The following is a 55,808-nucleotide window of genomic DNA, read 5'->3' on the forward strand; positions in this document are numbered from 1 at the left end:
CGCGAGATCTCGATCGAGGTGTAGGCGACCGGGTCGTCGAGCCCGTCGAGCAGCAGCTCGGTCTTGCGCCCGCTGCCGCTGCCGAACTCGACCACGTGCACGCCCGCACCGATCGCCTGGGCGATCGTGTCCATGCGCGCCTCCAGCAGCGCCAGCTCGGTGCGCGTGAGGTAGTACTCGGGCTGGCGCGTGATCGCCTCGAACAGGCGCGAGCCCTCGGCGTCGTAGAAATACTTGGACGGCAGCCGCTTGGGCGTGCGCGACAGGCCGGCGACGGCGTCGGCGGCGATGTCGTCGGGACGCGGGCGCAGGTCGGTCAGCGCGGCCTGCGCACGGGCGCGGGCGGTGGCGGCGTTCATGCGGAATCCTTGGCCAGGCGCAGGCCGGCGAACTGCCAGCGCGCGTCGGAGGGGAAGAAGTTGCGATAGCTCGCGCGCACGTGGTCGGCCGGGGTGGCGCAGCTGCCGCCGCGCAGCACCCACTGCGCATCCATGAACTTGCCGTTGTACTCGCCCAGCGCGCCCGGCCAAGGCCGGTAGCCGGGATAGGCGGTGTAGGCGCTGTGGGTCCATTCCCACACGTCGCCGAACAGCTGCTGCAGCCCGGTGTCGGCGGCCCCCGGCGCGCAGGGATGCAGGCGGTCGGCATCGGCGAAGTTGCCGCCCACCGGCACGCCGGCGGCGGCCTGCTCCCATTCGAACTCGGTCGGCAGCCGCGCCCCGGCCCAGCGCGCGAACGCGTCGGCCTCGTAATAGCTCAGGTGGCACACCGGCGCGCCGGGATCGAGCGCGCGCCAGCCGCCGAGCGTGAACTCGCGCGCCAGCGCCTCGTCCCAGTACAGCGGCCGCTGCCAGCCCTCGGCCTGCACCCGGGCCCAGCCCGCGCTCAGCCACAGCCCGACCGTGCGGTAGCCGCCGTCCTCGACGAACGCGAGGTAGTCGGCGTTGCTGACCGGCCGGCTGGCGAGCGCATGCGCCGGCACCAGCACGCGGTGGCGCGGCGTCTCGTTGTCGTAGGCGAAGCCCGCCGCACCCGGCCAGCCGGCGTGGCCGATCTCGACCACGCACTCCTCGCGCGCCATCCAGCGCAGCGGCGCCGCCGTGCCGCGCGCGGCCGGCAGGTCGTCGCGGTAGGCCGGCGCGATCGGGTTGGACCAGAACGCGTGCTTGATGTCGGTCAGCAGCAGTTCCTGGTGCTGCTGCTCGTGCTGCAGGCCGAGTTCGACGATGTCGAGCCGGGCGTCGTCGAGATCGCCCGAGGCCAGCCGCGCGCGCATGCGCGTCTCCACCGCGTCGCGGTAGTCGCGCACCTGGGCGAGCGTCGGTCGCGACAGCAGGCCGCGGTGCGGGCGCGCGTGCATCGGCCCGACGCTCTGGTAGTAGCTGTTGAACAGGAAGTCCCAGGCCGGGTCGACCTCGCGGTAGCCCGGGTCTGCGGCCAGCACGAAGCGCTCGAAGAACCAGGTCGTGTGCGCCAGGTGCCACTTGGTCGGGCTGGCGTCGGCCATGCTCTGGACCATCGCGTCCTCGGCGCCGATCGGCGCGGCGAGCGCGGCGCTGCGCGCACGCACGCGGTCGAAACGGGCGCGCAGCCGCGTGGCGCGTTCGCCGGTCGGCGCACGGGCGGGGATCGCTTGCGGGGACGGCGGCGTCATCCATACAGCTTAGGCGCCGACCGTGACGGTGCCGTTAGCCGTGCCGGGCCCGCGCGTCTCGCATGCTGCGAACCCGCTGCGGCAAGATGGCGCGATGACCGACCCGGCCACCGACTTCCGCCTCTACCCGTCCAACGCGCTGGAGGTCCTGGCCGGGCTGCTGGCCGCCGAACTGCGCCGGCCGGTGCCCGGCGGGTCGATCCTCGCGCCGGAGGTCGTGCTGATCCCGCAGGTCGCCATGCGCCGCTGGCTGCAGGCGACGCTGGCCGCCGAGCACGGCGTGGCCGCGAACCTCGAGTTCCTGACCCCCGGCGAGTTCGTCGCCCGCGCGCTCGCCGCCAACCTCGGCCCGGCGCAGGACGAGCTCGATGCCGCCAGCCTGCGCTGGCGCCTGTACGCCGCGCTCGTCGACCCCGAGGTGCTGGCGCAGCCAGCGCTCGCGTCGCTGGCCGCGTATCTGGCCGGCGACGACGCACTGCGACCGTGGGCGCTCGCGGGCGAACTGGCCGGCGTGTTCGAGAAGTACCAGGCCTGGCGGCGCGACTGGCTGCTGCGCTGGGAAGGCGGCGCCGATCCGGGCGACCCGCAGGCCGCGCTGTGGCGGCATGTCGCCGCCGGCCGCGACACCCGCGCGCGCCGCATCCAGACCTACCTGGACCGCTTCGCGGGCGAGCGCGCGACGTTGCCGCAGGGCCTGCCGCGGCGGATGTTCGCGTTCGCCACGCTCAACGTCTCGCCCGACGTGCTGCGCGTGCTGGCGACGCAGGCCCGCGTGGGCACGCTGCACTTCTACCTGCCCACGCCGGCCCGCGGTTACTGGGGCGACCTGCAGGCGCTGGCGCCGCACCGGCGCGCACGCGCCGACGAGGCGTTCGACGCGGCGCTGCTGGCGGGCCACGCCGACGACAACCGCCTGCTGCAGGCCTGGGGCGCGGCCGGGCGGGATTTCATGGCGTTGCTGGGCGGCTACGAGGTCGTGCACCCGCGCGCCGAGATCGAGGTCTATGCCGACCCGCTCGAATCGGGCCAGCGTCCGCTCGATGGCGGCGGCCTGGGCGACACGCTGCTGCGGCGGATGCAGAGCGACCTGTTCCGCCGCGCCCCGCCGCCGGCGCCCGCGCCGCGCGCCGCGCCCGAGCTGCGCGACCCCAGCCTGCAGCTGCATGCCTGCCACACGCGCCTGCGCGAGCTGCAGGTGCTGCACGACCAGTTGCGCGGCCTGCTCGAGGACCCGCGCTTCGACCCGCCGCTGCAGCCGCGCGAGATCGCGGTGCTCGCCCCGGACATCGATCCCTACGTGCCCTACCTCGAGGCGGTGTTCGGCCACGCAAGGCCCGGGACGGAGCCGGAGGCCCAGGGGACCGCCGACACCGGCCCGGGCGTCCGCACGCGCATCCCGTACGCGCTGGCCGACACCAGCCCGCTGGCCGGCGAGCCGTTGGCCGAGGTGTTCGTGCGCCTGCTCGGCCTGCCGGTGTCGCGCTTCGGGCTCAACGAGACGCTCGACCTGCTCGCCAGCCCGCCGCTGGCGCAGGCCGCCGGGCTCGACGCGGCCGCGTTCGAACGCCTGCACGGCTGGCTGCAGGCCGCCGGCGCACGCTGGGGGCTCGACGGCGCGCACCGCGCCGCGCACGGCGCGCCCGACGACGACGCCTACACCTGGACGTTCGCGCTCGACCGCCTGCTGCTGGGCCATGCCAGCGGCAGCGAGGACGCGATCGCGCGCGTCGCGCCGTGGCCGGCGCTCGAGGGCGGCGCGCTCGACGCGCTCGACACCCTGGTCCGGCTGCTGCGCGTGCTCAGCCGCGCGCAGCGGGGCCTGGGCGAGGCGCTCGCGCCCGGGGCGTGGCGCGAGCGCCTGCTCGGCCTGCTCGATGCGCTGCTGCCCGGGACCCCGTCCGCGCCGGCCACCCAGCGCGCGCTCGACCGGCTGCGCCGGCTGATCGACGCGTTTGCGGCCGACGCCGCGCGCGCCGGCGTCGAGACGCCGGTGCCGGCCGAGGTCGTGCGTGCGCACTTTGCGCAGTTGCTGGCCGAGGCCGATACCCGTGCGCCGCTGCTGACCGGCGGCATCAGCGTCGGGCGCATGGTGCCGATGCGCCTGCTGCCGTTCCGGGTGATCTGCCTGCTGGGCATGAACGATGGCGACTTCCCGCGCCGTGACGCCGCCGCCGGCCTCAACCGCCTCACCGCCGAGCTGGGCACGACGCGACGCCGCCACGGCGACCGCTCCACGCGCGAGGACGACCGCTTCCTGTTCCTGCAGCTGTTCGCCTCGGCGCAGGACGTGTTCTACGTCAGCTACCTGGGTGCGGACGCGCGCGACGGCAGCGTGCGCGAACCCTCGCCGCTGGTGGCCGAACTGCTCGCAACCGCCGCGGCCTACCACGCCGACCCGCAGGCGGCGGCCGCGGCACTGACGGTGCGCCACGCACTGCAGCCGTTCGCGCCGGCCGCGTTCGGTGCCGATGGCGACCCGCGCCGCTTCAGCTACCGCGCGCAGTGGCAGCCGGCCTCGGCCCGCATCGGCGGTGCGCGTACGCCGCTGGCGCCGTGGTGCGCGACGCCACTGCCGCCGTCCACCGACGACGGGATCGCGCCGCCGGACACCACGCTGTCGCTCGATGCGCTGCGCCGGTTCCTGGTCGCGCCGGCCGCGCAGTTCCTGCGCGAGCGCCTGGACCTGCGCCTGGCCGAGGCGGCCGAGGTCGGCCAGGACGTCGAGCCGCTGCTCACGCCGGGGGCGGGCCTGCAGAAGGCGCTGCTGCAGCAACGCGTGTTCGACGCCCTGCTCGCCGGCGACACCGACGCGCTGTACGCGCGGCTGCGCGCGCAGGCGCTGCTGCCGTCCGGGCCGCTGGGCCAGCGCCAGCTCGACGCGCTGCTGGCGGCACTGCGCCCCTACGCCAAGGCGTTCGCCGACTGGGGCGGCGCCCGCCCCCCCGAGACGCGGCGCATCGAGGTCGAGCTCGACGGGATGCGGCTGCACGGCCGCCTCGACCGCCTCTACCCGCAGGGCCTGGGCCACGTGCGGCTGGGCGCGATGAACGGGCCGGCCGCGATCCGCCACGGCCTGGACTGGCTGCTGGCCGGTGCCGCCGGGCTCGACCTGCCGCTGGTGCAGGTCTTTGACGCGGGCGAAGGCGGCATCGGCCCGTTCGTGCGCGCCCCGCTGCCGCCGGCGCAGGCGCGTGCGGCGCTGCAGCGCCTGCTCGACCTGCGCCGCGAGGGCCTGCAGGCGCCGCTGCCGTTCGGCCCCTACAGCGGCTGGGACTACTTCAGCGCCGACGACCCCGAACGCGCGCTCCAGGCCGCCACCGCGCGCTGGCGCGGTGGCGAGCGCCAGTGGGGCGAAGGCACCGGCGAGGCCTACCGGCTCGCGCTGCGCGGGCGCGACCCGTTCGCCGACCCGACGCTGCTGCAGCGCTTCGCGCAGACCAGCTTCGCGGTGTTCTCGGCAGTCGAGCGCGGCGACGTGCACGCCGGCTTCGACGACGGCCGCCGCTTCGTGGTCGATGCCGACACGGAGGTCGAGGCGTGACCGCGCCCGTGCCCACCCCGGTCGACCCATTCCTGACGCTGCCGCTGGCCGGCACGCAGCTGATCGAAGCCAGCGCCGGCACCGGCAAGACCTTCACGCTGGCCACGCTCGTCACCCGGCTCGTCGTCGAGCGCGGCCTGCGCATCGGCCAGATCCTCGCGGTCACATTCACCGAGGCCGCCACGCAGGAACTGCGCAAGCGCATCCGCGAGCGCCTGGTGCTGGCCTCGCGGCTGGTCGACGCCCCGGCGCGCGACGACGACGCGCCCGACGCCGCGCTCAGCCGCGCGGTGATCGCCGCGCACCTGGCGGCGAGCGACGAATCCGCGGCCGCGCTGCAGCGCCGGCTGCAGCAGGCCGCCGACGAGATCGACCTGGCCGCGATCTTCACGATCCACGGCTTCTGCGCCCGCGTGCTGCGCGAGCACGCGCTCGAGAGCGGCCAGAGCTTCGCCGCCCCCGAACTGCTGGCCAACGACCGCGCGCTGCGCGAGGAACTGGCCGCCGACCTGTGGCGCGCCACCGCCGCCGACGCGACCGATGCGCCGCTGCTCGCCGCGCTGTGGCCGGCCGGCCCCGACGCGCTGGCGCGCGACTTGGCCGAGCTCGTCCGCCAGCCCGTGCTGCTGCCGCCCGATCCGACCGACGTGCCCGATCCGACGGCGCGCGAGGCCGCGCTCCACCGCGCCTCGCAGGCGCTGGCCGACGGGTTCGCCGCGCATGGCGACGCGCTGCGCGCCGCCCTGTTGGAGGCGGTCGAGGGCAGGATCCTCAACGGCCAGAGCTACAAGGCCGCCTGGATCGAGGACCTGTGGCGATCGCTCGCGCACTGGTGCGCAGCCGGCGACTGGTCGGCGCCGACGCACGACAAGCTCGCGATGCTGCAGGCCGACACCCTCGCGGCCAAGACCAACAAGGCCCATGCCGGGCGCACGCCCGGCTCGCCGCTGTGCGCGCTGATCGCGCCGTACCTCGACGCCGTAGCCGCACTCGAGACCGCGCGCGGGCAGGCCCGGCTGCATCTGCTGCACCGGCTGCGCGACGCCGCGCGCGAGCGCCTGCGGCTGCGCAAGCGCCAGCTGCGCGTGCAGACCTACGACGACCTGATCGACGGCGTCGCCGACGCGCTCGACGGCCCGCACGCCGACGCCCTGGTGCGCCGCCTGCGCGCGCAATACGCGGTCGCGCTGGTCGACGAGTTCCAGGACACCGACGCGCGCCAATGGCGCATCTTCGGCACCGTGTTCGGCGACTCGCCGTCGGCGCGTGAGGCCGGCCTGGCGCCCGCGCTGTTCCTGATCGGCGATCCCAAGCAGGCGATCTACGGCTTCCGCGGCGGCGACGTGCAGACCTATCTCGCCGCGGCGCAGGTCGCCGACCGCGCACCGGCGCTGGACCGCAACTTCCGCTCGCGCCCGTCGCTGCTCGCCGCGATCGAGGCGCTGTACGCGCAGGCCGGCGAGCGCGCCTTCCTCGATCCGCGCATCCGATTCCACCCGGTGCTGCCCGGCACCCAGCGCCACGACGGCGACTATCGGCGCGGGGGGCGCGATGCGCCGGCGCTGACGCTGTGGCGGGCGCCCGAACCGCCGGCCGACACCACCGGCAGGCGCAAGCCCTGGGACGCCAGCGCCTCTCGCGCGCTGGCCGCCGAGGCCTGCGTCGCCGCGATCCACGCCGTGCTGACCGAGGCGCGCGCCGGCACCGCCACGCTCGACGGCGCGTCGGTGCAGGCGGGCGACATCGCGGTGCTGGTGCGCAAGCATGGCGAGGCCACGCGGATCCAGCAGGCGCTGGCCGCGGTCGGCATTCCCGCGGTCGCCGCCGGCAAGCAGAGCCTGTTCGCCACGCCCGAGGCGCACGAGGTGCTCACGCTGCTGCTCGCACTGCTGCACACCGCCGACGACAGCCGCCTGCGCGCCGCGCTGGCGACCGTGCTGCTGGGCGTGGACGCCGCCGGCATCGCCGCGCTCGACGGTGACGCCGCCGCGCATCGCGCCTGGCAGCTGCGCGCGCTGGCCTGGCGCGAGCGCTGGCAGCGCGGCGGTCCGCTGGCGCTGGTCTCCGACCTGTGCGCCGACAACGGCGCGCGCCTGCTCGGGCTGCTCGACGGCGAGCGCCGGCTGACCAACTACCTGCAACTGGGGGAACTGCTGCAGCAGGCCGATGCGCGCGCGCTCGGCCTGCAGGGCCTGGTCGACTGGCTGGGCCAGCAGATCGCGCGCGCCGACGCCGACGACGAGACCCAGCTGCTGCGCCTGGAATCGGACGCGCGCCGGGTGCAGATCGTCACGCTGCACAAGAGCAAGGGCCTGGAGTACCCGCTGGTGTTCCTGCCGTTCGTCGGCATCGGCGGCCGCGCGCCCGATCCGGGGCGCGCCTGCGTGGTCGCCGACGACGCGGGCGCCCGCGCCCTGCACTGGAAACTGCAGGCCGACACGAGCGGCTGGGACGCCGCGCGCAGCGCCTGGATCGAGGCGCAGCGCGCCGAGGACGCGCGCCTGCTCTACGTCGGCCTGACCCGCGCCGAGCACGCGGTGTGGATCGCGACCGGCGAGTTCTACAACGCGCGCCAGACCGCGCTGGCACCGATGCTCGACGGCCTGCCCGACGTGCCCGGCCTCGTGCGCGAGGCCACCGTGCCGGCAGCGCTGCCCTGGCTGCCACCGGTCGATGCGGGCGAGCGCCCCACCGCGCGGACTGCCGCGCGCGCGATCGCGCCCGACTGGTGGGTGTACAGCTTCACCCAGCTCGCCAATGCCGACAGCGGCGCCCAGGACCCGTCCACGCGCGCGACCGTCGCCGCGGCCGGCGGCCACGACGAGCCCGAGGGCGAGCCCGCGCCCGAAGCGCCACGCGCAGACGACCACGACCCGCGCTTTGCCGGCAACCGCTTCGGCGTGGTGCTGCACGAAGCCTTGGAGCTGGGCGACTTCGCCGCGTGGCGTGGCTGGCGTGCGGACGACCCGGCGCCGCCCGGCCAGCGCGACGTCATCGAAGCGGCATTGCGCGGCGGCGGCTACGCGGCCGAGGACATCGACGACGGCGTCGCCGTGCTGACCGCGCTGATCGGCTCCACGCTCACGGTCGCACTGCCCGAGGGCGTGCGGCTGTGCGACGTGCCCGTCGACGCGCGCCGGGCGGAGATCGAGTTCCAGTTCGCGCTGCAACCCACCGCGGTCGAGGCGATGCTCGCGCTGCTGCACGCCCACGGCGTGGCGACCACCCGCACCGGCTTCGGCCTGCGCCGCACGCTCGAGGGCCTGATGACCGGCCTGATCGACCTGACCTACACCGTGGACGGCCGCTGGTACGTGCTCGACTACAAGTCCAACCGCCTGCCCGCCTACGACGCGCCGGCACTGCAGCGCGCGATGGCGCACAGCGAGTACGACCTGCAGGCGCTGATCTACACGCTCGCCCTGCACCGCTGGCTGCGCTTCCGCCTCGGCGGCGACTACGACTACGCCCGCGACTTCGGCGGCGTGCGCTACCTGTTCTGCCGCGGCCTCGACCCCGACCGCGACGCGACCTCGGGCGTGCACGCGCAACGCTTCGCCCCGGCGCTGATCCACGATCTCGATGCCTTGTTCGCCGGCGCGGTCGCACCCCCGCGGACGGTGTCGGCCGGGTCGCCGCCCGCGCATGCCGCGATGTCGCCCGCCAAAACGCCCCCGGGTGACCGCCCATGACCCCCTCCACCGACTCCGTGCGCGACCCCGCGGGTCTGCTCGTCGCGCTGCAGCGCAGCGGCGCGTTGCGCACGCTCGACCATGCGCTGGCGCAGAGCCTGCGCCGGCTCGACCCCGACACGCCCGACCCGGTGCTCGCGGCCGCGGCGCTGGCCTCGCTGGCGGTCGCCAACGGGCACGCCGGCTTCGATCCCGCGCGCCCGCGGCTGCTGGTCGATGCCGACCTGGACTGGCCCGAGCCTGCCGCATGGCGCGCCCTGCTGCGCGACACGCGCTGGGTCGACCGGCCCGGCGACCCGCTCGCCCCGTCGGCCACCGGCACGCCGCTGGTGCTCGAACCGGACGACGCCGGCGGCCTGCTGTACCTGCGCCGCTACCGCGAATACGAGGCCGGCCTCGCCGCCGGCCTGCGGCGGATCGCGGCGCACCCGCTCGACGCGGCCGGCCCCGAGGCCGTCGCCGACATCTTCGCCACGCTGTTCCCCGACGCGCAGACCGGCGACGATCGCCAGGCGCGCGCCGCCGCGCTGGCGCTGCGCCGCGCGCTGCTGCTGGTCACCGGCGGCCCCGGCACCGGCAAGACCACGACCATCGCCCGCCTGCTGGTGCTGCGCATCGCCCAGGCCCTGCGCGGCGACCGACCGCCGCCGCGCATCGCGCTCGCCGCCCCCACCGGTCGCGCCGCCGAGCGCATGGCCGAGAGCCTGCGGCGCGCCGTGCAGGGCCTGACCGACAGTCTCGACCCGGCCCTGCACGCCGCGCTGCCCGGCGCCCTGCCCGACACCGCCTGCACGCTGCACCGCCTGCTCGGCACGATTCCCGACAGTCCTGCATTCCGCCACAACGCCGCGCACCCGCTGCCACTGGACGTGCTGGTCGTCGACGAGGCCTCGATGGTCGACCTGCCGCTGATGGCCAAGCTCGTCGACGCCGTCGCCGACGGCGCCCAGCTGATCCTGCTCGGCGATGCCGACCAGTTGCCGTCGGTGGAGGCCGGCGACGTGCTGGCCGCGATCCTCGTCGCTGCCGGCGCCGGCCACGCGCTGCAGGCCGACGATGCCCGCGCGCTGCAGCCGCTGCTCGGCGTCGCCCCCGTCGACGCCGACACCCGCGGCCTGCGCGGCCATCGCGTGCAGTTGCTGCGCGGCTACCGCCAGGACGCCGGTTTCGACCTCGCGCCGCTGGCCGAGGCCGCCCGCGACGGCGACGCCGACACCGCGCTGGCCCTGCTGCGCGGCGGCCAGCTGCGCGGCGTGCACTTCCACGAGGACGTGCCCGACCCGCTCGAGGCGCGCCACGACGCGCTGCTCGCGCACTGGCGGAGCCTCGCCGACGCGCCCGATCCCGCGACCGCGCTGGCGCGCGCCCAGCGTCTGCGGCTGCTCACCGCGGTGCGCGAGGGCCCGCAGGGCGCACGCGGCCTCAACGCCCGCATCGAAGCGCTGCTGTCGGGCCGCCGCACCGGCCCGACGCCTGCCTGGTTCGACGGCCGCCTGCTGCTGGTCACCGAGAACAGCTACCGCCATCGCCTGTTCAACGGCGACATCGGCATCTGCCGGCTCGACGCGGACGGCGTGCCGATGGCCTGGTTTGCCGGCGACGCGCCCGGCGAGGTCCGCGCCTTCCACCCCGCCGCGCTGCCCGCGCACGAGAGCGCGTTCGCGATGACCGTGCACAAGGCCCAGGGCAGCGAGTTCGACGAAGTCTGGCTGCAGCTGCCGCGCCACGACAGCCGCGTGCTCTCGCGCGAACTCGTCTACACCGCGCTCACCCGCGCCCGCAGCCGCCTGCACGTCGCCGGCAGCGCCCAGGTGCTGCGCGACGCGCTCGCGCGGTACGCGGTGCGGATGTCGGGGCTGGCGTGGCGGCTCGGGGCAGCGAACACCCAAGCGGGCCCGGCGGCAACGCAAGATCCCGGGCGGGATCCCGATGCCCCGCCGTGCCAGGGCGCGCTGTTCTAGCGCATCGCCTTCCCTTCATGCACGCGCCGCGCCCAACCGGAGATCACCCGTGATCCCGGACAAGCTCCTGCGCACGAGCACGCTCGCGTTTGCTTCCATCGTCCCGGCTGCATCGACCGGCGCACACTGATCTCCGCAACTCGGCCACGCACAAACGCGGGCGGGCGTCGCCTGTACTCAGCCCGATACGGGCGTGCCTGATCGGCGATTCCACGGCATGTGCGCCAGCACCCGCGCAAGACCGCAGACCCCGCTGATGCCAGCGAACGTCAGGCCAGCGCCGATGCCACCCGCCAGCAGGTGGAACCAGGGCGAGGCACCGAAACCCAGGGCCGTCGCCAGCAGGACGAGGCTGCCGGCCGCAATCTGGACCTGGCGATTGAGCTCCAGCGGCTGTGTCCGGTCCTGCAGTACCGGCAGGCCGGCCTGCTTCCAGGCGTCCAGGCCGCCTTCGAGTGCGCATACCCGGACATGCGGACCCGCGGCGGCGGCGAGCCGCGCCGCATGGACGCCGGTCCGCATCCCCGAGCGGCAATGAAACACCACGACCGTGGCCTCTCCCCGCGGCAGGGGCGTGGTGCCGAGGTGCGGCAGCGGATGGGACACCGCATCGGGAATCCGCTCACGGACATGTTCGTCGTGGTCGCGGATATCGATCAGGCGGGCGCCTGCCTGCACGAGTGCGAAGGCGGCATGTGCGTCGAGCATGTCCATCGTGGGGGGCCTCATGGGCAGAACAGATCCTTGAGCGTGGCAATCAGCCGGGCCACGCGTGGATCGGCGATGCGGTAGTGCAGCGTCTGCGCCTCGCGGCGAAAGCACACCAGCCCGTCTTCGCGCATCCGCGCCAGATGCTGGGACAGCGCCGACTGGCTCAATTGCACCTGGGCCTGCAGGGCGCCCACGCTGGCCTCGCCGTGCTCGATCAACAGGCACAGCAGCAGTAGCCGTTGCGGGTGGCCGAGAATGCGGAGCATCGAGGCCGCCTGCTCGGCGCCTTGGCGCATGAAATCCTGGGAGTCGTCGGTTGGCATGTCGCCATAATATTAGGTTTTTCTAAATTAGAGAATACTAATATGATGACGTGGCCGGCGTCGTGCCGGCTCCCTGGAATCGCCAATGCACGCCTCGACCTATACCGAACTGACTCGCGACATCTCGCGTGATCTCGACGACCTGCGCAGCCACCACGCCGATGTGATGCGCGGCTTCAACGCGCTGAGCAAGGCGGCGATGGCACCCGGCGCCCTCGACGAGAAGACCAAGGAGTTGATTGCGATGGCCATCGGCGTGGCCAACCGCTGCGACGGCTGCCTCGGCTTCCACGCCAGGGCACTGGTGCGCCTGGGGGCCACGCGGGGCGAATTCCGGGAGATGCTGGGCGTGGCCGTCTACATGGGCGGTGGCCCTTCGCTGATGTACGCAGCCAATGCGCAGGCGGCCTACGAAGAATTCATGGGCGCTGCCCGCTCGGCCTGACGCCCTCTGACGAACGGGGCGCCCTGCAGCCACCGGCGGCGATTTCGCTGGCTACGCCGCGCGAGGCCTCGCCGCACCCTTGACCTTCCCACGATGGCAAGGCTTAGGCTGGACGCAGGTTCCCGCCTTCGTGGAGTTGCCATGTCTTCCCCCGGTTCCCGGACGTCCCCGGATGCGACGATCGACCTGCCGATCGCGGGCATGACCTGCGCGAGTTGCGTCGGCCGGGTGGAAAAGGCCTTGGCCAACGTGTCCGGCGTGGCGCGGGTGTCGGTCAACCTGGCAACCGAACGCGCGCACATCGTGCCGGCCGGGCCGGTGGACCGCGCGGCGCTGGTGCAGGCGGTCGAGGGCGTGGGCTACGCGGTGCCCGCCGCCACGCGCGAACTCGCGATCGACGGCATGACCTGCGCCTCGTGCGTGGGCCGCGTCGAGAAGGCGCTCGCCGCGGTGCCCGGCGTCGAGACCGCCTCGGTGAACCTGGCGACCGAACGCGCCACCGTGCGCGGCACCGCCGGCGTCGACGCGCTGCTCGCGGCGGTCGACCGGGTCGGCTACACGGCCCGGCCGGTCGGGCACGCGCGCGACGACGACGCCACCGCCGCGCGCAAGGACGACGAACGCGCCGGCCTGCGCCGCGACCTGTTCCTGGCCACCGCGCTCGCAATGCCGGTGTTCGTGCTGGAGATGGGATCGCACACGATCCCCGGCATGCACGACTGGGTCATGACGCACATCGGCATGCGCACGAGCTGGCTCGTGCAGTTCGCGCTGACGCTGCTGGTGCTGGCGGTGCCGGGCCGGCGCTTCTACCGTCACGGCATCCCCGCGCTGCTGCGGCTGGCGCCGGACATGAACTCGCTGGTCGCGGTCGGCACCGCGGCCGCGTTCGGCTACTCGGTAGTCGCCACGTTCGCCCCCGGCTTGCTGCCCGCCGGCACGGTCAACGTCTACTACGAGGCCGCGGCGGTGATCGTCGCGCTGGTCCTTCTCGGCCGCTTCCTGGAGGCGCGGGCCAAGGGCCGCACGTCCGAGGCGATCGGGCGCCTGGTCGGCCTGCAGGCGCGCGTCGCGCACGTGCAGCGCGACGGCGCGACGCACGACGTCCCGGTCGAGGACGTGGCGCTGGACGACGTCGTCGACGTGCGCCCCGGCGAGCGGATCCCGGTCGACGGCGAGGTGGTCGAGGGCCGCAGCTACGTCGACGAATCGATGATCACCGGCGAGCCGGTGCCGGTCGGCAAGAGCGTCGGCGACACGGTGGTCGGCGGCACGGTCAACCAGCAGGGCGCGCTGACGCTGCGCGCGACCGCGGTCGGCGCCGACACGATGCTCGCGCAGATCATCCGCCTCGTCGAACAGGCGCAGGGCGCCAAGCTGCCGATCCAGGCCGTCGTGGACCGGGTCACGCTGTGGTTCGTGCCCGCGGTCATGGCCGCAGCGCTGCTGACCTTCGTGACCTGGCTGCTGCTGGGCCCCACGCCAGCGCTGGGCTTCGCGCTGGTCAACGCCGTGGCCGTGCTGATCATCGCCTGCCCCTGCGCGATGGGCCTGGCGACGCCGACCTCGATCATGGTCGGCACCGGCCGCGGCGCCGAGCTCGGGGTGCTGCTGCGCAAGGGCGAGGCGCTGCAGCTGCTCAAGGACGCCCGCGTGGTGGCCGTCGACAAGACCGGCACGCTGACCGAGGGCCGCCCGGTGCTGACCGACCTGGCCGTCGCCGACGGCCTCGAGCGCGACCGCGTGCTCGCGCAGGTCGCCGCGGTCGAGGCGCGTTCCGAGCACCCGATCGCGCGCGCCATCGTCGAAGCTGCGACCGGACGCGGCCTGACGGTGGCCACCGCCACCGGGTTCGAGTCGATCACCGGCATGGGCGTGCGCGCAGGCGTGGACGGCGCGCGCGTGGAGGTCGGCGCCGACCGCTTCATGCGGACGCTCGGCCTGGACGTGACCGCATTCGCCGACACCGCGCAACGGCTGGGCGACGAAGGCAAGTCGCCGCTGTACGCCGCGGTCGACGGCAGGCTCGCGGCCATCGTCGCGGTCAGCGACCCGATCAAGCCCGGCACGCCCGCGGCCATCGCCGCGCTGCACGCGCTGGGCCTGAAGGTGGCGATGATCACCGGCGACAACGCGCGCACCGCGCAGGCCATCGCGCGGCAGCTGGGCATCGACGAGGTCGTGGCCGAGGTGCTGCCGGAGGGCAAGGTCGAGGCCGTGCGGCGGCCCCGGGCCGACCACGGCCGCGTCGCGTTCGTCGGCGACGGCATCAACGACGCGCCTGCACTGGCCGAAGCCGACGTGGGCCTGGCGATCGGCACCGGCACCGACGTGGCGATGGAATCGGCCGACGTGGTGCTGATGTCGGGCAACCTGCAGGGCGTGCCCAACGCGATCGCGCTGTCGCGGGCCACGCTGGGCAATATCCGCCAGAACCTGTTCTGGGCCTTCGGCTACAACACCGCGCTGATCCCGGTCGCCGCCGGCGTGCTCTACCCGGCGTACGGGCTGCTGCTGTCGCCGATCTTCGCCGCCGGTGCGATGGCGCTGTCGAGCGTGTTCGTGCTCGGCAACGCGCTGCGCCTGCGCCGCTTCAGGCCGCCGCAGGCAGCGGCCGCCGACGCCGCGGGAGCCACATCATGAACATCGGCGACGCCGCCCGCGCCTCCGGGGTCTCGGCCAAGATGATCCGCTACTACGAGCAGACCGGCCTGATCCCCGCGGCCGTCCGCACCGCCGCCGGCTACCGCGCGTACACGCAGGCGGACATCCACCGCCTGCACTTCGTCCGCCGCGCCCGCGACCTCGGCTTCTCGGTCGCCGAGATCGCCGACCTGCTGGGTCTGTGGCACGACACCGCGCGCCACAGCGCCGACGTCAAACACCTGGCACAGGACCGCATCGCCGAACTCGAGCGCCGCATGCGCGACCTGCAGCAGATGACCGCCACGCTCAGGACGCTGGTCGACTGCTGCGCCGGCGACGACCGGCCCGATTGCCCGATCCTCGAGGAGCTGCAGCAGCCCGATGCCGGACCGGCGGACGATGCGCCGCGTACCGGCGCCGTGGTCCGGCGCACGCGCTTGACGGTAACGAAGACACCCGGCGCGACGCGCACCCGGGCGCGGTAGAAGAAGCCCGGATCGCCGCATCGCCCTCGCGCGTACGCGGTCGGCCCACGGTGCGGCCTGGCCATGCAGGCCCCACCGCGGAAGACGCATCAGCCCTCGCGCGGCGGGAACCCGGCCTCGCGCAGCGCCGCGACGACCGCCTCGCGCGATGCCGAGGTCCGGACGTCCACCGTGCGGTTCGGCGGATCGGCTTCCACGGTCGCCTGCGCATCGACGGCCTGGATCGCCTTGGTCACCGACCGCGCACAGCCGCCGCAGGTCATGTCGTCGAGATGGAATTGCATGGCGGGCTCCTGTGGTCCGTGGACCTGCAGTGTGCGGCTTGCCACGGTGGGAAGGTCAAGGCCGTGGCCCTGTTTTGCGACATGCATTGGGCTGACTGGTCTCCGTGCTCCACTGAAGGCGATCCGCTCGAACGAACGCGCATCGAAGACGGCGCGCGCTGTGCCGCCGCCAGACGACGGCTTTCCGGGCGTCCTCCTTGCCGCTATCGTGCGCAGCAGGAAGGAGGGGAAGCGCATGGGACGCGGACGACGCAACACATTCGATGACCTGGCCGCGTTGCCATGGCCGGTCGCGCTCGCGATCGGCCTGCTCGGCTACGCCGCCATCCGGCATGGCGTGCCGGCCTATTTCGCGCGACTCGACGGTCCGTTCGCCCAAGGATTGGCGACGCAAACCGATGCGTTCGCCCCGATCGCCTGGTTGTGGCTCGCCGCCTGCAGCCTCGCCTCGCTGGCGGCCCTCGTCCGCGCGCGCCGACGCCGTCGCCTGCTCGACAGCTGCACGCAGCTCGACAGCGTGGCCGCGCTGGGCTGGCGCGATTTCGAGCGTCTCGTCGGCGAGGCGTTCCGCCGCCAGGGCTACAGCATCGAGGAGACCGGCCTCGGCGGTGCGGATGGTGGGATCGACCTGATCCTGCGCAAGGGCGGCCAGCGCACCCTCGTGCAATGCAAGCAGTGGCGACGCCGCCAGGTGCCGGTCGGCGTCGTCCGGGAGATGTTCGGCTTGCTCGCGCACCACGGCGCGCACGCAGTCCGCATCGCCGCGCTGGGCGGATTCACGCGGGACGCTGCGCGATTCGCGCAGGGCAAGCCGATCGAACTCATCGACGGGCCGACACTGTGGAGGATGATCCGCGACGTGCAGTCGGGCGACGGCGCGGCCGACGGCATGCCCCGCACGCAGACACCGCCAGCATCCATGCAGACAGGCCCCGCGTCCGACGCAACGCCGGCCTGCCCGCGTTGCGGTGCCACGATGGTGACGCGGACCAACCGGCGGACCGGGCAGTCGTTCTGGGGCTGCGCGGCGTATCCGGCGTGCCGGGGAACGCGCTGAGCGCTTGCCCCGGCGTCGCGACCGCCGGCCTTCAGAACGTGTACTTCACCGTCGTATGCAGGCGACGCAGTTCGCCGCTCTCGCCGTTGGACAGCGTGCGCTCGCCCCAGCTCAGTTCGGCACCCACGTCCAGGCGCGGGAACGGCGAATAGATCAGGTTGTAGCGCCAGGATTGGGTCTTCTTCGTCGCCAGCGGGCCGACGGCCGCGCTGTCGGTGTCGATATGCGCGGCCGAATAGGCGAGCGTGCTGCGCAGGCGATCGTTCCAGTCATGCCGCCAGCCGGCGAAGCCGGCCACCAGATCCTGCGCTTCCAGTGCGCCGTCGGTATCGATGTAGGCATCGGGCGCCAGGCCGAAGCCGATATAGCGGCCCAGGCCCGGACCGCCGCTGAGCGTGTACTGCAGGGTGTCGCGGTCGCCCAGCTCGAAGCTGCCGGCCAGACTCAACGCCGCGCCGGTCGTGCGGTCGGTCTGCGTGCGCAGCTGGCGCGCGATACCGGCGACGCTGAAATGGCCCCAGTCGCCCTTGGTCTGCCAGCGTGCGGTGACATCGGGCACGTTGTTCTGGCCGGACTGGACGTGCGCCGGGCTGCCGGCCTGGTACCAGGTCTGCGGGTTTTCCAGCGAGAACGACCAGTTCCCCGTGGTGTAGCGGATCTGGGCCTGCCGCGCGAACAGGGTGCCGTCGACGATGCCGACGAAATCCACGCTCTCGGGCAGCGACCCCAGGTCGACCGCGTTGCTCCAGGTCTGGCCGGCCAGCCACTTGTTCCACTGCACGTAGGCGTGGCGCAGCGTCGGCGGGTAGCCGTTGGAGAACTTCTCGTTGCCGACATTGCTGTTGCCGCCGCCGAAGAAGTCCATCTCGACATAGGCCTTGAACGTGTCGCCCGCATCGGTGACCCGGTCCACACCGAACCACAGGCGCGAGAACTGCGCGTGGAAGTCGGTGTAGCTTTCGCCGGGGCCCTGGTTGACCGGCGTCGCGGTCGGGAAATAGAACATGCGCCCCGGCGTGCCGTCGGGGATGGGACCGTCGCTGGTCCAGGTGGACAGCGCATCGAGCTTGATGAAGCCGCCGAAACTGAAACGACTGTCGCTGTTGACGATCGACGTGGCCTGGATCGGCGGCTTGCCGGCCGGCGCCGATGCGGTCGGCGCCGCGGCCGATGCGCCGGCTGGCGACCCGGGCGTGACGGCCACGGCCGTCGCCGGCGTCGCATCGGAAGCCCGTTCGACCCATGCGCCGGCAAGCTGGGCCTGTTGCGCCTGCACGATCGCCTTCAGGGCGAGCAGTTCGGATTCGAGTTGCTGGATGCGCGCGTCCTGCTCCGATTCCTTCGGCGTTTGCGCGGACGTGGCGGGCGCGTACAGCGCGGCGGTGATCGCGCACGCGAGTGCGGCGCGGCGAAGTGCGGCGGCGGGTGATGCCATGCTTCCCTCCCAGGAACATGAAGCGTGGATGGACGACGCGATGGGCGACGCTTGGATCGGCTCAGGACAGGAAATCGCGCAGTGCGGCGTTGAAGGCGTCGGGCGACTCGACGTTGACCAGGTGGCGGCCGGGCAGCGACACGTGTCGCCCACCGCAGGTATCGGCGATCGCCTGCAGGTCGGACGGCGGGCAGACCGGATCGTCGTCGCCCGAGATCGCGAGCAGCGGGATGTCGATGCCAGCGATGTCGGCGCGCAGATCGGCCCCGGCGAGGGCGGCGCAGCAACCCGCATACCCGGCGACCGAGGTCGCGACGAAGCCGGCCAGGATGCGGTCGACCTCGGCTGCGTGCATGCTGCGGAAGCTGGCGCCGAACCAGCGCTCGGCGGTCGCGCCGGCCATCCAGTCCAGTCCCCGCGCCTGGACATCGGCGATGCGCGTCGTCCAGGCCTCGGCGGTGCCGATCTTCGACGCGGTCGCGCAGACCGCCACGCGCGCCAGTCGCCGCGGCGCGTGGACGGCAAGCCATTGCGCGACGAGGCCGCCGATCGACAGCCCGCAGTAATGCGCGCGTTCGATGCCCAGCGCATCGAACAGCGCCAGCACGTCGCCGCCCAGATCGGCGAGCGTATACGGCCCGGGCGCGGCGGTGGACGCGCCATGCCCCCGGCGGTCGTAGCGCAGCACGCGGAACCGGTCGGCGAACGCGCCGGCCTGCGCGTCCCACATCGACAGGTCGGTGCCGAGCGAATTGCAGAACACCAGCCACGGTGCGCCGTCGGCGCCTTGGACGCGGTAGCGCAGGCGATGCGTCGGCAGTTCCAGGAACGCGTTGCTCATGTCCCCCGTGTCCGGGACCTGTTCCAGGCCGACCCACCGGTCGCCGTGCGCCGCCGCCTCAGACACGTTCCACCGCCAGGGCCAGGCCCATGCCCACGCCGATGCACAGCGTCGCCAGGCCGCGACGGCCCCCGCCGGCCTGCAACTGGTGGGTCAGCGTCAGCGCGAGGCGAGCGCCGCTCATGCCGAGCGGATGGCCGAGCGCGATCGCGCCGCCGTTGGGATTCACGTGCGCGGCATCGTCGGCGAGACCGAGCGCGCGCAGCGTCGCCAGCCCCTGGCTGGCGAACGCCTCGTTGAGTTCGATCGCGTCGAAGTCCTCGATCGACAGGTCGAGGCGGCGCAGCAGCTTGCGCGTCGCGGCGATCGGGCCGATGCCCATCACCCGCGGTTCGACGCCGGCCGAGGCCATGCCGAGGATGCGCGCCCGCGGCACCAGGCCGTGGCGGGCGATCGCCGCTTCATCGGCGACGATCAGCGCCGCGGCGCCGTCGTTGATGCCCGACGCATTGCCGGCGGTGACCGTGCCGTTGTCGAACAGCGGGCGCAGCCTGGCCAGCGCCTCGGCGGTGGTGTCGTGGCGGGGATGCTCGTCGACGGCGAACTCGACGGTCTGGCCCTTGCGCCCCGATGGCACCCCGACCGGCACGATCTCCTCGGCGAAGAAGCCATGGGCCTGCGCGGCGGCAGCGCGCTGCTGGCTGCGCAGGGCGAAGGCATCCTGGTCGTCGCGCGAGATGCCGTACGCCTGCGCGACGTTCTCGCCGGTGCGCGGCATGGTCTCCACGCCGTACAGCGCTTCGAGTGCCGGGTTGATGAAGCGCCAGCCCATCGTCGTGTCCTCGAGCGCCTGCGCGCGCCCGAAGGCCGACGGGGACTTGCCCATCACGAACGGCGCGCGGCTCATCGATTCGACGCCGCCGGCGATCACCAGCGACTGCTCGCCGGCGTGGATCGCGCGTGCGGCATAGCCGACCGCTTCGAGCCCGGACGCACACAGGCGGTTGACCGTCACCCCGGGCACCTCGACCGGCAGGCCGGCCAGCAGCAGGCTCATGCGCGCGACGTTGCGGTTGTCCTCGCCGGCCTGGTTGGCGCAGCCGAGCACGACCTCGTCGATCAGCGCGGGGTCGAGCTGCGGATTGCGGGCGAGCAACCCCTGGAGCGGGATCGCGCCCAGGTCGTCGGCACGCACGTTCGCCAGACCGCCGCCGTAGCGGCCGATCGGCGTGCGCACCGCGTCGCAGATGAAGGCACGGGTCATGCGGACACTCCGGACGGGGCAGCGATGGCGAGGCCGGTCAGGCGGCAGAGGTCGTCGATCGAGAGGCCCTCGGCGAGCCCGATCGCGCGTGCGCCCTCCACGCCGACGTCGATGACGCCGTGGTCGGTATAGAGGCGCGAGACGCAACCGATGCCGGTCAGCGGATAGGTGCAGGCGCCGACGAGCTTGCTCTGCCCGTTACGGGTCAGCAGGTCCATCGTCACGAAGACCTGCTTGGCACCGATGGCGAGATCCATCGCGCCGCCGACCGCGGGAATCGCGCCTGGTGCGCCGGTGCTCCAGTTGGCGAGATCGCCGGCGGTCGAGACCTGGAACGCGCCGAGCACGCAGATGTCGAGGTGGCCGCCGCGCATCATCGCGAACGAGTCGGCGTGGTGGAAATAGCAGCCGCCGCGCAGCAGCGTCACCGGCTGCTTGCCGGCGTTGATCAGTTCGGGGTCCTCGTCGCCGGGCGCAGGCGCCGGCCCCATGCCGAGCAGGCCGTTCTCCGACTGCAGGAAGATCTCCTTGTCGGGCGGCAGGTAGTTGGCGACCGTGGTCGGCAGGCCGATGCCGAGGTTGACGTAGGCACCTTCTGGAATGTCGCGGGCGACGCGGCGCGCGATCTGGTCACGGGTCAGCAGGGCGACGGCCATCAATGCACGCCCCCGACCGCGACCACGCGCTGCACGAAGATGCCCGGCGTGACCACGTGCTCGGGATCGAGGCCGCCGAGCGCCACCACCTCGGCGACCTGCACGATGGTCGTGGCCGCGGCCATCGCCATGATCGGGCCGAAGTTGCGCGCGGCCTTGCGGTAGACGAGGTTGCCCCAGCGGTCGCCCTGCCAGGCCTTGACCAGCGCGAAGTCGGCGCGGATCGGGTATTCGAGGACGTAGTGGCGGCCGTCGATCTCGCGCGTCTCCTTGCCCGCCGCGAGTTCGGTGCCGAAGCCGGTCGGCGTGAAGATCGCGCCGAGCCCGGCGCCTGCGGCCTGGATACGTGCGGCGAGGTTGCCCTGCGGCACGAGTTCCAGCTCGATCTCGCCGGCGTGGAACGCGGCGTCGAAATGGTGCGAGTCGCTCTGGCGCGGGAACGAGCACACGACCTTGCGCACGCGCTTCTTCGCGATCAGCGCGGCGAGGCCCGTATCGCCGTTGCCGGCATTGTTGTTGACGATGGTCAGCTCGCGCGCGCCCTGGTCGATCAGTGCGTCGATCAGTTCGTCGGGCATGCCGGCGGTGCCGAAGCCACCGATCATCACGGTGGCGCCATCGTGGATGTCGGCGACGGCATCGCGGCAGCTGGCGAGGGATTTGTCGATCATGAGCGGCTCGGCGACTTGGGCACGCCGACGGTGTTGGAAGAGGACATGGGGCTCTGGATGTCTCGTAAACGACAGGGGAAGGGAATCATTTCGACGCCTGCGCGGCGGGCACGGCGATTCGGGCACGGCGCCGTTGCAGCAGCGCATGTACGGCGAGGCCGAACACCAGGCCCCAGAACGGCGCGCCCAGGCCCAGCAGCGACATGCCGGACGCGGAGACGATAAAGGTGACCAGCGCGGCGTCCAGATGACCGGGCCGCGACAGCGCGGTCGTCATCGCGTTGGCGATCGCGGGGAACAGCGCCAGGCCCGCCAGCGTGGCGACCAGTTCGGCCGGCAACGTCGCGAACAGCCCGATCACGGTGGCGGCGAAGACGCCGAACAGTGCGTAGACGACGCCGGCCACGACACCGGCGACATAGCGCCTGCGCGGATCCTCGTTCGCTTCGGTGCCCATGCAGATCGCCGCCGTCACCGCGGCCGGGGTCAGGCCGTGGCAGCCGACCGGCGCCAGCAGGGCCGAGGCCAGGCCCGACCACGTGATCAGCGGGCGGGCGGGTGGCTCGGCGTAGCCGCTGTTGCGGATCAGGGCGAGCCCGGGCACGAACTGGCCGGTCAAGGCCACGACCACCAGCGGCAGCGAGATGTCGACGATGGCCTGCCACTCGAAGCGCGGCGTCGTCCACGTCGGCGTGGTCGGCTGCAGCGCCGGCACCGGACCTGCGATCTGGCCGGCGGCCAGCGCGACGCCGACGCCGGCGACCAGCACCGCGAGCACGGCGTAGCGCGGGAACCAGCGCCGGCCGATGAAGAACGCGAGGCACATTGCCAGCACGAGCAGCGGCTGGCCGGCCATGCCGACGAAGAGCTCGGCCGCGAAGCCGAACAGGAGGCCGGCCAGCATCGCGGCGGTGATCGATGCGGGCAGCCCGGCGACGATGCGGTCGAACATGCCCGACAGCCCGACCACGAGGATCGCCAGCGCCGCGACGAGATAGGCACCGACGGCGGCCGCGAAGTCGACCGCAGGCAATGCGACCAGCAGCAGCACCGAGCCGGGAATCGACCAGGCAACCACGACCGGCACGCGATAGCGCAGGCTCAGGCCCGCGCACAGCGCGCCGCTGCCGATCGAGATCGCCCAGACCCACGACGCCACGATGTCGGCCGGCAGGAACGCGCCGGCCTGGAACACGATCACCGCCGGGCCCGCGTAGGCGATCACGGTGGAGACGATGCCGGCCAGGATGGCCGACATCGACACGTCGCGTGCGAACTGGCGGACGACGCCCATCGGCCTTGGCTCAGGACCGGGCCGCGGCCACGGCGGCCGGCTGGGCCCTGGCGGCGCCGTGCATCGACAGCGCGTACACCAGCGTCGCGATCGTCGCGACCAGGGCGGGAATCGCGAAGATCAGGAAGTTCTGCTGCAGCGGCAGTTCCCGGGCCAGCAGCACGCCGCCGAGCGTCGGACCGACGATCGCACCGATGCGGCCCACGCCCGACGCCCAGCCCAGGCCGGTCGAACGCACCGACAGGTCGTAGAGCTGCGCGACGCTGGCATACAGCAGGATCTGCGTGCCGATGACCGTGGCGCCGGCGATGAACACCAGCGTGAACAGCGCAGCGACCGGCAGGTTGAATCCGATCAGCGCGATCGACGCGGTGGCCGCGACGAAGAACGCCACCACCACGCGCGGCAGGCCGAAGCGGTCGCCGAGCCAGCCCCCCGCGATGGCGCCGACCATGCCGCCGGAGTTCAGCGAGAACAGCGTCAGCAGGGCCGCGCGTTCGGCGTAGCCGGCCTCCTGCATGACCTTCGGCAACCAGGAACTGAGCAGGAACACCAGCAGCAGGCAGCAGAAGAACGCGGTCCACAGCATCAGCGTGTGCAGCGCGCGGCCGTGGCGGAACAGCTCCGGCAGCGAGGCCTTGGCGCCCTTGGAATCGCTGTAGACCAGGGTCTGTTGCGGCGTCAGCGCCGCGCCACCGGTGAGCTTGCCGAGGATCGCCCTGGCGCGTTCCTGGTCGCCGTGCTTGATCAAAAATCCCAGCGATTCGGGCAGCTTCCACCAGATCAGCGGCAGGAACAGCAGCGGCAGCGCGGCGATCCAGAACATCGGCTTCCAGCCCATCGTCGGTATCATCCACACGCCCAGGCCGGCCGAGACCATGCCGCCGACCGAGTAGCCGCTGAACATCAGCGCCACCATCGTGCCGCGCAGGCGCCTGGGCGAGTACTCGCTGACCAACGCGACCGCGTTGGGCATCAGCCCGCCGCAGCCCATGCCGGCCAGGAAGCGGGCGATCTTGAACTGGGTCGGATCGTTGGCGAAGCCGGTGAAGAAGGTCGCGGTGGTGAACAGGACGAAGCTGATCAGCACGCCGGTCCGGCGTCCGAACCTGTCGGCCAGCGAGCCGAAGATCAGCGCGCCGAACAGCATCCCGAACAGCGCCCAGGCCTGCAGGGCGCCGGCCTGGGGTTTGGTCAGCCCCCACTCTTCGATCAGCGTCGGCAGTACCGAGCCAGCGATGAACACGTCGTAGCCGTCGGCCACCAGCAGCAGGCCGCAGATCGCCACCACGCCCCATTGGAATCCGCCGAAGCGGCTTTGATCGATTGCTGCATTCACATCGACGTTGTGCATGATCCCCTCCCAGAGACGTGATGACAGGCGGTGTGTCGCGGCGGCCCCGCACGATGCCGGGCGCGTCGCTTGCTGCTGGCGTCCTGCCGTGTCGCTGTGGTCCTCAGACCACCGGCGCCCGCCGCAGCTGCGCGTGCGCGGCGGCGACATCGGCGTCGAGGTCGTGCTGCCAGATCCAGTCGAAACGCGTTTCCAGCGTTGCGCCCAGCAGGGCGTCGTCGCGGCCCACCGCGGGATCGCGCAGCTCGTAGAGTTCGCCTGCTTCCCACGAGGTCTGCTGCACCCGGCAGGCGCGCGGCCGGCGGATGGCGTCGTAGGCCGCAAGCAGTCCGGGCAGGTTCTCGCGCGCGATCGCCGGATCGGTGAGCAGCCTGGCAAGGAAGTACGCATCCTCCAGCCCCTGCCCGGCACCGGCGCCCTGGTGCGGCAGCATCGCGTGCGCGGCATCGCCGATCAGCGCCAGGCGCCCGTGGACATAACCCGGCAGCTGCGCCAGTTCGTGCAATGCCCAGTGCGTCGGCGCATCGATGCACGCCAGCAGCGTGCGCGCGGCGATGCCCCAGTGCGCGAAGGCTTCGAGCATCTCGCGACGGCTGGCCTCGCGCACCCACGACTGCCCGGCCGGCCATTGCGGTTCGGCGTCGGTGCGGTCGGACACGAAGGCGACCACGTTGATCAGCCGGCCCTGCTTGACCGGGAACGTCAGGATGTGGGCATCCAGGCCGAGGATCATCTGGGGCACGTCGACCAGGTGCGTATCGACGCCGACGGCGTCGAACGCACGGCGCAGGCGATCGCTCTCGATCATGCCGCGGTAGGCGCAGGTGCCGGTGAAGCGCGGCGCGACCGGCGCATGGCCGAGGCCGCGCAGCACGTCGTCGCGCAAGCCGGACTTGATGCCGTCGGACGCAATCAGGATGTCGGCCTCGTAATCGGTGCCGTCGGCGAAGCACGCGCGGACGCGACCCTCGCGCTGCTCCACGTGCGTCGCGCGCTTGTTGAACTGCGTCATGCCCAGCGGAAGCCGCGTCGCCAGCGCATCGAGGAAATCGGCACGATGCACCGACGACTGTCCCACGCCCGGCGCCCGGCTGGTCCCCAGCAGGCGCGCATCGTCGCCATGTCGCCACTCGAACCAGACGTCTTCCCAGGGGGCCGGCGTGCGGTCGGCCAACGCCGCGTAGGCGTCGCCCATGCCCAGGCCCGCGATCGCGCGCACCGCGTTCGCGCCGAACGACACGCCGGCCCCGATCTCGCCGAACGCCCGTGCCGACTCGAACAGCTTGACCTCGAGATGGGCGTGGTCCTTGAGGCCCAACGCCAGCCCGACACCGGCGATGCCGCCGCCGACGATGCCCACCCGCACGGGCGCGCTCATGCGATCGCTCCCTGTGCAGCGCGGACGTGGGATGGAATGCGGAAGCGGATGTGGGGCATGCGATGACTCCGGAATTGAGGCGGCTGGCGCGGTGGGAAGCGGGCGTCGCCGTGTTCAGCCCAGGTCGCCGCCGGCGACCGGCAGCACCGAGCCGGTGATGTAGGAGGCCTCGTCCGAGGCCAGGAACAGGATCGGCGCGACCTGCTCGTCGAGCGTGCCGTAGCGCTTCATGCAGGCGGATGTGGTGACCTGCTCGACGGCCTGCGCCATCCACGCCTGTTCCTGCGGCGAATCGCCCTCGGCATTGCGCGGCACGCGGCGCGGCGGCGCGCTGGTGCCGCCCGGCGCGGTCGCGACGACGCGGACGTTGCGTGTCGCGAACTCCATCGCCAGCGACATCGTCAATGCATTGATGCCACCCTTGGCGGCCGAATAGGGCACGCGGTGGATGCCGCGCGTCGCATTCGACGACACATTGACGATGGTCCCGCCGCCGCGCGCGAGCAGATGCGGCAGCACCGCGTGACAGCCGTACAGCGTCGGCATCAGCGAGCGCCGGATCTCGGCGTCGATCTGTCCCGGCTCGAACGCGTCGAAGGGCCGCATGCGGATCGCGCCGCCGACGTTGTTAACCAGGATGTCGATGCCGCCGAAGGTCTCTACCGCGTGGGCCATCGCGGCGACCGCGCCTGCGTGCGTCTCGAGGTCGGCGACGACGTACGCGCTCGGGCCGGCCGCTTCGGCGGCGACATCGCCGACGAAGTCAGCGCGGTCGACGAACACGACCGAAGCGCCTTCGGCGGACGCACGCAGCGCAACGCCGCGGCCGATGCCCTGGGCGGCGCCGGTGACCACCATCACCTTGCCCGCGAAGCGCGCGCTCATGCGGCGCGGTCCCGGGCGGGCAGGCTGGGGACGAACTTCTCGTAGTGGAAGCTCGCCGGCTGCACGCCGATGGCGTCGAAGTGCCCGCGCACCGCATCGACCATCGGCGGGGGGCCGCACAGGTAGACGTCGACGTCGCCGGCGTTCAATGCCTCGGGCGTCATGTGCTGAGTGACCCAGCCCTTGCGCGGATGGCAGGAGGCCGCATCGGCGACGACGGTGCAGTAGCTGAAGTTCGGCAGGCGCGCCGTGTAGGCCTCGACCTGGTCGACCAGCACGAGGTCGAGATCGCGGGTGACGCCGTAGACGAGATGGACCGGCTGGGTCGAGCCGGCCCGGGCCAACGTCTCGAGCATCGACAGGAACGGCGCCAGGCCAGTCCCGCCGGCGAGCATCAGGATCGGCCGCCGCACCTGGCGCAGGTAGAAGCTGCCGAGCGGGCCGGCCAGCTCGACCCTGGTGCCGGGCACGGCCTTGTCCAGCCACCCGCTCATCAGGCCGCCGGGCACGCGCTTGATCAGGAACGACAGCGTGGATTCGCCGGGCGCCGAGCTGAAGGAGTACGCGCGCTGTTCGCCGCTGCCGGGCACGCCGATGTTGACGTACTGGCCGGGCAGGAACGCCGGCGCATCGCCGTCGACCGCGAGTTCGAGCACGATCGCCGCGTCGTTGTGCGGCTCGATCCTCGCCACCGTGGCCGCGAAGCCCTGTTGCCCGGTCTTGCACATCGAGGAGGCGACCGGGACGGCGATCACGCAGTCGCTGGTCGGGACCATCTGGCAGGTCAGCACCAGCCCGTCGTCCTTCTCGTCCTCGCTCAGCGCGTCGTCGATGTAGTCGTCGCCCAGGTCGTAGCTGCCGCTGTCGGCGCGGCACTTGCAGGTGCCGCAGACGCCGTCCGAGCAATCCATCGGCAGGTTGATGCGGTTGCGGAATGCCGCGTCGAGGACCTTCTCGTCGGCCCTGCAGTCGATGAAACGGGTGACCCCGTCCTCGAAGTTCAATGCGATTCGGTACGTCATGCAGCTTCCCTCGGCATCGTCTCGGAGCCGGCGTCGGTCAGACGTGGTAGATGTCGATGACCTGGCGGATGTAATCGTTCTTGAGCACGATCTTCTTGTCGCTGATCAGCCAGTCGTCGCCGCCCCGGCGCAACGTCACGAACATCGTCCCGAAGAACAGGTCGTCGCGCTTGTAGCGGTGGTTGTGCGTGGCGAAGTTGTAGCGGACGTCGAGTTCGTCGCCGCGGTCGGCGAGCACCTCGACGTTGAGCACGCTGTGCGTGGTCCGCGGCTCGGGGGTTGATGCCCCCGAGCGCTCGGTCTTGATGCGGAACACGCGGTCCTCCAGGCCCGACCGGTCGCCGTAGTAGATCAGCGAGATTTCCGACAGCGGGTCTTCGGTGAGCTGGTCGTCGTCGTCCCAGGCCGGCATCCAGTAGCGCACGTCCTCGGCGTACAGGGTCAGCCAGTCGTCCCATTGCCGGTCGTCGAGCAGCCGCGCCTCGCGGTAGAGGAAGGCGCAGATGCGGCCGTAGTCGGGGTGGTGGCTCATGCCGCCACCGCCGCGCGTTCCCGGGCCAGTGCGTCGCGCATGGTCTGCACCCAGTACGCGTGCTGGCGTACGAACAGCCCCTCGTCCTCGCTGCGCTCGCCCGACAGCAGCGGGGCGATGCCCATGCGCCGGGCGTTCTCGTCGGGACCGTCGATCCACAGCGGCGCCCCGCGGCTCATGTCATTCCACGGCGCGGCGCTGGCCGCGTAGCCGTTCTGGCAGGCTCGGAATTCCTCCAGGTCGTCGGCCGTGCCCATGCCCGAGACGTTGAAGAAATCCTCGTACTGGCGCAGGCGTAGCGTGCGGTCGGCGGCGCTCTCGCCCTTGGGTGCGAAGCAGAAGATGCTGATCTCGGTCTGATCGACGCTGATCGGCCGGGTGACGCGGATCTGCGTGGAGAACTGGTCCATCAGAAACACGTTCGGATACAGGCACAGGTTGCGCGTCTGGTTCACGATGAAGCCGGCGCGCTCCTCGCCCACGCGTGCGGCGATCTCCTCGCGCTGGCCGTAGACCGGGCGCACTTCCGGGTTCCGGGTGTTCGTCCACAGCAGGATGTGGCCGTTGTCGAAGCCGTACACACCGGCCACGCTCTTGCTCCAGCTGTTGGCGTCGACCGCCTTGGTGCCTTCCTCCTTGCGCCGGCCCATCGTGGCCAGGTAGTTCCAGTGCACGCTGCTGACGTGGTAGCCGTCGCAGCCGTTCTCCATCTGCAGCTTCCAGTTGCCCTCGTAGATGTAGGACGAGTTGCCGCGCAGCACTTCCAGGCCGTTCGGTGCCTGGTCGACGATCTGGTCGATGATTACCCGGGTCTCGCCGAGGAAGTCCTCCAGCGGCACGACATCGGGATTCAGGCTGCCGAACAGGAAGCCGCGGTAGTTCTGGAAGCGCGCGACGCGCTTGAGGTCGTGCGAACCGTTGGTGTTGAACTGCTCGGGGTACTGTGTGGTCTTCTCGTCCTTGACCTTCAGCAACTTGCCGGCGTTGGAGAACGTCCAGCCGTGGAAGGGGCAGGTGAAGCTGCCCTTGTTGCCGTGCTTGCGCCGGCACAGCATCGCGCCCTTGTGCGCGCAGGCATTGATGACCGCGTGCAGTTCGCCCGCCTTGTCGCGGGTCACCACGACCGGCTGCCGGCCGATGTAGGTCGTGTAGTAGTCGTTGTTCTCCGGCAGCTGGCTCTCATGCGCGAGATAGACCCAGTTGCGTTCGAAGATGTGCTTCATCTCCAACTCGAACAGGTCGGCATTGGTGAAGATGTCGCGGCGGCAGCGGAACACGCCCGCTTCCTTGTCGTCCTGCACCGCATTGGCGAGCAGCAGGTCGAGTTCCGTGGCTTTGTCGACGATGGCGGACATGGCAGGTCTCCCGGTGTAGGCGCCGGCGCTGGGAAATGGTCGTCGGTGGGGCGGCCCGAAGGCCGGCCGGCGGCGCGGCGGCGCCGCCGGATGGAGGCGATCAGGCTGCGGCGCGCTGGCGCTCGACCCGCTGGTTGTCCTCGCCCTCGACCAGCGCGGTGAGGTGGAAATCGAAGCGGATCTCGGCATGCGCGCCGGTGATGCCGTCCGCTTCGGCACCGTTCGCGTCCGGGTGCTCGATGATGTCGGGCACCAGGCCCTCCCGGGTGGCGTACGCGAAGTCATCGTCGACCAGCGGATCTCCGGCGATGTTGATCTGCGTCGTCAGCTTGCGATGCGCGTCGTCGCCGACGAAGAAGTGGATGTGCGCCGGACGCTGGCCATGGCGACCGAGCGCGGACAGCAACTGCTCGGTCGGGCTGCCGGGCGGCACGCCGTAGCCCTTGGGGACGATGGAGCGGAAGCGGTAGCGGCCCAGGTCGTCGGCGATGATCGTGCGGCGCATGTTGAACGGTGCCTGCTCGCCGGTGGGATCGAAATGCGAGTAGAAGCCACGCGTGTCGCAGTGCCAGACCTCCACGGTTGCGCCCGGCACCGGCTTGCCGTCGGCGCCGTAGACGGTGCCGTGCATGATCAGGGGATGGCCGTCCGTGTCTCGGCCGTCGTCGAGGCGGGCGAAGCCATGCTCGACGGGGGCGCCTGCGACGTACAGCGGACCTTCGATGGTGCGCGGGGTGTCGCCGTGGATGCCGAGCTCCGCGTCCTTGGCATCCATGCGCAGGTCGAGGAAATGGTCGAGCCCCAGGCCCGGCGAGATCAGACCGGCCTGGCCGGCGGCGCCGATCGCATTGAACCAGGCGATGCCCGCCCAGTATTCGTCCGGCGTGATGTCGAGTTCGTCGATCGCCTTGAACAGGTCCGACATGAGGCGGTGGACGATCTGCTTGACGCGCGGGTCGCCGCCCGGCTGCTCGAGGCCGCTGAGGGTGCGCAGGAACTGCTGCACGTCGGGGCGGTCGTGGACGCGGATGCTCATGGGTGTCTCCTCTTGGTGGCGTTGGCTGCCAGGACGCATCCCTCCCGGGGAGCGCACGGTGTTCGAAGCGATCGGTCTAGCGATCGTCCTCGTGGATCGACGATGGATGGCGGCACAGCGGGGTCACCGCGATGCGCATGTACGGGAACAGCGGCAGGGCCGAGAGCGTGTCGTGCAGCTCGGTGTTGTCGGCGACATCGAAGATGCTGTAGTTCGCGTACTCGCCCACCACGCGCCAGATGTGACGCCACTTGCCCTCGCGTTGCAGCGCCTGGAAGTAGGCCTTCTCGCGCGCCTTGATCTCGGCCGCGACCTCGGCCGGCATGTCGGCCGGCAACTGCACATCCATCCGTACGTGAAACAGCATCGGGACACTCCGTCGGAATTCAGCGCGCCACGCTGATCGTCTTGCGCAGTCCGTCGCGGGCGAAGAAGGCGACACGCGCCTCGTCCAGGGCGATGCCCAGGCCGGGGCCGTTCGGCACTTCGAGGGAGAAGTCGCTGTAGTCCAGCGGCTCGGCGAGGATCTGTTCGGTCAACAGCAGCGGCCCGAACAGCTCGGTGCCCCACTGCAGGTTCGGGAAGGTCGCGAAGACCTGTGCGCTCGCGATCGTGCCCACCGCGCCTTCGAGCATCGTGCCGCCGTACAGCCCGATGCCGGCGGCGTCGGCGATCGCACCCACGCGCTGCGCGGCGAACAGGCCGCCGCTCTGCGCGAGCTTCACCGCGAACACGTCGGCCGCGTGACTGCGCGCGAGCTCGAACGCCGACTCGGGGCCGCGCAGCGATTCGTCGGCCATCAGCGCGATCGGGAAGCGACGCACCAGCCGGCCCAGCGCCGCGGACGAGGCGACCGGCTGTTCGACCAGCTCGCAGCCGGCGTCGGCCAGTGCCGCCATGCCGCGCGCGGCCTGGACGTCGTCCCAGGCCATGTTGACGTCGACGCGCACCGTGCCGCGCTCGCCGAGGGCACGCTTGATCGCGGCGACGTGCGCGATGTCGTCGGCGAGCGCACGGGCGCCGATCTTGAGCTTGAACACGTTGTGGCGACGCAGGTCGAGCATGCGCTCGGCTTCGGCGATGTCGCGCGCGGTGTCGCCCGAGGCCAGTGTCCACGCCACCGGCAGGCGGTCGCAATGACGGCCGCCGAGCAGTTCGGACACCGACAGGCCGGTGCGCTTGCCGTGCGCGTCGAGCAGGGCGGTCTCGACCGCGTTCTTGGCGAAGCGGTTGTCCTTGACCATCCTGCCGATGCGCGCCATCAGCGCCTGGACGCGTGTCGCATCCTGGCCGGCCATCACCGGCGCGAAGTAGGTGTCGATCGCCAGCTTCATGCCTTCGGGACTTTCGCCGCCGTAGGCCAGCCCGCCGATCGTCGTGCCTTCGCCGATGCCGACCACGCCGTCGCTGCACTGCACCCGCACCAGCATCAGGGTCTGGCCGTCCATCGTCGCGACCGACAGCTTGTGCGGGCGGATCGTCGGCAGATCGACGATGACCGTCTCGACCCGGACGACGGTGGCGGCGGTGGAGGGCGTGGACGTGGGTGCGACGACAGCATTCATGGCCGACGTTATGCGCCGGCCATCGGCAGCGGGTCCAACACCGATTCGGTACTGTTGGATACCTTGAGGGTATTATCTTGCGCTAGTGATTGATCGATAACGCTTGTTGCACCGCACAATACCCTTCAAGTATCGACAACCGATCGCCGTAATTCGACCAAAGTATGGACCTGCGCCAGCTCCGCTACTTCTGCGCCGTCGCCCGTGAGCGGAACTTCACCCGCGCCGCCGAGGCGCTGCACATCGCCCAGCCGCCATTGAGCCGGCAGATCCAGCTGCTGGAGGAGGAGCTGGGCGTGCAGTTGATCTCGCGCAGCACCAGGCCGCTGCGGCTGACCGATGCCGGGCGCCTGTTCCACGAGCAGGCGCTGCAGATCCTCGGTCGCGTGGAACAGATGCAGGTCGCCACCCGCCGCATCGGCCTCAACCAGCGCAGCGTGCTGGTCGTCGGCTACGTCGCCTCCACGCTCTATGCCGGCCTGCCGCCGCTGGTGCGCAAGCTGCGCCAGCATTCGCCCGACCTGGACATCCAGTTGCTCGAGCTCACCTCGGTGCAGCAGATCGAGGCCCTCAAGGCCGGGCGCATCGACATCGGCTTCGGCCGCGTGCGCCACAACGATCCGTTCGTGGTCGGCCACCTGCTGCGCGAGGAACGGCTGGCGCTGGCCATTCCGGTCGATGCGCCGCTGGGCGGCGCCACCGACGCGCTGCCGGTGTCGGCGCTCGAAGGACAGCAGCTGATCGTCTATCCCAAGGACGTGCGCTTCGGCTTCGCCGACCAGGTGCAGGACCTGTTGCGCGAGCACGACGTGCGCCCCAGCGAGATCATCGAGGCGCGCGAGCTGCAGACCGCACTCGGCCTGGTCGCGGCGCAGAGCGGCGTCTGCATCGTGCCCAGCGCGGCCCGGCAGTTGCGTTCGGACGTGCACTACCGCCTGATCGACGGCGCGCGCATGACCTCGCCGGTGATCCTCAACTATCGGATGAACGACAGCTCCCGCTACATCGACGTGGTCAAGCAGCTGATCCAGGAGATGTACGCCGAGAACCCGCCCTGGCTGGACCTGCAGCACAACCTGCCGACGCGACCGCAATTCGAGCACTGACGCCGGCATGCGGTCTGGGCCAGCGGTGGATCAGCGCTCGTCCACAGTTGCCGCCGGCCCCACGCACACGCCCGCCGCGTTCGCCAGCACGTCGACGCGTCGGTGGCGCAGGGCGTCGATGCCCAGGATCACCGCGGGCTGATCGGCCAGGCCGAGCACCGAGAACACCGGCAGCGCGCTGATGCGCACCTCCGTGGCCGCGAGCTGCCAGTCGCCGATCGCAAGCCTCGGCAGGGTGTAGAGCCAGGTCTCGACCACCTGTTCGGCGATGCCGCGGGTGCCTGCGTCGCGGCGGCGCAGCCGGGCGTCGTCCTCGGCCACGCCCAGCGCGCGCGCGGCAGGCAGGTTCAGCAGGGTCTGCGCGGCGCCGGTGTCGACGACGGCGGTCGCCTGGACCTCGTGCGCGCCGTCGCGCAGCTGCGCCGGCACGAACGCGAAGCGCTGCAGGCCGGCCGCGCGCTGCGGCAGGGCGTTGTCCAGGCAGGCCCCGCGCGGCAGGCTGCCGGCCGGGGCGAGCACCAGTGCGCCGGCCGGCAGGTCGAAGCGCAGGTCGAAGCGCGCCATCAGGTCGTTGCCCAGGATGCCCTCGATCGGCGGCGCGTCGTCCTCGGCGATCTGAGACAGGTCCATCGCCAGCAACTGGGCCTGCCAGGCGAAGTCACCGGCCGACAGCGCGCGCAGCGCGGTGACCTGGGTGGCGGCCGCGCTGCCGCTGGCCCCCTGGATCGTCATCTCGCGGGACGCCGCCTCGAGCAGGCCGAAGCGCTCGGCCAGCGCGACATCGACGACGCTGGCGCCGGCGGCGGTGTCGACGACGAAGCTCAGCGGACGCTCGACGCCCTCGATGCGCACCTCCACGCGCGGGTGCTTGCCGACGAGCCGCATGTCGATGCGGTGGGTCTCGCCGTCGGGTGTCGGCGGGGACGCGGCGGCGGCGCAGGGCGCGCCCAGGATCAGCGACAGCAGGCAGGCGGACAGGACGATGCGGCGCGACATGGCGGAACCTCGATGAAGGGGCCGCCATTCCATCGGCTGCGGGTATCGGGACGATGTCGGCAATGGCGCTGCGCGCGCGCGGCCGATACGAACGCGATACACACGCGGGCGACAATGCCCGCATGACTGCCGAGACCGCCCGTATCGTCGTCGTCGACGACGACGCCAGCATCCGCGATGCGTTGTGCGACTACCTCGCGCGCCATGGCTACGCGGTGCGCGCCGCCGATGGCGCCGCCGCGCCCGACCGGCTGCTGGCGCAGGCGCCGGCCGACCTGGTGGTGCTGGACTGGATGATGCCCGGCGAGGACGGGCTGTCGGTGTGCCGGCGCCTGGCCGGGGCCGACGTCGCGGTGCTGATGCTCAGCGCGCTCGACACCCCGCCCGACCGCGTCATCGGGCTGGAGGTGGGGGCCGACGACTACCTGGCCAAGCCGTTCGATCCGCGCGAGTTGCTGGCCCGCGTGCGCGCGCTGCTGCGGCGCGGCGCACAATTGCGCCGGCAGGCCGCACGCCCGGCCGATGGCTACGCCTTCGACGGCTGGACGCTGCGCCTCGACGTACGCGCCTTGCACGCACCCGACGGCGCCGAGGTGATGCTGACGGCGGGCGAGTTCGCGCTGCTGCGCGCGCTGGTGGAACGCGCCGGCCGCGTGCTCGACCGCGAGCGCCTGATGGCGCTGACCCACGGCGACGCCGCGGAGCCCTTCGACCGCGCGGTCGACCTGGCGGTCAGCCGCCTGCGGCGCAAGCTGGCCATGGCCTGCCCCGGCGCGGATGCGCTGATCCAGACGCTGCGCGGCGAAGGCTATCGCTTCGCGGCCACGGTGCGGCGGCTGTGACCCGGCCGCGCGGCATCCTGGCCCTGGTCGGTGGGCTGGCGCTGGCGACGCTGGTGCTGGCGCAGGCGGTGGGCTTCGCGGTCGTTGGCTGGTGGCCCGCCCCGCCGGCGCCGACGATGGTCCCCGCCGACGCGATCGCGGCGTTGTCGGGCACGCGGCCGCCCGCGCCGGGACTGCGGGTGTGGACGCAGGCCGACGCCCCGTCCGGCGCGCCGGTCCCATGGCTGGCGGACCTGGCCGCCGATCGCCTGCAGCGGCCCGCCGCGCAGGTGCGCGCGAGCTGGCAGCGCAAGCCCGAGGTAGCGCTGCAGGTCGTCGACGAGGGCCAGTTGGCGACGGCCGGGCAGGCCGACGCCGGACGCCAGGCGCGCGTGCGCGCCGCGCTGCTGGCGACAGGGCTGCAGGTGCCGGCGTTCGAGCTGGCGCTCGCCCAGCCCGACGGCACGTGGCGGGTCGTCGGCACCGTCGACGCCGGGCGCGGGCAATGGCGCCGCCAGGTGCTGCTGGCGCTGGCGCTGGGCGCGCTGTTGATCGCGCCGCTGGCGTGGTGGATGGCGCGCCGGCTGACGCTGCCGCTGCGGCGGCTGGCCGAGGCCAGCGCGCGGATGGACCTGGCCGCGCGCGCGCCGCCGGTGCCGGTCGAGGGCGCCGCCGAGGTCCGCATGCTGGGCCGGGCGATCGCAGATGCGCACGCGCGCCTGCGAGCGCAGGCCGACGACGTCACCGCGATGCTCGCCGCCGTCGCGCACGACCTGCGCACGCCGCTGACCGGCCTGCGGCTGCGCGCCGAGACCGCGCCGTCGCCCGACCGCGAACGCATGGTCGCCGACATCGCGCGGATGCAGACGATGATCGCGCAGGTGCTCGCCTACGCGCAGGGCGAGGTCGCGCCGCTGCAGCGCGCGCCGGTCGACGTGACCGCCTTGGCGTGCGAGCTGGCCGCGTCGGCGCACGCGCTGGGCCAGCCGGTGCAGGTACGCGCCGACGCGCCGGCCATCGTGCAGGGCGATGCGCTGGCGCTGCGCCGCGCGCTGTCGAACCTGATCGACAACGCCGTGCGCTATGCAGGCGCGGCCGAGGTCGAGATCCAGGCGCGCGACGGCCTGCTGCTCGTCGACGTGGCCGACCGCGGCCCCGGCATTCCCGCCGATGCGCGCGCGCGGCTGGTGCAGCCGTTCCAGCGCCTGGAGCACTCGCGCAGCCGCGACACCGGCGGCGCCGGGCTCGGCCTGGCCGTCGCACGCTCGACCGCGCAACGCCACGGCGGCGCCCTCGAACTGCACGACCGCGACGGCGGCGGCCTGCGGGCGCGGCTGGTGTTGCCGCTGGCGCTGGCGCACGATGACTGACCAGGAACGGGTTCGACCGCCCAGTCCTTGCGCCCACATCCAGACCCAAGCAGCGCCCGCGCCACCGCGGGCGCGCGTCACCACATCAGGTCGTCGGGCACCTTGAACTGCGCGTAGTACGCATCGTCTTCCGCATCCGCCTCGGATGGCGGCGCGTCCGCGGCCTGGCCGTGGTCGAGCACGATCAGGCCGGCATCGCGTTCGCGCACCTTGTCGGCCGCTGCGCGCGGCAGCAGCGCGTAGCCGTCGCCCAGGCGCGCGACGACCAGTGCGCCCGCGGCCAGTTGCCTGCGCTGTCCGTCGTCGACGAGCAAGGTGCGGATCGCACCGTCCACGGTGAACCGGTACTCCAGCTCGCCCGCGCGCGGCACCTGCTTGTCCTGGACGATCTGCCGCGCCTGGGCCGCCAACTCGGCGATGCGGGCCTTTTCCTTCTGCGCCGCCGCCAGAGCGCGATCGCGCTCCGCCTTTTCCGCCCTTGCGCGCTCGGCCTCGCGCTGGCTCTGCGTCGGTGCGGGCGCGCCCTTGCCGTGCCGCGCCTTGTGCTGCTCGCGCGCGACCTCGGCCACCTTGCTCTTCTTGACCAGGCCCGCCTTGAGCAGCTGTTCCTGGAGCGGATTCGCCTTCGCCATGTCCGAAACGTCGTGTGGAATGCCGACGCCATGATACGGGGGACCGGGCCAGGCCACTCGACTCGGACGCATCAAGCGCTGCCTGCCCTGTCAGCGCGCCGGGTCGATCACCGCCTCCATCGTCGCGATCTCGGCGCCACGTGCCTTGCAGCGCCTGGCCTCGTCCTTCCAGCCGCGCACGACCGCCCGCACCTCGTCGACGATCGCGCGCGCCCGCGCCTTGCTCAGGCGGTAATAGGCACAGGTGTCCAACAGCAGCCGGGTGTCGGGCGTCGGATCGTCCAGGCCGATCGAGAGGACGTGCGCGTCCTTGTCCGGGTTGGGGTTCACGTCGAAGGCCGGCGCCAGCCGCCAGCCATCCAGTGCGCGCAGGAACCCGTGGTTGCGCAGGTGGTCGTCGCGATTGCCGACCAGCACGTTGAACGCGGCGCGGCGATAGAGCTGCGACAGGTCGTCGGCGATCGACGACGCGACGCCCTGATTCTCGATCGCGTGGGCGATTTCGACATAGCTGCTGTCCTCGCTGGCGTCCACATCCAGCAACGTGAGGGCCGAGGCGTAGGCATGGCGTTCCGGGCCGGTCCGATCGAACCGACGCACCGCGTAGGTGGTGCCCAGGCCTGACAGGGACAGCGGACGCGCATCGGGCATGTCGATCCCGGCGGCCCGTGCGAGGCGGTAGGTCACGTATTCCCACAGGCCCACGTCGTGGCGGTCGTCGCTGGACGGGAACTTCGCCAGCCACAGCGTCCGATCGACATCGCGCACAGTCGCCTTGGGACGGGCACCGCCCAGCGACGCGCCCGATGCCACCAATTGCCTGATCCACCTGGCATCGTGCTCGCTGTCGCCGATGTCGCCGCGTTCCACACGTGCGGCGATCGCCTCCAGCGCGCGCAACTCGGTCATCGGCGGCGCACTGAGCTCGCGATCGTCCAGGTAGCGCCCACCGGTCTCGCGCAGCCGCAATGCGCCCATCCGGGATGCGTCGTTGATGCCGATCAGATAGTCCCACGGGCGCAGTGCCCGCACCCGGCGGTTCTGTTCGCGCGCGTCGATGACCTCGCGCCGATCCATGGGGCGCTTGCCCCAGCGATCGGGCGAGCAATCGGTGAACGCGCCGGTCAGCGCACTGGCACCGGCGCGCGCGACATGGGGGCCGCGATGAAGCGGCAACTGCGGGTCCAGCGCAAAGCTGCGGATCGGCGCTGTTCCGTCCACCCAGTGGTCGGCGTACTGGAACTGGATCGTGTCGCCGGTACGGCTGGGCAACCGGGCCAGGTGGCCGACCAACGTCTCGCCGCCGAGGCCGGCGGCATCCAGCCAGACCTCGACCTGGCCGATCGCCTGGACATCGGCAGGCGACGGACTCACGACGTGCTCGCGCGACGCGCAGCGGGGCGACGCAGCCGGCTGTCCTGCAGTTCGCGGCCGAGCTCGTCGTTGCGCGCCAACAGATCGATGTCCTGCTCCAGTCCCAGCGCAGTGAGCACGCGCAACATGGTGGCCAGGCTCGTCGCCGGATCGCCGCGTTCCAGCTTGCCCACCGTCGGCACGCTCACACCTACGCGCGCCGCGAGCTCGCCCTGTGTCATCTGCCGGCGCATGCGTGCCGCGCGCAGCCGCCCGCCCAGCGCCTGGATCTGGCGTTGGGCGCGCGGCATCGTGGGCGGCGTTCGCTTCGACATGGACAATTAAATTACATGTTCTTCCGCCAAATGCAATTTAATTTACTCAAACCGCCTCTCATTCTGACCTCAGTAGCGGAAGTTCAACTTCACCCACGCGGTGCGCCCCGGCTCGTTGATCCGCACTGGGTCGGCCGGATAGCCGAAGTCGGCGCTGCCGGTCAGGTTCAGGTGCTCGCTGTAGGTCCGGTCGAAGACGTTGTCGATGCCGGCCGTCAGCTGCAGGCTGTCGTTGATGCGATAGCCGCCGTTGAGGGCGAGCGTGGCGAAGCCCGCGCTGGCGTCGAGGTCGCGTCCGACCACGTTGCCCTGACCTATAGCGATGCGGTCCTGGCTGGCGACGACGCGCACCAGCGCGCCGAATCTCCAGCGCTTGTCGTCGTAGGCGGCCGACAGGCGCGTCTCGAGCGGCGGCATCTGCGGCAGCGCCTGGCCGGTGGCGCGGTTCTCGCCCCAGGCGTAGGCGACCGTGCCGCCGAACTTCCAGCTCGACGACGGCCGGAATTCCACGCCGGCCTCGGCGCCGTGGATGTCGGCATCGACATTCGCCGCCGACGAGGTCATGCCCATCATGCCGCCGGCGGTGTAGGTGAACAGGACGTAGTCCTCGATGCGACCGGCGTAGGCCGACACCCACGCGTCCAGCTTCCGCGTGCGGTAGCGCACGCCCAGATCGAACTGCGTGGTCTTCTCCGGCGCGATGCCGGCGAACGCGTTGGGCGAACCGGCCGGCCCGCGCCCGGGCGAGAACAGTTCCCAGTAGTCGGGCATGCGCTCGGTGTGGCCCAGGCCGGCGTACCAGCTGACCGGCGTGTCCTTGAGTTCCTGCTCGTAGCGCAGGAACCCGGCGCGCAGCGTCTCTTCGCGCGTCTGGCCCGCGGTCGGGTTGGGCATGCCCATCATGCCGGCGGTCGCGCGCTCGTCGGTGGCCTTGGCGCGGTCGACGCGCGCGCCGCCGGTCAGGTGCCGGCCCGGCGGCAGGTGGCGTGTGCCCTCGGCGAACAGGCCGCTGGTCTCGAAGCGGGCATCGGTGTTCCACGGCAGCGCCGCATACGTGCCCCGGCCCCTGCCGCTGCGGGCGCGGTGGCGGCTGCGCTGCGTATCGACGCCGGCCTTGAGGTCCCAGCCGGTCCACTTCCAGCCCAGCGCGACGCGGCCGCCGGTCGTGCGCCGGTCGACGTTGGACGCCATCGGCATCGGCATCGAACTCGACGGGTTGGGTGCGCGCAGGGTGTAGTTGTCCATCACGTGGTCGGCGTGGTTGTAGAACACGCTGCTCTCGATCGAGTCGAGCGCGCCGCCGATGGCCCGCTTCTCGAACCGCAGGCTGGTGCTCTCGCGCCGGAACTGCGCGCCGTCCATGCCCCGGCCGGCGTAGCGCGCCTGCCCGTCGCCGACGCCGGCATTGAGCTCGAGCACGGTGTCGGGATCGGGCGTCCAGCCCAGCGCGACGTCGCCGTTCCATTTCTTCCACGACGACGGCACCACCGCGCCGTCGCCGTCCTCGTAGTCGTCGGCTTCCGAGCGGTTGCCGCTCACGCGCACGTAGCCCTGCGGCGCGCCGGCCACGACGTCGAGCACCTGGTCGTTGCGGCCGTTCGAGCCGCCCAGCAGGCTGCCATTGACGCGCACGCCCGGTGCGTCGAAGACCGGCGTCTCGCGTTCGAAGCGCACCGTGCCGGCCGAGGCGCCGGGCCCCCACAGCACGGTCTGCGGGCCCTTGATGACGACCAGGCTGTCGAACGTCTCGGGCGAGACGTAGGACATCGGGTTGTCCATGCGCGAGGGGCAGGCGCCGGGCATGGCGCCGTCGTTGGTGAGCAGGTTCAGGCGAGAGCCGAACATGCCGCGCAGCACCGGGTCGCCGTTGGTGCCGCCGTTGCGCAGCGCGGTGAAGCCGGGGATGGTCTTGAGGTAGTCGGCGCCGTCGCTGGCGGGCACCGGCTGGCGCGGCAGGCGCGGGGCGAGGTCGTAGGTCAGTGGTGAGACCGGCGCGGCCGTCACCAGCACGGCCTCGAGGTTGACGGGTTCGGGCAGGTCGTCGGCCTGGGCGGCGAGCGGAAGCGCCAGCGCGCAGGCGATGGCCAAGGCGATGCGGGAGGCGCGCTGCGCCTGGGGGAGTGCGGACAACATGGGGATCTCCGGATCGGACGTCGCCGGCCCTGCCGGTGACGCGTGCGGCTTCGTCGGACGCGAGCCCAGGGGCCGGTCGACGTCTGGATTCGGAATGCGGGCGCGAGCGGGCCCTGCGCCCTGCGTCACGCCGCTGGCGTGCGCATGGACGTTGCGCGCTGGAGCCGGGATTCCGCGGTCAGGCGGAGGCGTGGTCCGCCGGCGGCCCCTGGCCGCCGAGGCCGTGCAGGTTGGTCGCAACCGGAAGCCGGGCCGACGCGAACCGCTGGCCCGCATGCCCCGTCCAGGCCGGGGGCGGTGCGACGACGGGCACCTTCGACAGCAGCGTCAGCTGCGAGGCGAGCGGGCAGTAGGCGCAATGGCCGTCAGTGTCCGCATGGTCCGGCCCGCCGTCGTGCGGCAGGTCGCCGGGGACGGCATGGCCGCCCGCGTGGAGGCCGGCGGGCATCGCGTCCGCCAGCGCCATGCCGGGGTCGGCACCCGCGCCGGCCTGGATGCGGCTGATCGCCGGCGCCACCGCCAGCAGCAGCATCGCCAGCAGCGCGAGCCAGTGCCAGGCGGACGGCGCGATGCGCGCTCGCCGCGTGCGCGTCGCCACCGCGTCGCGTCGACGCGGGACCGGGTGCCCGGATCGCGATTGACGGTGGCGGCGCATGTCCATGAATGCAGTGTCCGCACATCGGACGCCACGCACCTTGACCAGGATCAACGGCCGTGCAGGAACATCGCGCGGCGCGTCGTTGTGCCGGCGCACCGGCGGCGCACGGACCTCAGCGTGACGCTGGCGGCGCCTCGAGCCTGACCGCCAGGTGCCGCAGGAACCGCTGGGTCAGCGGGCCGACGCCGAAGGCGAACACCAGCGTGCCCAGTCCCGCGGTACCGCCGAGCAGCATGCCGACCGCCAGCGCCGAGACCTCGATGCCGGTGCGCACGCTGCGGATCGACCAGCCGGTCCGTCGCGCGAGGCCGGTCATCAGCCCGTCGCGCGGGCCCGGCCCCAGCTGCGCGCCGACGTACAGCGCGGTGGCAAACGCGCAGGCGACCACGCCGCCGAGCATGTAGGCCCAGCGCAGCGCCAGGCCCTCGGGCGCCGGCAGCCACAGCAGGTGCAGGTCCGCGAACGGGCCCAGCAGGAAGGTGTTGGCCAGCGTGCCCAGGCCCGGCATCTGCCGCAGCGGGATCCACGCCAGCAGCACCGCCAGCGCGGTGGCGACCATCACCATGCCGAACGAACCGGGCACGTGCCGCGCCGCGCCGAGGTGGAAGACGTCCCACGGCGCGGCGCCGACCGCGGCCTGGATCATCAGCGCGATCGCCAGCCCGTAGATCCACAGCCCCACCAGCAGCCGGCCCAGGCGTTCGGGCAGACGCCCGGCGCGCAGCTGCGCGAGCGGGCCGAGGTTGGCGAGGGTCGGGGCGGGCGGCATCTGCATGGCGCCACGATGTCGGCAATTGGCCCTTTGCGATAGAGCCACCCGTGGGATAGTGGCCCGCATGCAACGCACCCTCGCCCCCGAGCGCCTCGCCGGCCTGGTCGGCCGCCTGGACAGTGCCCCCGCCTATCGCGCGCTGTGCCTGGCGCTGCAGGAGCTGATCGGCGACGGCCGCATCCCGATCGACACCCGCCTGCCCAGCGAGCGCGCGGTCGCCGGCGCGCTGGGCATCTCGCGCAACACCGTCACGCGCGCCTATGCCGAGCTGGCCGCGGCCGGGTTCGCGACCGCGCGCCAGGGCGCGGGCACATTCGCCGCGGTGCCGGTGGCGCGGCGGCGCGCGCACGACCACACGCTGGGCGCGGCGACGTTCGCCGACGACGCAATCGATCTCACCTGCGCGGCGGGGTCGGCCACGCCCGGCACCGCGGCCGCGTACGCGCGCGCGCTCGCCGCGCTGCCGGCCTACCTGTCGGGCGACGGCTACCTGCCGTCCGGCCTGCCGGCGCTGCAGGCGCGGATCGCGGCGACGTACGCACGACGCGGCCTGCCGACGACGCCGGCGCAGATCGTCGTGACCTCCGGCGCGCTGTCGGCGATCGCGCTCGTCGCGCGCACGCTGTCGCGGCCCGGCGACCGCGTCCTAGTGGACACGCCCGGCTATCCGAACGCGATGGGCGCGCTGACGCTCGGCGGCGCGCGGCTGGTCGCAGCGCCCATGGGCGACCCGCTCGGCGACACGGGCTGGGACCTCGACGGCATCGAGTCCGCGTTGCGCGAAACCGCGCCGCGGCTGGCCTACGTCATCGCCGATTTCCACAATCCCACCGGCCTGCTGATGGACGAGGCCCAGCGCGCGCGCTGCGCGGCCGCGCTGGCGGCGGCCGGCACGCTCGCCGTCGTCGACGAGACGCTGCAGGCGACACGGCTGTCGGACGCGCCGATGCCGGCGCCGTTCGCCGCGTTCGCGCGCGACGCGGTCACGATCGGCAGCGCCTCGAAACTGTGCTGGGGCGGCCTGCGGGTGGGCTGGATCCGCGCACCGCAGCCGCTGGTCGCACGCCTGGTCGCCGCGCGCGTGCAACTCGACCTGGGCAGTTCGCTGTTCGACCAGTTGGTGGCCGCCGAACTGCTCGACGACGCACCGATGCTCGCCGCGCGCCGCGACCAGGTGCGCCGCCAGCGCGACGCGCTCGCCCGGGCGCTGCGCACGCACCTGCCCGACTGGCGCTTCCGGCTGCCCGACGGCGGCCTGAGCCTGTGGGCGCGGCTGCCGCATAGCAGTGCGACCGCGCTGGCGGCCGACCTCGAGCGCGACGGCGTGCACCTGGCGCCCGGCCCGGTGTTCGGCGTCGAGGGCGGGTTCGACCGCTGGCTGCGGCTGCCCTACGCGAAACCCGAGGCGCAGCTGCTCGACGCGGTCGAGCGGATGGCGCAGCGCTGGACCGCCCTGCCGCGCGCCGGCGCGCGCGGGCGGCGCACGGCGTCCGCCCCGCCGCTGATCGCCTGAGGGGCGGCGCACCGGGCACGCGTGCCGGATGCCCGCCTTCGGACACGCGCGAGGCGCCCGGCCGTCTTCGGCCGCACGCCGCTGCCGTTCAGCGATACGGGCCGGGCCCGCGCCAGACCGGCTCGCCGCGTCGGTAGACCTGCTGCATGTTGATGACCTCGCGCGCGTCGCCGATCTCCGCCATCGCGGGGTCCTCCGGGTCGAGCAGGCGGCACGGCCCCGAGTCGCGCCGCAGCGCGGTCTCCAGCGGGCAGACCATCAACTTGCGCGTGCCCGGCAGCGGCAGGAACACCCCGGTCATGCCCGCATCGCGCCACGCCTGCAGCCGCGTCTCGCTGCGCAGGTCGTAGTACACCTGGTAGCCGCCCACCTCCAGGCTGGGGTGCTCGGCATCGGCGTCGCGGCCGCGCGTGCGGCCGGCGGTCGGGCTGCGGGTCATGCCCGCGTTCACCGGCGCGGTCTCGGTGGGCAGCATGCCCGGCGGCTGGCCCCAGGTGTGGTCGCGCCGCGGCGGCGACGGCGGACTGGCGGCCGGTGCCTGCGCGGGCGCGGGCGTCGGCGGCGAACTGGCCTGCGGCGGCGAAGGCGCCGGGTCCGGAATCGGCGCCTCCACCGGCACGTCGGCGGGCGCCCGCGTCTCGGGCAAGGCCGTCTCCGCGCGTTCGACGCGCGTGGTCTGCAGGCGCGACGAGGCCGGCGCGGGCGCCGCCGATGGACGCGACGGCGGCGGCGGGCTGGGCGGCGCCTCGACCGCCTGCGGCGGCGGGATACCGACGAAGTCCACGACCATCCGGCTGCCCGACGACGCGCCCTGCGGCGTGGTCACCGGCACCGGCTGCGACGCCAGCAGGAGCAGCACGGCGAGCACGTGCAGCAGCGCGCTCGCCAGCGCGGCGATCCACGGCTGCAGGCGTTCGATACGGGACGCGTTCCCGGCGTGCGCGCGACGCGATGCCGGGCTCATGCCGCCGGCGAGGCGTCGGGGGTGCAGGCCTTCATGCGGGTGCCAGGAGGGGGACGGCCGGGGGGAGTGCGGCATCGTAACGCGAGGCGGTCCCCGATCGCCGCCTCGCCAGGGCATCGATCACGCAATGGCCCCGGCGCGCGCACCCAGGTTCGCCCGACGCATCGTCCGCGCAACGCAAACGGCCCGGCGCTGAACGCACCGGGCCGCTGCGGGCATCGCCGTGACGCGGATCAGTCCCGGAGTTCGGCCGGCACCTTGCCGCCGTTCTCGGCGAGCTTGCGCATCACCGCCTTGTGCAGCGCGAGGTTCTGCTCGGCGCTGCCGTGCGGGCCGGCGTTGACGCCGAGCTCGGTCGCCAGTTCCTTGCGGGCATCGAGATTCGAATCGAGGTCGAGCAGCTTCAACAGGTCGACGATGGAGTGGCGCCAGTCGCTCTTGCCGCCCTTCTCCTGCGCGATGCCGGTCAGCACCGCCTCGACGTCGACCGGCTCGGCAGCCGGCGTCGGCGCGGGCGCCGCGGGGGCTGGATTGCGCGCCGGCGGCGACACCTTCGGATCGTTCTGGCTGCCGGTGAAGACGACCGGTGCCGGCTTCTTGACCGCGGGCGCGGGCGACGACGTGGCCTTGCGGCCGAAGATGCGATCGGAAATCCGGGAGAACAGGCCCATGCGCGAAGCTCCATCAGACGGGAACGACGATTGTGCTGGCCGGATCGCAAAGATCGTATGAAAGCCGCGTCGACTCCCGCCCGCCCCACCGGGCACCGCATCACGTCCCGCGGCGGCAGGCCGTCGCAGTTCCGTCGACCGCATACGTATGCGGCGCCGTCGCCCCTGGATGCTGCAGCGCGATGCCCGCTACACCGGCGGCGCGCCGCGTGGCGCGGTCGTGGGGAACAGGCACATGGACGAGATCACCGGAACGACGCCGGGCGCGCGCACGCGCCAGACCGCCACCCGCTGGCGGGGCCGACTGGCCGCCTGGCTGCTGCTGGCCTGCACGGCCGGGGCGGCGCAGGCCGACGTCATCCTGCACGCGTTCAACTGGCCGTACGCCACCGTCGAGGCACGCGCGGCGCAGATCGCGCAGGCCGGCTACCGCAAGGTGCTGGTGGCGCCGGCGTACCGCTCGCAGGGCAATGAGTGGTGGGCGCGCTACCAGCCGCAGGACCTGCGGGTGATCGACCATCCGCTGGGCGACACCGAGTCCTTCGCCAGCATGGTGCAGGCGCTGGCCGAGCACGGCGTGGAGACCTACGCCGACATCGTGCTCAACCACATGGCCAACGAGGCGTGGATGCGCCCCGACCTGAACTATCCGGGCGCCGCGGTGCTGTCGACCTATGCCGGCGACCCGGCGCGCCATGCCGGCCTGCGCCTGTTCGGCGACCTGTCGGTCAACCAGTTCGGCGCGGCGGACTTCGGCCCGGCCGCCTGCATCGTCGACTACGGCGATGCGTACCAGGTACGGCACTACCGCATCTGCGGCGGCGATGGCGATCCCGGCCTGCCCGACCTCGTCGCCAACGACTGGGTCGTTGCGCAGCAGCGCAGCTACCTGCAGGCACTCAAGGGGCTGGGCGTGACCGGCTTTCGCGTCGACGCCGCCAAGCACATGACCTTCGAGCACATGAACCGCGTGTTCGACGCCGGCATCCGCGCTGGCGCGCACGTGTTCGGCGAGGTCATCACCACCGGCGGCGCCGGTACCGGCGACTACGACGGCTTCCTCGCGCCGTACCTGGCACAGACCCCGCACGGCGCCTACGACTTCCCGCTGTTCAACGCGCTGCGCAACGCCCTGCTGCCGTCCGGCGGCCTGCAGGCACTGGTCGACCCGGGCGCGTTCGGCCAGGCGCTGCCGGCTGCGCGCGCGGTGACGTTCGCCGTGACCCACGACATCCCCAACAACGCCGGCTTCCGCTACGCGATCCTCGACCCGGTCGACGAGACGCTCGCCTACGCCTATCTGCTGGGCCGCGACGGCGGTGTACCGATGCTGTATTCCGACAACGACGAAAGCGGCGACGGCCGCTGGGTGGATGCCTGGCGCCGCGCGGACCTGGTGCGCATGGTCGGCTTCCACAACGCCATGCAGGGCCGCGACATGCAGGTGCTGTCCTACGGCGCCTGCCACCTGCTGCTGCGCCGCGGCGATGCCGGCATCGTCGGCATCAACAAGTGCGGCACGCCGGTGGAGGCGACCGTGTCGATGGACGGCAGCGTGCTGCACTGGCACGAGCCCTACACCGACGTGCTCGACACCGGCAACACGATCGTCATCGACCGCGCCGCCTACACCTTCCGCCTGCCGCCGCGGCAGGCGCGGATGTGGCGGCGCTGAGGCGGCCGGCTCCCACCGCGGCGGCGACGCACCGTGGACCGCCGCATCCGGGAAGTCTCGTCCCGGTCGCGGCCGCGTCGCGCTGCCGGCGTCTCCTGGCGTTCACGCGCACGGTGCGAGCGTGCGGCGTCCCCTGCCGCTGTGCCCACCGCCCCGGAGGCGAACATGAAGACGATCAACATCGTGACCCTGGTCCTGGTCATCATCGGCGGCATCAACTGGGGGCTGGTCGGCCTCGCCCAGTTCGACCTCGTCGCGGCGATCTTCGGCGGGCAGGACGCCCCGCTCGCACGGGCCGTCTACGTGCTGGTGGGCCTGTCGGCCCTGTGGCAGCTGGTGCCGCTGTTCGGTGCCGGGTCGGCCGGCGAGGCGCGCGCGCAGCGCGACCGCTGAGCCACATGCGTGGTGCCACGCGTCGGCCGGGCAGGCCAACGCGGCGTGGCGCACGCTGCATCGGCTGACCGTCAGCGCGTGCCCTTTCGCGAAGCGGAGGGCGTGCGCACGTCCGCGCACCGTGTTCAGTACGGACTCGCCACCGGGCGCACGAGCACCTCGCTGACATCGACATCCGCCGGCTGTTCCAGCGCGTAGGCGATCGCGCGCGCGACGGCCGCCGGTGCGATCGTGATTCTGCGGAAATCCCGCATGCCCTCGGCCGCGCCCGCATGGGTGATCGTGTCGGCGAGCTCCGAGGTCGTCGTGCCGGGGCTGACCACGGTCACGCGCAGGCGGTCGGTCTCCTGGCGCAGGCCTTCCGACAGCGCCCACACCGCGTACTTGGTCGCGCAGTAGACGGCCGACGTGGGGAACACCCGGTGCGCGCCGATCGAGGCCACGTTGACCACGTGGCCGAAGCCCTGGCGCTCCATCGCCGGCAGCACCGCGGCGATGCCGTGCAGCACGCCGCGCAGATTCACGTCGATCATCCGGTTCCATTCGTCGAGCTTGAGCGCCGACAGCGGCGAGAGCGGCATCACTCCGGCGTTGTTGACGATGGCGTCGATGCGCCCGTGCGCGGCGAGCGCGTGATCGCCGAACGCCTGCACGTCCTCGCGCGAGACGACGTCCAGCGCACGGGCCTCGGCCCGCCCGCCAGCGGCCCCGATCTCGGCGACGAGTGCTTCGAGGCGTTCGGTGCGACGCGCGCCGAGCACGACGGTGGCGCCGCGCGCCGCGAGATCGCGCGCGGTGGCGGCGCCGATGCCGCTGCTGGCGCCGGTGATCAGGACGATGCGGTCGGTCAGGGTCTGCATGGGAACGCTCCGGTTGGGGGGCGCCCATCGTCCGCGGCGTGCCGCGTCGCCGGTATTCCCTCGCCACTGCACGCGCTGGTTAGACTCGCTCACCAATGGACCTCGACCTCAACCTGCTGCGCGTCTTCCTCGCCGTCGCCGAGGGCCCGAACTTCCGCGCCGCGGCCGACCGCCTCGGCGTGACCCGCTCGGCGGTCAGCCAGGGCATCCGCCGGCTCGAGGACACGCTCGGTGTCGCGCTGGTGCAGCGCTCCACGCGCAGCGTCCGCCTGACCGAGGCCGGCGAGCGCCTGCACCGCCAGGTCGCCGCGCCGTTGGACGCCCTGGGCACCGCGCTCGACGAAGCCGTCGACGACGGCCCGCCGCGCGGCCTGCTGCGCGTGGCCGTCACCTCGATCGCCGAGCGCTTCCTCTCTGGCCCGCTGATCGCGACGTTCGCCCAGGCCTATCCCGGCATCGTGCTGGACGTGACCGTCACCGACGAGACCTTCGACATCGTCGCCACCGGCTTCGACGCCGGCGTGCGCCTGGGCGAGGTGATCGAGCAGGACATGGTCGCCGTGCCGCTGACCGGCCCGCAGCGAGAGGTCGCCGTGGCCGCGCCGGACTACCTCGCCCGCCACGGCGTGCCTGCGCATCCGCGCGAGCTCGTCGCGCACCGCTGCATCGGCTGGCGCATGACGCCGGCAGTCGCCCCGCATCGCTGGGAGTTCGTCGAGGACGGCCGCCCGTTCGACGTGCAGGTCGCGCCCCAGGTCACGACCAACGACATGCTGCTGATGATCCGCACCGCGCTGGCCGGGGGCGGCATCACGTTCGGCATCGAGGAGACGTTCGCACCCTACCTCGCGCGCGGCGCACTGGTGCCGCTGCTGCAGGACTACCTGCCGCCGTTCCCTGGGTTCTTCCTGTATTTCCCCAACCGCCGCCACCAGCCGCCGAAGCTGCGCGCGCTGGTCGAGCACGTGCGCGCGTACCGCGACGACGTCCGTTAGCCGCCTCCCACACCGTGCCTCGCCATGCCCGGGGCACGGTCCGTTCGAGCACGCGTGGACGTTCGTTCGAGCGCAATGCACGCTCGGACGCGACAGGGATTTGCAAACGATTGTGTCGGGCGCGCCGGTGGACACATCGTGTGGATGTCTCCCACTGCACCATGGCCGCCAACGTCCCCTGGACAGGACGCCCTGTCCCAATCGCCGCCGGGGTCGTGTCAGCAAGGAGAAGCACGATGGATATCCAGCGCCTGTTCTCTCATCCTTTGCGCCTGAGCCCGGCCGAAATCCAGCGCGAAACGTGGCTGTCGCTCGAGAACCGGGAGCGCTACCACAGGCAGTCGGCCAACACCCTGGTGAACGCACTGGCATCCCTTCCGCCGCGGCCCGCCGTCGCGATGACGACCGTCGAGTCGTCGGCCAGCACGGATACCGCCCAGGCCGGAAATCCGCACACCCTTCGCTGATCCAACGCCGTATCCGGATCGCCGTCGGAACATGCAGCGTGCGGGGCAGGCAAACGCGTTTGTGCCTTCCGCAATGGCGTGGTGTGCTCTGGTCACCGCATCCATGACCTCGCTTCGAGCGACGGCGGCAGGCCCGATGCCGGACCTGCCGTCGCAATGACGCGATGGCGACGGATCAGAAGCGGAATTCGCCGCCCACGGTCACGTTGTCCACGTCGACCTCGATGCCGGAGAACTCGCCGCGGTGGCGCGTGTAGTTCAGGCTCAGGCCCCAGCGGCGGTTGAAGTCGTAGCCGAGCGTCGCGCCGTAGTAGGGCTTGGTCGAGCCCTCGTCGTCGACGACGTCGAACGTGTCCTCGCGGATCTGCGCCACCATGCGCGCCACGCCTGCGCGCGCGCCGACGAAGAATCCTGCGCCGTCGGTGCCGAAGTTCTTCTTCAGCGCCACGCCGACGCCGAACGTCACCAGGTCGAAATCGGTGTCGTGGCCCAGGTCTTCGGTGTACAGCGTGCCGGCATGGCCTTCGACGGCGATGTTGGGCGTGAACCAGTAGCCGCCGGCGAACAGCGCCGAGGTGTCCGAATCGCTTTCGCGCAGGCCGTCGTAGCGGGCCTCGGTGTCCGCGCTGCCGACCTCGCCGCGGATGAAGGCGCCGCTGGCGGCGGCGTGCGTCGAGACGCCGGCCAGCGCGATGGCGGCGGCGAGGATCAGGGTGTGCTTCATCAGGTCCTTCCAGAAAGTGGATGCCCATCCGGGCGCGCGCACTGTGGAACTGGCCTGGGGTGTTGTCAATATTTCGTTAAAACAGGAATCCGGTAATCAGCACCGGAGGCGTTACTCGGCCGATGCTTCAATCCGTCCAACCAGCTCCGGCAAGGCACGTTGCACGGTTTCCCAAGCCACGCCCATGTCGATCTCGAAGTAGCCGTGCGCAATACGATTGCGCATGCCTTTCATGCCTGACCACGGGATCTGGGGATACCTTGTGAGCCGCTCCGGGTATCGCTCGATCAACTTGGCTGCAATCTCCGATGATCAGCAAGTTCATGGCGACCGCTTGCTGGGTGCGAGGATCCCCCAGGAAATCTTCGCGCGTCATGACTTCGACATAACCGCAGGCTTGTTGCGCCGCCCCGCGCATGTCCTCCAGCCAACCCGCAAACCGATCGTCGCTCACAGCGGTCGGGCTTCCCGCAGCACAGTGTCCCGGAACCTCGCAGGCAGGTCGCCAGGCGTGCGCACGTCGACCGGGACACCGAGCAGCTCCTCCAAGGCAGCTTGCAGCCCACCGAGGTCGAACAGCGTAGTTTCAGGCGTGGGGTCCACCAACAGATCGAGGTCGCTGCCGTCACGGTCGGTCCCATGCACCACCGATCCGTAGACGCGCGGATTGGCGACCCGAAAACGGCGGGCGGTGCCGTGCAGCGCGGTCAACTGGTGGCGGATGGCGTCGGAGGGTTTCATGGCCTGCTACCTACTCTGCGGAAAACGTCTGCTGCGAGCCCAGGCTCCACGATGACTGGTCGCTCACCGTCATCTTGCAAAACTGCCATAGCGCCGAGAATACTTGACCTCCGTAATCGCACACCATCACGCTACCCGCGAGATTCAGACATCCCACCGGCCAAGCCTCCTGCGTCTGCGCCCTGCAGCGCCTGCTCGCCCACCTGCTCCATCAACGTGCGCAGGGCCACACCCGCTTCATAGATCGCATCGCCAAGCGCGGGCACGCTGTCGGCTTCGAGCTGTCGCGAATCGACGGACGACAGTACGTCGCCTTGCGCCACGATGATCCGGATCAGGCTGTCGGAGCGGTCCACCTGGTCGAGGCTGATGCCGAACGACGGAAGATGACGGTCCATGTCAGGTCTCCGCGCCGTCGACCGTCAGCGTCAGCACGCCGGCTTCGGCCGTGATCCGCAGACGGGTGCCGACGGTAAAGCCCAGCGCTTCGAGCCAGAGCCCACGCAACGCAGGTATGGCACTTCGTCGTCGCCCCGGTAGCGATCGCGCGATGCGTAATGCCGATAGCCGATCTTGCAGCGCCGTGGCTGGCGAAGAGGGCTGGGCAGGTCAGGCAGTCGTCATCGGCATGGGAGAGAAGGTCAGCGTTGGGGGCGCGGAATGGATACGGGAAGTGAACTCGGCCCCGCGCTCGGCTGCGTGGGCGGTCTCGGGTTGGCGATGCATGGCAATCCTCCGTGACGAACGGGCGTTCGCGCGAACGCGAACGGCGGTCGACAACGGGATCGGGCCCGCCGCTGTGCGGCAGGACCCGCGGCGAACCCGACCCCATCAGCCGATCAGTGCAGGGCCGGACGCATCGGCGCGGGCGCCGGCGGCACCACGCCGTAAACAGGCGCGTCCTCGCGCACGCCGCCACGCGGCTTGCCAGCGCGTTCGATCAACTGCGCCTGCACCTTGTCCAGGATTTCCCGCACGGCATCCGCGCCCTCCTAGATCACCAGCCCCAATGCCGGGATCGTCGCGTCCGCCAGATCGTCTTTATGGCCGGAAGCCAGCACGTCGCCATGCACCATTAGGGTCTGCGCCAGCCGGTTGAGCGCGTCGGCATGGTCGATGGTGACCATCGATGATCGACATGACGTCGCCCGTGGCGATCGTCGTTGCGCCATGTTGGCCGCAGACCGCGCCGTCGTTCGCCCAAGCCACGAGCTTGCCGTCGATATCGGTGAACGGCGATCCGCCCACGACTGCGCCGCCACTCGTGGTCGTGTCCCCGACGACGATCCATCTGGCCCTCCCGATCTCCACACCGCCTGCAGGTTCACTTTTCCGCCCGCTTCGATCAGGCTCGGCCTCTTCGCGCACTCGATTCCGACCGCCTTGCCCACCGCGTCCCAGTCCCTGCTGCTCGACGGCACCCGCATCCACGACATCCCGTCGTTCTACGACGAAATCAACCGCGTCTTCATGGCGGACGTCGACTGGGCGCTCGGGCCGAGCCTGGATGCGCTCGACGACATGCTCTACGGTGGCTACGGCGCGCTCGACGGCAACGCGCCGGCGACGCTGGTATGGACGGCATTCGAGAAGAACCGGCAGGACCTGGGCGTCGAGACAACGCGCCGCTTCCTGCAGGCCAAGCTCGCGCAGCCCGAGCGCTTCAACGTGGCGCACGTGCAGCGCCAGCTCGACGCGCTGGACGCCGGCACCGGGCAGACCTACTTCGAGATCGTGCTGGAGATCCTCGCCGCGCATCCGAACATCACGCTGGTCCCGCGCTGACGTCCCCGACTGCCGCCCGTGGCTCTTCCCCCGCATGACATCCACGATGAAAAGGAACTGATCGAGGCATGACCGACAATGGCTACAGCTACCTGCACGGCTTGGTGCAGGATCGGCACACGCTCCGGGCGGTGGCGCAGATCGATTCGTTGACGCGGATGGGCGCGCCGAACACCAGCATGATCAAGTGGGCGATGCCCTCGGCTGCGAGGTCGGTCTATCACCTTCAGTGGGATTGCACGCGGATGGCGATCCTGCCGGCGGTCGACGATGTCGGCCTGACGCTGGTCTACACCGGTCCGGACGGGCGCGTCGGCCAGGCCACGGCAGCCGGCCTGGAGGACACGACGGTCGCGCCGCCCGGCGACGGGCCGGACGTGCACGGGGTGATCCGCGATCTGCAGACCATCGGCGACGGGGTCTATGCGGTCGGCATGGCGCGGCAGGTATACCGCCGCGACCGGAGCGGCACGTGGGCGCGTCACGATGCAGGCGTGCTGCAATCGTCCGACGAGATGGCGCTGGTCGGCTTCAACGCCATCCACGGGCGCGACGAGGCGACGCTGTACGCGGTGGGTTTCGGCGGCGAAATCTGGTGCCGGGAAGCCGAGCAGTGGCGCCCACTCGAGAGCCCGGTCGCGTCGATCCTCAACGCCGTGCATGTGCTGCCCGACGGGCGTGTGCTCGTCGCCGGGCAGCACGGTGCACTCGCGCTGCTCGACTCGGGCGGCTGGCGCACGATCAACACGGAGATCGAGACGCAGATCTGGGACATCCAGCCCTTCGGCGACGCGATCTACATCGCCACCAGCGATGCGCTGTACCGGCTCGCCAGCGACCTGCGCCCCAAGCGCGTCGACATGGGCCTGGGCACAGACGTCACCTGCGGCCAGCTGCATGCCGCCGATGGCGTGCTGCTCTCGACCGGTCGCAAGCACCAGTGCTGGAGCGACGATGGCATCGCCTGGCACGCCATCACCTGACCGCGGAAGGCGCCGCCCCACCTTTCGCGCCCCAGGCCCGCGGCGGTAGCCTGCCCGGGCATTTCGAACCCAGGCCATCGCCATTCCCGAGTCCGCCACCATCGCCGACGCTGGTCCGCCCGCGGCCACCCGGTTGTACGCATTGCTGGCGCGCGAGGCGCGCACGGGCGTGGTGTTCCGGCGCGGGCCGAGCCGGCAGGTGCAGCTGATCCGCTGGGACCTGCGCGAGGACCGTTTCGAGCACGGGCAGTGGTTCAAGGGCCGCATCTACGAGCGGCGTTGCGACCTGTCGCCCTCGGGCCGGCTGCTGGTCTACTTCGCTGCGACCAACCGCGGACCGTACGGTAGCTGGACGGCGCTGTCGAAGCCGCCCTTCCTCACCGCGCTGGCGCTGTGGCCGAAAGGCGATGCCTGGGGCGGGGGCGGCGTGTTCGAGGACGAGCGCACGTTGCTGCTCAACCATCGCGTCGGCGGCGCGCGCGACGAGACCGCGCTCGCACCGGGCTTCCAGCCGCCGCAAAGCCTGCGGGTGCGTCCGCTCGGCCGCGACGCGGGCCATGGCGAGGATGCGCCGATCGACGGCGCGCTGCGCCAGCGCGACGGCTGGCGGCCGCTCGATCCGGGCGAGGGCATCGCCCGAGGCCCCAGCCGGACGGCGCTGTACCGCTTCACCCGGCCGCAGCTCACCGAGAAGACCGGTCGGGACGGACGGCGACTCCAAGCGCTGCTGCACACAGTGGGCGGCCGCAACACCGCCTGGTACGGCCTCGACCACCGGGTACTCGACCACGCCGGACAATGGCTGGTCGACCTGCCCGGCAGCGATTGGGCCGACTGGGACGACGGCGACCTGGTGTTCGCACAGGACGGCTGCCTGTACCGCTTACGCGAACGCGACCTGGCGGGCGGCGCTGGCGCGGCCAGGCTGCTGCACGATTTCCGCAGTGCACGCTTCGCGCCGCTGGCCCCGACGGCCGAAGCGATGACGTTCTAATCCGAAAGCCCCCGACGGATCGCACGTCGCGATCCACGCCGATCCGTCGACGGCTCGTCTCATGCCCGCTGGCGCACCCCCGTTCCGCCTTGCGCGACAATACGTGAATCCCGGACGGGCATCGAACAACGCAGGAGCGACGACACGTGGCAGCCCCCGAGCAGTTTCCCTGGCGCTTCGTCGACGTGGCCGCGGTCCGCGAGGACCGTGCCTTCATGGCCGCATCGCCTGCGCACGAGGACGACGACGATCCGCCGGTCGGCGCGGTGCTGAGCTGGAACGGCGCGTGGAGTCGCAAGGCGTTCGCGATCGGCCCGGTGGCCCTGTGCCTGCAGACCCGGCCCGACACCGCCTTGCTGATGCTTGGCCACGACGGCCGCGTGGTTCGCTGGGGGGCGAAGGATTTCTCCGAGGAGCACATCGATGCCGGCAGCGACGACCCGCGCCTGGGCGGCGGCATGCGCGACATCCAAGTGATCGGCGATCGTGTGTACGCAGTCGGCATGGGCCGCTGCGTCTACCGCTGCGACGGCGAGGCGCACTGGGTGCGCATCGATGCCGGCGTGCGCGTAGCGGCGCCGGATGACACCGGCGCCGGATTCAACGCGATCGATGGCTTCGGTGCGGACGCGCTGTTCGCAGCGGGCTGGCACGGCGAACTCTGGTGCTTCGACGGGACGCAGTGGGTGCGGGAGCGCAGCCCAACGACGCTGGCGCTGCATCGCGTGGTCTGTGGCGCCGACGGCGTGGTGTACGCAGCGGGCCAGCAAGGCACGCTGC

The 55,808-nt window shown here is 71.9% G+C and carries 55 protein-coding genes and 1 pseudogene (1 of these 56 running past the window's edge); 19 read left to right on the plus strand and 37 right to left on the minus strand.

Features of this window, described 5'->3' with window-relative positions:
• Positions 1 to 359: L-histidine N(alpha)-methyltransferase (locus tag WQ56_RS12615; RefSeq protein ID WP_047137483.1), on the minus strand; the 359-nt coding region annotated here is incomplete at its 3' end.
• Positions 356 to 1,654, minus strand: coding sequence for an ergothioneine biosynthesis protein EgtB (gene egtB / locus WQ56_RS12620; protein WP_047137484.1), 1,299 nt, complete (start codon positions 1,652 to 1,654; stop codon positions 356 to 358). The genes egtB and WQ56_RS12615, both read right to left, overlap by 4 nt.
• A 94-nt stretch (positions 1,655 to 1,748) precedes the next feature.
• Between egtB and recC the strand changes: the two genes are divergently transcribed.
• From recC to recD, 3 genes are read left to right on the plus strand one after another with little or no spacing between them, the layout of a single operon-like run.
• Positions 1,749 to 5,195: an exodeoxyribonuclease V subunit gamma gene (gene recC, locus WQ56_RS12625; RefSeq protein ID WP_047137485.1), complete on the plus strand. Its 3,447-nt coding sequence runs from the start codon at positions 1,749 to 1,751 to the stop codon at positions 5,193 to 5,195.
• Positions 5,192 to 8,887, plus strand: a complete 3,696-nt coding sequence (locus WQ56_RS12630) for an exodeoxyribonuclease V subunit beta (RefSeq protein ID WP_231583414.1) — start codon at positions 5,192 to 5,194, stop codon at positions 8,885 to 8,887. The genes recC and WQ56_RS12630 overlap by 4 nt, the downstream gene beginning before the upstream one ends.
• The gene (gene recD, locus WQ56_RS12635; RefSeq protein WP_047137486.1) at positions 8,884 to 10,848 is read left to right on the plus strand and encodes an exodeoxyribonuclease V subunit alpha; all 1,965 of its coding nucleotides are present in this window, start codon (positions 8,884 to 8,886) and stop codon (positions 10,846 to 10,848) included. The genes WQ56_RS12630 and recD overlap by 4 nt, the downstream gene beginning before the upstream one ends.
• Before the next feature lie 177 nt (positions 10,849 to 11,025).
• Here the strand turns inward: recD and WQ56_RS12640 are convergent, their stop codons facing one another.
• Together WQ56_RS12640 and WQ56_RS12645 are read right to left on the minus strand one after the other, a co-directional pair.
• On the minus strand, positions 11,026 to 11,562 hold the full coding sequence (locus WQ56_RS12640) for a rhodanese family protein (protein ID WP_047137487.1): 537 nt from the start codon (positions 11,560 to 11,562) through the stop codon (positions 11,026 to 11,028).
• 11 nt (positions 11,563 to 11,573) lie between these two features.
• Positions 11,574 to 11,882: a metalloregulator ArsR/SmtB family transcription factor gene (locus WQ56_RS12645; RefSeq protein WP_047137488.1), complete on the minus strand. Its 309-nt coding sequence runs from the start codon at positions 11,880 to 11,882 to the stop codon at positions 11,574 to 11,576.
• A gap of 85 nt (positions 11,883 to 11,967) precedes the next feature.
• Here WQ56_RS12645 and WQ56_RS12650 point away from each other — a divergent pair, with 85 nt between their 5' ends.
• The 3 genes from WQ56_RS12650 to cueR all read left to right on the plus strand — a co-directional run bounded on the left by WQ56_RS12650 (position 11,968) and on the right by cueR (position 15,458).
• Positions 11,968 to 12,327 carry a carboxymuconolactone decarboxylase family protein gene (locus WQ56_RS12650; RefSeq protein WP_047137489.1) on the plus strand — a complete coding sequence of 120 codons (360 nt, stop codon included), beginning with the start codon at positions 11,968 to 11,970 and terminating at the stop codon, positions 12,325 to 12,327.
• A 141-nt stretch (positions 12,328 to 12,468) separates the two neighbouring features.
• A complete protein-coding gene (locus WQ56_RS12655; protein ID WP_047137490.1) occupies positions 12,469 to 14,970 on the plus strand; it encodes a heavy metal translocating P-type ATPase in 2,502 nt (833 codons plus the stop codon).
• Positions 14,967 to 15,458: a Cu(I)-responsive transcriptional regulator gene (gene cueR, locus WQ56_RS12660; protein WP_047137491.1), complete on the plus strand. Its 492-nt coding sequence runs from the start codon at positions 14,967 to 14,969 to the stop codon at positions 15,456 to 15,458. Before WQ56_RS12655 ends, cueR begins: the two co-directional genes overlap by 4 nt.
• An 89-nt stretch (positions 15,459 to 15,547) precedes the next feature.
• Here the strand turns inward: cueR and WQ56_RS12665 are convergent, their stop codons facing one another.
• Entirely contained in the window at positions 15,548 to 15,742 is a 195-nt protein-coding gene (locus WQ56_RS12665; protein WP_047137492.1) for a heavy-metal-associated domain-containing protein, read from the minus strand.
• Between the two features lie 235 nt (positions 15,743 to 15,977).
• On the opposite strand from WQ56_RS12665, the gene WQ56_RS12670 reads away from it, so the two are divergent.
• Entirely contained in the window at positions 15,978 to 16,799 is an 822-nt protein-coding gene (locus WQ56_RS12670) for a restriction endonuclease (RefSeq protein WP_047137493.1), read from the plus strand.
• 31 nt (positions 16,800 to 16,830) lie between these two features.
• On the opposite strand, the gene WQ56_RS12675 is transcribed toward WQ56_RS12670, so the two are convergent.
• The 15 genes from WQ56_RS12675 to WQ56_RS12745 form a co-directional block, all read right to left on the minus strand.
• Positions 16,831 to 18,234 (minus strand): DcaP family trimeric outer membrane transporter, encoded by a 1,404-nt coding sequence (locus tag WQ56_RS12675; protein WP_047137494.1) that lies wholly within the window; start codon positions 18,232 to 18,234, stop codon positions 16,831 to 16,833.
• Between the two features lie 61 nt (positions 18,235 to 18,295).
• The gene (gene pcaD, locus WQ56_RS12680; RefSeq protein WP_047137495.1) at positions 18,296 to 19,075 is read right to left on the minus strand and encodes a 3-oxoadipate enol-lactonase; all 780 of its coding nucleotides are present in this window, start codon (positions 19,073 to 19,075) and stop codon (positions 18,296 to 18,298) included.
• A gap of 58 nt (positions 19,076 to 19,133) precedes the next feature.
• A complete protein-coding gene (gene pcaF, locus WQ56_RS12685) occupies positions 19,134 to 20,339 on the minus strand; it encodes a 3-oxoadipyl-CoA thiolase (RefSeq protein ID WP_047137496.1) in 1,206 nt (401 codons plus the stop codon).
• Entirely contained in the window at positions 20,336 to 20,995 is a 660-nt protein-coding gene (locus WQ56_RS12690) for a 3-oxoacid CoA-transferase subunit B (RefSeq protein ID WP_047137497.1), read from the minus strand. The genes pcaF and WQ56_RS12690 overlap by 4 nt, the downstream gene beginning before the upstream one ends.
• The gene (locus WQ56_RS12695) at positions 20,995 to 21,666 is read right to left on the minus strand and encodes a 3-oxoacid CoA-transferase subunit A (protein WP_047137498.1); all 672 of its coding nucleotides are present in this window, start codon (positions 21,664 to 21,666) and stop codon (positions 20,995 to 20,997) included. Before WQ56_RS12695 ends, WQ56_RS12690 begins: the two co-directional genes overlap by 1 nt.
• A gap of 85 nt (positions 21,667 to 21,751) precedes the next feature.
• Complete coding sequence (locus WQ56_RS12700) at positions 21,752 to 22,960, minus strand: benzoate/H(+) symporter BenE family transporter (protein WP_047137499.1); 1,209 nt, start codon at positions 22,958 to 22,960, stop codon at positions 21,752 to 21,754.
• Positions 22,961 to 22,970: 10 nt separating this feature from the next.
• The gene (locus WQ56_RS12705) at positions 22,971 to 24,314 is read right to left on the minus strand and encodes an aromatic acid/H+ symport family MFS transporter (RefSeq protein ID WP_047137500.1); all 1,344 of its coding nucleotides are present in this window, start codon (positions 24,312 to 24,314) and stop codon (positions 22,971 to 22,973) included.
• Between the two features lie 103 nt (positions 24,315 to 24,417).
• Entirely contained in the window at positions 24,418 to 25,692 is a 1,275-nt protein-coding gene (salA, locus tag WQ56_RS12710; protein ID WP_047137501.1) for a salicylate 1-monooxygenase, read from the minus strand.
• A 114-nt stretch (positions 25,693 to 25,806) separates the two neighbouring features.
• A complete protein-coding gene (gene benD / locus WQ56_RS12715) occupies positions 25,807 to 26,577 on the minus strand; it encodes a benzoate diol dehydrogenase BenD (protein ID WP_047137502.1) in 771 nt (256 codons plus the stop codon).
• On the minus strand, positions 26,574 to 27,599 hold the full coding sequence (benC, locus tag WQ56_RS12720; protein WP_047137503.1) for a benzoate 1,2-dioxygenase electron transfer component BenC: 1,026 nt from the start codon (positions 27,597 to 27,599) through the stop codon (positions 26,574 to 26,576). The genes benD and benC overlap by 4 nt, the downstream gene beginning before the upstream one ends.
• Positions 27,600 to 27,636: 37 nt before the next feature.
• A complete protein-coding gene (benB, locus tag WQ56_RS12725) occupies positions 27,637 to 28,131 on the minus strand; it encodes a benzoate 1,2-dioxygenase small subunit (RefSeq protein ID WP_047137504.1) in 495 nt (164 codons plus the stop codon).
• Positions 28,128 to 29,486 carry a Rieske 2Fe-2S domain-containing protein gene (locus WQ56_RS12730; protein ID WP_047137505.1) on the minus strand — a complete coding sequence of 453 codons (1,359 nt, stop codon included), beginning with the start codon at positions 29,484 to 29,486 and terminating at the stop codon, positions 28,128 to 28,130. The genes benB and WQ56_RS12730 overlap by 4 nt, the downstream gene beginning before the upstream one ends.
• A 100-nt stretch (positions 29,487 to 29,586) precedes the next feature.
• Entirely contained in the window at positions 29,587 to 30,522 is a 936-nt protein-coding gene (catA, locus tag WQ56_RS12735) for a catechol 1,2-dioxygenase (protein ID WP_047137506.1), read from the minus strand.
• A gap of 76 nt (positions 30,523 to 30,598) precedes the next feature.
• The gene (catC, locus tag WQ56_RS12740; RefSeq protein WP_047137507.1) at positions 30,599 to 30,889 is read right to left on the minus strand and encodes a muconolactone Delta-isomerase; all 291 of its coding nucleotides are present in this window, start codon (positions 30,887 to 30,889) and stop codon (positions 30,599 to 30,601) included.
• A 19-nt stretch (positions 30,890 to 30,908) separates the two neighbouring features.
• The gene (locus tag WQ56_RS12745; protein WP_047137508.1) at positions 30,909 to 32,087 is read right to left on the minus strand and encodes a muconate/chloromuconate family cycloisomerase; all 1,179 of its coding nucleotides are present in this window, start codon (positions 32,085 to 32,087) and stop codon (positions 30,909 to 30,911) included.
• 164 nt (positions 32,088 to 32,251) lie between these two features.
• Between WQ56_RS12745 and WQ56_RS12750 the strand changes: the two genes are divergently transcribed.
• The gene (locus WQ56_RS12750; protein ID WP_047137509.1) at positions 32,252 to 33,193 is read left to right on the plus strand and encodes a LysR family transcriptional regulator; all 942 of its coding nucleotides are present in this window, start codon (positions 32,252 to 32,254) and stop codon (positions 33,191 to 33,193) included.
• 30 nt (positions 33,194 to 33,223) lie between these two features.
• Here the strand turns inward: WQ56_RS12750 and WQ56_RS12755 are convergent, their stop codons facing one another.
• Positions 33,224 to 34,189 (minus strand): aspartyl protease family protein, encoded by a 966-nt coding sequence (locus WQ56_RS12755; protein WP_047137510.1) that lies wholly within the window; start codon positions 34,187 to 34,189, stop codon positions 33,224 to 33,226.
• A gap of 122 nt (positions 34,190 to 34,311) precedes the next feature.
• On the opposite strand from WQ56_RS12755, the gene WQ56_RS12760 reads away from it, so the two are divergent.
• Positions 34,312 to 35,031 carry a response regulator gene (locus WQ56_RS12760; protein WP_047137559.1) on the plus strand — a complete coding sequence of 240 codons (720 nt, stop codon included), beginning with the start codon at positions 34,312 to 34,314 and terminating at the stop codon, positions 35,029 to 35,031.
• Complete coding sequence (locus tag WQ56_RS12765) at positions 35,028 to 36,380, plus strand: HAMP domain-containing sensor histidine kinase (protein ID WP_047137511.1); 1,353 nt, start codon at positions 35,028 to 35,030, stop codon at positions 36,378 to 36,380. The genes WQ56_RS12760 and WQ56_RS12765 overlap by 4 nt, the downstream gene beginning before the upstream one ends.
• A gap of 77 nt (positions 36,381 to 36,457) precedes the next feature.
• Here WQ56_RS12765 and WQ56_RS12770 read toward each other — a convergent pair whose 3' ends face one another.
• The 6 genes from WQ56_RS12770 to WQ56_RS12795 form a co-directional block, all read right to left on the minus strand.
• Complete coding sequence (locus WQ56_RS12770; RefSeq protein WP_047137512.1) at positions 36,458 to 37,012, minus strand: DUF2058 domain-containing protein; 555 nt, start codon at positions 37,010 to 37,012, stop codon at positions 36,458 to 36,460.
• A gap of 90 nt (positions 37,013 to 37,102) precedes the next feature.
• Entirely contained in the window at positions 37,103 to 38,386 is a 1,284-nt protein-coding gene (locus WQ56_RS12775; protein WP_047137513.1) for a HipA domain-containing protein, read from the minus strand.
• Entirely contained in the window at positions 38,383 to 38,676 is a 294-nt protein-coding gene (locus WQ56_RS12780; protein WP_082132400.1) for a helix-turn-helix transcriptional regulator, read from the minus strand. The genes WQ56_RS12775 and WQ56_RS12780 overlap by 4 nt, the downstream gene beginning before the upstream one ends.
• A gap of 93 nt (positions 38,677 to 38,769) precedes the next feature.
• Positions 38,770 to 40,833 (minus strand): TonB-dependent copper receptor, encoded by a 2,064-nt coding sequence (locus WQ56_RS12785; protein WP_052773005.1) that lies wholly within the window; start codon positions 40,831 to 40,833, stop codon positions 38,770 to 38,772.
• A 178-nt stretch (positions 40,834 to 41,011) separates the two neighbouring features.
• A complete protein-coding gene (locus tag WQ56_RS12790; protein WP_047137515.1) occupies positions 41,012 to 41,431 on the minus strand; it encodes a DUF2946 family protein in 420 nt (139 codons plus the stop codon).
• 172 nt (positions 41,432 to 41,603) lie between these two features.
• A complete protein-coding gene (locus tag WQ56_RS12795; protein WP_047137516.1) occupies positions 41,604 to 42,266 on the minus strand; it encodes a membrane protein in 663 nt (220 codons plus the stop codon).
• 61 nt (positions 42,267 to 42,327) lie between these two features.
• On the opposite strand from WQ56_RS12795, the gene WQ56_RS12800 reads away from it, so the two are divergent.
• Positions 42,328 to 43,776 carry a PLP-dependent aminotransferase family protein gene (locus tag WQ56_RS12800; RefSeq protein WP_082132395.1) on the plus strand — a complete coding sequence of 483 codons (1,449 nt, stop codon included), beginning with the start codon at positions 42,328 to 42,330 and terminating at the stop codon, positions 43,774 to 43,776.
• An 88-nt stretch (positions 43,777 to 43,864) separates the two neighbouring features.
• Here the strand turns inward: WQ56_RS12800 and WQ56_RS12805 are convergent, their stop codons facing one another.
• Entirely contained in the window at positions 43,865 to 44,740 is an 876-nt protein-coding gene (locus WQ56_RS12805) for a hypothetical protein (protein ID WP_047137517.1), read from the minus strand.
• Between the two features lie 233 nt (positions 44,741 to 44,973).
• Entirely contained in the window at positions 44,974 to 45,411 is a 438-nt protein-coding gene (locus WQ56_RS12810; protein ID WP_047137518.1) for a DUF3597 domain-containing protein, read from the minus strand.
• Positions 45,412 to 45,646: 235 nt separating this feature from the next.
• On the opposite strand from WQ56_RS12810, the gene WQ56_RS12815 reads away from it, so the two are divergent.
• A complete protein-coding gene (locus WQ56_RS12815; protein WP_156170534.1) occupies positions 45,647 to 47,086 on the plus strand; it encodes an alpha-amylase family protein in 1,440 nt (479 codons plus the stop codon).
• Between the two features lie 165 nt (positions 47,087 to 47,251).
• Positions 47,252 to 47,479 carry a DUF378 domain-containing protein gene (locus WQ56_RS12820; protein WP_047137519.1) on the plus strand — a complete coding sequence of 76 codons (228 nt, stop codon included), beginning with the start codon at positions 47,252 to 47,254 and terminating at the stop codon, positions 47,477 to 47,479.
• 125 nt (positions 47,480 to 47,604) lie between these two features.
• Here the strand turns inward: WQ56_RS12820 and WQ56_RS12825 are convergent, their stop codons facing one another.
• On the minus strand, positions 47,605 to 48,339 hold the full coding sequence (locus WQ56_RS12825) for an SDR family oxidoreductase (RefSeq protein ID WP_047137520.1): 735 nt from the start codon (positions 48,337 to 48,339) through the stop codon (positions 47,605 to 47,607).
• A gap of 95 nt (positions 48,340 to 48,434) precedes the next feature.
• Between WQ56_RS12825 and WQ56_RS12830 the strand changes: the two genes are divergently transcribed.
• A complete protein-coding gene (locus WQ56_RS12830) occupies positions 48,435 to 49,334 on the plus strand; it encodes a LysR family transcriptional regulator (RefSeq protein ID WP_047137521.1) in 900 nt (299 codons plus the stop codon).
• A gap of 236 nt (positions 49,335 to 49,570) precedes the next feature.
• The gene (locus WQ56_RS12835) at positions 49,571 to 49,801 is read left to right on the plus strand and encodes a hypothetical protein (protein ID WP_047137522.1); all 231 of its coding nucleotides are present in this window, start codon (positions 49,571 to 49,573) and stop codon (positions 49,799 to 49,801) included.
• A gap of 175 nt (positions 49,802 to 49,976) precedes the next feature.
• On the opposite strand, the gene WQ56_RS12840 is transcribed toward WQ56_RS12835, so the two are convergent.
• From WQ56_RS12840 to WQ56_RS19425, 7 genes and pseudogenes are all read right to left on the minus strand, one after another.
• The gene (locus WQ56_RS12840) at positions 49,977 to 50,525 is read right to left on the minus strand and encodes an outer membrane beta-barrel protein (protein ID WP_047137523.1); all 549 of its coding nucleotides are present in this window, start codon (positions 50,523 to 50,525) and stop codon (positions 49,977 to 49,979) included.
• A gap of 111 nt (positions 50,526 to 50,636) precedes the next feature.
• Complete coding sequence (locus WQ56_RS19350; RefSeq protein WP_231583415.1) at positions 50,637 to 50,759, minus strand: HepT-like ribonuclease domain-containing protein; 123 nt, start codon at positions 50,757 to 50,759, stop codon at positions 50,637 to 50,639.
• Between the two features lie 216 nt (positions 50,760 to 50,975).
• The gene (locus WQ56_RS12850; protein ID WP_047137524.1) at positions 50,976 to 51,266 is read right to left on the minus strand and encodes a nucleotidyltransferase family protein; all 291 of its coding nucleotides are present in this window, start codon (positions 51,264 to 51,266) and stop codon (positions 50,976 to 50,978) included.
• A gap of 131 nt (positions 51,267 to 51,397) precedes the next feature.
• The gene (locus WQ56_RS12855; RefSeq protein WP_047137525.1) at positions 51,398 to 51,664 is read right to left on the minus strand and encodes a hypothetical protein; all 267 of its coding nucleotides are present in this window, start codon (positions 51,662 to 51,664) and stop codon (positions 51,398 to 51,400) included.
• Position 51,665: 1 nt separating this feature from the next.
• Positions 51,666 to 51,803: pseudogene (locus WQ56_RS19355) on the minus strand (SymE family type I addiction module toxin); the annotation flags it as partial.
• 302 nt (positions 51,804 to 52,105) lie between these two features.
• Complete coding sequence (locus WQ56_RS18725) at positions 52,106 to 52,243, minus strand: hypothetical protein (protein ID WP_156170535.1); 138 nt, start codon at positions 52,241 to 52,243, stop codon at positions 52,106 to 52,108.
• A gap of 15 nt (positions 52,244 to 52,258) precedes the next feature.
• On the minus strand, positions 52,259 to 52,393 hold the full coding sequence (locus WQ56_RS19425; protein WP_255350614.1) for a hypothetical protein: 135 nt from the start codon (positions 52,391 to 52,393) through the stop codon (positions 52,259 to 52,261).
• 256 nt (positions 52,394 to 52,649) lie between these two features.
• On the opposite strand from WQ56_RS19425, the gene WQ56_RS12865 reads away from it, so the two are divergent.
• The 4 genes from WQ56_RS12865 to WQ56_RS17760 all read left to right on the plus strand — a co-directional run.
• A complete protein-coding gene (locus WQ56_RS12865) occupies positions 52,650 to 53,051 on the plus strand; it encodes a barstar family protein (protein ID WP_047137527.1) in 402 nt (133 codons plus the stop codon).
• 68 nt (positions 53,052 to 53,119) lie between these two features.
• The gene (locus tag WQ56_RS12870) at positions 53,120 to 54,034 is read left to right on the plus strand and encodes a hypothetical protein (protein WP_047137528.1); all 915 of its coding nucleotides are present in this window, start codon (positions 53,120 to 53,122) and stop codon (positions 54,032 to 54,034) included.
• Between the two features lie 133 nt (positions 54,035 to 54,167).
• Entirely contained in the window at positions 54,168 to 55,028 is an 861-nt protein-coding gene (locus tag WQ56_RS12875) for a hypothetical protein (protein WP_231583417.1), read from the plus strand.
• Positions 55,029 to 55,174: 146 nt separating this feature from the next.
• A protein-coding gene (locus WQ56_RS17760) for a hypothetical protein (protein WP_052773006.1) crosses the window boundary here: on the plus strand, positions 55,175 to 55,808 show its 5' portion. The gene runs 284 nt beyond the window's last position; only the first 634 of its 918 coding nucleotides appear in the window; the start codon lies at positions 55,175 to 55,177; the stop codon falls past the right edge of the window.

It is taken from the genome of Luteimonas sp. FCS-9 (genome assembly GCF_001014645.1).
Lineage (GTDB): Bacteria > Pseudomonadota > Gammaproteobacteria > Xanthomonadales > Xanthomonadaceae > Luteimonas.

Bases quoted from the DNA above. Each gene is read 5' to 3' on its own strand.
- WQ56_RS12705 (WP_047137500.1), bottom strand. From the start codon at position 24,314: ATGCACAACGTCGATGTGAATGCAGCAATCGATCAAAGCCGCTTCGGC.
- WQ56_RS12670 (WP_047137493.1), top strand. From the start codon at position 15,978: ATGGGACGCGGACGACGCAACACATTCGATGACCTGGCCGCGTTGCCA.
- WQ56_RS12805 (WP_047137517.1), bottom strand. From the start codon at position 44,740: ATGAGCCCGGCATCGCGTCGCGCGCACGCCGGGAACGCGTCCCGTATC.
- WQ56_RS12695 (WP_047137498.1), bottom strand. From the start codon at position 21,666: ATGATCGACAAATCCCTCGCCAGCTGCCGCGATGCCGTCGCCGACATC.
- catC (WP_047137507.1), bottom strand. From the start codon at position 30,889: ATGCTGTTTCACGTACGGATGGATGTGCAGTTGCCGGCCGACATGCCG.
- WQ56_RS12795 (WP_047137516.1), bottom strand. From the start codon at position 42,266: ATGCAGATGCCGCCCGCCCCGACCCTCGCCAACCTCGGCCCGCTCGCG.
- catA (WP_047137506.1), bottom strand. From the start codon at position 30,522: ATGAGCATCCGCGTCCACGACCGCCCCGACGTGCAGCAGTTCCTGCGC.
- WQ56_RS12855 (WP_047137525.1), bottom strand. From the start codon at position 51,664: ATGGACCGTCATCTTCCGTCGTTCGGCATCAGCCTCGACCAGGTGGAC.
- WQ56_RS12780 (WP_082132400.1), bottom strand. From the start codon at position 38,676: ATGCCGCGCGCCCAACGCCAGATCCAGGCGCTGGGCGGGCGGCTGCGC.
- WQ56_RS12785 (WP_052773005.1), bottom strand. From the start codon at position 40,833: ATGTTGTCCGCACTCCCCCAGGCGCAGCGCGCCTCCCGCATCGCCTTG.
- pcaD (WP_047137495.1), bottom strand. From the start codon at position 19,075: ATGAGCAACGCGTTCCTGGAACTGCCGACGCATCGCCTGCGCTACCGC.
- WQ56_RS12755 (WP_047137510.1), bottom strand. From the start codon at position 34,189: ATGTCGCGCCGCATCGTCCTGTCCGCCTGCCTGCTGTCGCTGATCCTG.
- WQ56_RS12730 (WP_047137505.1), bottom strand. From the start codon at position 29,486: ATGTCCGCCATCGTCGACAAAGCCACGGAACTCGACCTGCTGCTCGCC.
- WQ56_RS19425 (WP_255350614.1), bottom strand. From the start codon at position 52,393: ATGGTCACCATCGACCATGCCGACGCGCTCAACCGGCTGGCGCAGACC.
- WQ56_RS12750 (WP_047137509.1), top strand. From the start codon at position 32,252: ATGGACCTGCGCCAGCTCCGCTACTTCTGCGCCGTCGCCCGTGAGCGG.
- recC (WP_047137485.1), top strand. From the start codon at position 1,749: ATGACCGACCCGGCCACCGACTTCCGCCTCTACCCGTCCAACGCGCTG.
- WQ56_RS12655 (WP_047137490.1), top strand. From the start codon at position 12,469: ATGTCTTCCCCCGGTTCCCGGACGTCCCCGGATGCGACGATCGACCTG.
- WQ56_RS12800 (WP_082132395.1), top strand. From the start codon at position 42,328: ATGCAACGCACCCTCGCCCCCGAGCGCCTCGCCGGCCTGGTCGGCCGC.
- WQ56_RS12770 (WP_047137512.1), bottom strand. From the start codon at position 37,012: ATGGCGAAGGCGAATCCGCTCCAGGAACAGCTGCTCAAGGCGGGCCTG.
- WQ56_RS19350 (WP_231583415.1), bottom strand. From the start codon at position 50,759: ATGAAAGGCATGCGCAATCGTATTGCGCACGGCTACTTCGAGATCGAC.
- benC (WP_047137503.1), bottom strand. From the start codon at position 27,599: ATGACGTACCGAATCGCATTGAACTTCGAGGACGGGGTCACCCGTTTC.
- WQ56_RS12645 (WP_047137488.1), bottom strand. From the start codon at position 11,882: ATGCCAACCGACGACTCCCAGGATTTCATGCGCCAAGGCGCCGAGCAG.
- WQ56_RS12840 (WP_047137523.1), bottom strand. From the start codon at position 50,525: ATGAAGCACACCCTGATCCTCGCCGCCGCCATCGCGCTGGCCGGCGTC.
- recD (WP_047137486.1), top strand. From the start codon at position 8,884: ATGACCCCCTCCACCGACTCCGTGCGCGACCCCGCGGGTCTGCTCGTC.
- salA (WP_047137501.1), bottom strand. From the start codon at position 25,692: ATGAGCGCGCCCGTGCGGGTGGGCATCGTCGGCGGCGGCATCGCCGGT.
- WQ56_RS12675 (WP_047137494.1), bottom strand. From the start codon at position 18,234: ATGGCATCACCCGCCGCCGCACTTCGCCGCGCCGCACTCGCGTGCGCG.
- WQ56_RS12850 (WP_047137524.1), bottom strand. From the start codon at position 51,266: ATGAAACCCTCCGACGCCATCCGCCACCAGTTGACCGCGCTGCACGGC.
- WQ56_RS12650 (WP_047137489.1), top strand. From the start codon at position 11,968: ATGCACGCCTCGACCTATACCGAACTGACTCGCGACATCTCGCGTGAT.
- WQ56_RS12815 (WP_156170534.1), top strand. From the start codon at position 45,647: ATGGACGAGATCACCGGAACGACGCCGGGCGCGCGCACGCGCCAGACC.
- WQ56_RS12835 (WP_047137522.1), top strand. From the start codon at position 49,571: ATGGATATCCAGCGCCTGTTCTCTCATCCTTTGCGCCTGAGCCCGGCC.
- WQ56_RS12820 (WP_047137519.1), top strand. From the start codon at position 47,252: ATGAAGACGATCAACATCGTGACCCTGGTCCTGGTCATCATCGGCGGC.
- WQ56_RS12760 (WP_047137559.1), top strand. From the start codon at position 34,312: ATGACTGCCGAGACCGCCCGTATCGTCGTCGTCGACGACGACGCCAGC.
- WQ56_RS12640 (WP_047137487.1), bottom strand. From the start codon at position 11,562: ATGGACATGCTCGACGCACATGCCGCCTTCGCACTCGTGCAGGCAGGC.
- pcaF (WP_047137496.1), bottom strand. From the start codon at position 20,339: ATGACCCGTGCCTTCATCTGCGACGCGGTGCGCACGCCGATCGGCCGC.
- WQ56_RS12745 (WP_047137508.1), bottom strand. From the start codon at position 32,087: ATGAATGCTGTCGTCGCACCCACGTCCACGCCCTCCACCGCCGCCACC.
- WQ56_RS12690 (WP_047137497.1), bottom strand. From the start codon at position 20,995: ATGGCCGTCGCCCTGCTGACCCGTGACCAGATCGCGCGCCGCGTCGCC.
- WQ56_RS12665 (WP_047137492.1), bottom strand. From the start codon at position 15,742: ATGCAATTCCATCTCGACGACATGACCTGCGGCGGCTGTGCGCGGTCG.
- WQ56_RS12870 (WP_047137528.1), top strand. From the start codon at position 53,120: ATGACCGACAATGGCTACAGCTACCTGCACGGCTTGGTGCAGGATCGG.
- cueR (WP_047137491.1), top strand. From the start codon at position 14,967: ATGAACATCGGCGACGCCGCCCGCGCCTCCGGGGTCTCGGCCAAGATG.
- WQ56_RS12700 (WP_047137499.1), bottom strand. From the start codon at position 22,960: ATGGGCGTCGTCCGCCAGTTCGCACGCGACGTGTCGATGTCGGCCATC.
- benD (WP_047137502.1), bottom strand. From the start codon at position 26,577: ATGAGCGCGCGCTTCGCGGGCAAGGTGATGGTGGTCACCGGCGCCGCC.
- egtB (WP_047137484.1), bottom strand. From the start codon at position 1,654: ATGACGCCGCCGTCCCCGCAAGCGATCCCCGCCCGTGCGCCGACCGGC.
- WQ56_RS12825 (WP_047137520.1), bottom strand. From the start codon at position 48,339: ATGCAGACCCTGACCGACCGCATCGTCCTGATCACCGGCGCCAGCAGC.
- benB (WP_047137504.1), bottom strand. From the start codon at position 28,131: ATGAGCCACCACCCCGACTACGGCCGCATCTGCGCCTTCCTCTACCGC.
- WQ56_RS12830 (WP_047137521.1), top strand. From the start codon at position 48,435: ATGGACCTCGACCTCAACCTGCTGCGCGTCTTCCTCGCCGTCGCCGAG.
- WQ56_RS12810 (WP_047137518.1), bottom strand. From the start codon at position 45,411: ATGGGCCTGTTCTCCCGGATTTCCGATCGCATCTTCGGCCGCAAGGCC.